Raw genomic sequence first — 57,343 nt, 5'->3', positions numbered from 1 at the left:
CCGACCACGAGCGCCCGGCCCCCTCCGGCCAGGGCCGCCACGACCCCGCCGCGCCGCCCTCCTCGGGACACGGCGACGCCGCCCGCCCGGACCCCGACCACGAGCCGGGCCGCGACCCCGCCGACGGCCCCGACCCCGACCACGACGAGGGGCACGAGGACGGCCGCGACCCCGGCGACCAGGACGGCCAGGCGGACGAGGGCGGTGCCGACGAGGACGGCGCGGCCGCGAGCGACGGCGACGCGGGTGACGGCGACGCCTCCGCCGCGCCCTCCGACGGCCGCCCGTCCCCCGACGCCTCCGCCGCGCCGCCCACCGGCCGGGACGCGGCGTCCACGGGCCCGTCCGGTTCCGAGCCCCCCACCTCCGGCGACGGTTCCATCGGGCCGGCCGTGCCCGAGGGCCGGCCGCCCTGGGGCGGGTCGCGCGACCACGCGGAGGCGGGGCGCCCCCCGAACGGCTACGGCTGGAACCTGCCCGGCCACCCACCGGTGCCGCTGCTGCCGCCGGGCGAGGCGGACGGCACGGCCGGCGGGGGGCGGCCGGCGGGGGCCGGTCCGGGCGCCACACCCGGCAGCGCCACCGGCGGGGAGAGCGCCGCCGAACCGGGCGACCGGGTCATGCGCGTCCTGCCGCTCGGTACGGGAATGGCGCTCACCGGCCTCGGCCTCGCGTACTTCGGCCTCCGCCTCCGCCGGCACTGAGCGGCCGGTGGCCCAAGCGCGCCCCCGCACCGGCCGTTCGGCCTGACGTGCGGAACAATGGGGGACATGAACCAGCCGATGAACGAACGGTCGCAGGAGAGCCCGCACGTCTTGGTCGTCGGTCCGGACGGGATGGCTCTCGGCAGTGCCGGCTCCGGAGAAGACGGCGGCGACGACGCGCGCGAGATGCCCGTGACGGACATGGTCGAGCAGCCGGCGAAGGTCATGCGCATCGGCAGCATGATCAAGCAGCTCCTCGAGGAGGTCAGGGCGGCGCCTCTGGACGAGGCGAGCCGGGTTCGGCTGAAGGAGATCCACGCCAGCTCCGTCAAGGAGCTCGAGGACGGTCTCGCGCCGGAGCTGATCGAGGAGCTGGAACGAATCTCCCTGCCCTTCACGGACGAGACGGTCCCCACCGAGGCGGAACTGCGCATCGCACAGGCGCAGTTGGTCGGCTGGCTGGAGGGCCTCTTCCACGGCATCCAGACCGCGCTGTTCGCCCAGCAGATGGCGGCCCGCGCGCAGCTGGAGCAGATGCGCAGGGCGCTGCCGCCTGGCATGGGCGGCGGGGACGAGGAGGACGGCCCCAAGCCCCCCGGCGGAGCCCGCTCTGGTCCCTACCTCTGAGCCTCCACCCCTCCCGCCTCTTCCCCCACCCACACACCCCCGGGCGCGTGGCGTACGCCGGTACGCCACGCGCCCCGCGCGTGCGCCGCCCGACCCCACGGCACCGGCCCCCCGACACCACCGGCCCTCAGGCCCGCGACGACAACGCCCGTAACGGCAACGCTTCGCGACAACAACGCCCCGCGACGACTTCGGCCCCCGCGACCGCTCGGGTCGGGGGGCCGTCGTGCCAGATGCCTGGCGCTGGCTACTCGGGGCCTGCCGCGGGCCTGCCGCGGGTCTGCTCCGGGCCTACTCCGGGTTTCCCGTCGAGACCGTCAGCTCGACCTTGTCCTCGGCCGGGTCGAAGGGCTCGCGCTTGTCGAAGGTGTACTCCATGACGGTGCCCTTGCCCCAGGTGTTCTCGTTCATCGGGACCACCTCGTACTTCCAGCCCGCCTTCTTCAGACAGTTCTTCACCGAGTCGATGTAGAGGTACTGGAACTCCGGCATGATGAACGAGCCCGGCTTGTCCGGGGCCTCGTACGCCTCGGTGCACTTCTCCGGGTCGATGACCTTGGTCTTGTCGCCTTCCTTGAAGCCGGCCGCCGTCGACGCCTCCTGGCTCGGCTTGGCCTGCTCCTCCTTGCCGCCGTCGTCACCGCCGCCGCCCTTGACCGCGAAGGCGACGATCACGGCGATGACCGCGATCGCCGCCACCACGGCCGAGCTGATGATGACCTTCTTGCTGCCACCGTCACCGCCCTGCCCACCGCCGCCGGCCGCATGACCCTGCGCGGTGGCGTACGGGGGCGGGGTGCTGGGGCCGCCGGCCTGGTACGGGGAGGGGGTCGGGCTCGGGTAGCCGGCCTGCTGCGGCTGCTGGGGCGCGTACGGGCCGGGCGGCGGCGTGGACGGGCCGAAGCCGCCGCTCTGGTAGCCGGCCTGCTGGGGCGGCTGGTACGGGGTCTGCAGGCTGTGCTGGGCGGGGGCCTGCGCCGCCTGCTGGTCGACGGGCGGGAAGACCGCCGAGCCGACGCCGGCGCCGCTGCGCTGCGGGCCGCCGCCGGTGATCACCGCGGGGGCGGCGCCGGACTGGCCGCTGCCGAGGATGCGCGCGCACTCGTCGCGCATCGCCTCCGCGGTGGGGAAGCGCTCGTTCGGGTTCTTCTTCAGCGCGCGGGCCACGAGCGCGTCCATGGCCGGCGTCAGCGAGCGGTTGACGGTCGACGGGGCGACCGGCTCCTCCTGCACGTGGGCGTACGCGATGGCCAGCGGCGAGTCCGCGTCGAACGGCAGCCGCCCGGTGGCCAGCTCGAAGAGCATGATGCCGACCGAGTACAGGTCGGAGCGGGCGTCCACGCCACGGCCGAGCGCCTGCTCGGGGGAGAGGTACTGCGGGGTGCCGACGACCATGCCGGTCTGGGTCATCGAGGTGACACCCGACTGCATGGCGCGGGCGATGCCGAAGTCCATGACCTTGACCACATTGCGCTTGGTCATCATCACGTTGCCCGGCTTGATGTCGCGGTGCACCAGGCCCATCTCGTGGCTGACCTCGAGCGCCGCGAGCACGTCCGCTGTGATCTTCAACGCCTTGTCGGCGGGCATCGCGCCGTACTGCCGCACGTCCGCGTCGAGCACCGAGCGCAGCGGCTGGCCCTCGACGTACTCCATGACGATGTACGGCATCAGGCCACCGTCAAGCTCGTCCTCGCCGGTGTCGAAGACCGAGACGATGTTGGTGTGTGACAGCTTGGCGACGGCCTGGGCCTCGCGACGGAAACGTTCGCGGAACGATTGCTCTCGGCCGAGTTCGGTGTGCAGGGTTTTGATGGCCACCTGGCGGTCCAGGGCCGTGTCGTACGCGAGGTGCACGGAGGCCATTCCGCCCTCGCCCAGGAGGTCTTGGAGCTGGTAGCGCCCGCCGGCGATGGAGTGGCCTTGGTACCGGCCCGGTGCGCCGTGCTGGCTCATCGTGTACTTCCCCCTTGGCGCACTGCCCTGGCCATTCGGCATTTCAAACGCCCGTTGATCCCTATATCTCGGCCAAGTCTGCCCCAGGCCGCCGACACGTCAAGCCGCGTGCCCGTTCCGTGACCGGATGCGCAAGAAGCCGTCACGTGATTTGCCAGGCTCCGCCCGAAACAGGTTTGATGGCCGGTCCATCACGAACCGGTGGGCCGCCCGGAGCCTGTAGCGTGCCTTAGCGAAGTACGACCCCAGCCGCTGGCCTGGGGAACCCTAGCCCGTGTGAGTGGATAGAAACGACGGCGAGGACTGATGGCACAGACCCAGGGCGCTCAGGGGCCCTCCGATTCTGACGCCACCGGAATTGGAATGTCCGATTCGCCGGAGTTTTGGGGCAACGGTGGGCTGATCGGCGATGGACGGTACCGGCTGACGCACAAGCTCGGCCGTGGCGGTATGGCCGAGGTGTTCGGCGCCGAGGACGTGCGCCTCGGGCGCACGGTGGCGATCAAGCTCCTGCGCGCGGACCTCGCCGAGGACCCGGTCTCCAAGGCGCGCTTCACGCGTGAGGCGCAGTCCGTGGCGGGCCTTAACCACCACGCGGTGGTGGCGGTCTACGACTCGGGCGAGGACCTGGTCGGCGCCGCCGGCGGCCGGCAGCACGTGGTCCCCTACATCGTGATGGAGCTGGTCGAGGGCCACACCATCCGCGACCTGCTGCTCAACGCGGAGGCCCCGCCGCCGGACCAGGCGCTGATCATCGTCTCCGGCGTCCTCGAAGCGCTCGCGTACAGCCACCAGCACGGCATCGTGCACCGCGACATCAAGCCGGCCAACGTCATCATCACCAACAGCGGCGCCGTCAAGGTCATGGACTTCGGCATCGCCCGCGCGCTGCACGGCGCCGCCAGCACCATGACGCAGACCGGCATGGTCATGGGCACCCCGCAGTACCTCTCCCCCGAGCAGGCGCTCGGCAAGGCCGTCGACCACCGCTCCGACCTGTACGCGACCGGCTGCCTGCTGTACGAGCTGCTCGCGCTGCGCCCGCCGTTCACCGGCGAGACCCCGCTCTCGGTGGTCTACCAGCACGTGCAGGACGCCCCCGTCCCGCCGTCCGAGGTCTCCGACGGGGTGCCGCCGGAGCTGGACGGGCTGGTGATGCGCTCGCTGGCCAAGGACCCGGACGACCGGTTCCAGAGCGCCGAGGAGATGCGCGGCCTGGTGCAGTACGCGCTCCAGATGCTGCACGAGGAGGGCGGCTACACCGGCACCTGGAACACCGGTCCGGTCGCCCACCTCGGTGCCGCCACGCCCGCCATGGGGACGCAGGGCGCCTCCGCCATGCCGCACCCCGGGCACGGCGACACCTCGCAGCAGCCGGTGTTCATCGGGCCCGGCCGCGACGACGACGGCGGGTTCGACGGCGGCCCGCGCGGCGGCGGGCGCGGCAAGGTGTGGCTGTTCGCGGCGCTGGCGCTGATCGCCATCGTCGTCGGCGTCGTCCTCGCGCTGAACGCGGGCGGCGACGGCGGGGGCGACAAGAAGCCGGCCAACACGGTGTCGCCGTCGGCGTCCGAGAAGGAGACCAAGGAGCCGACGAAGGAGCCGACGGAGCCGTCGTCGCAGCCGACCGAGACCGGCGACGGCACGACGGGCGGGACCGGCGGCTGGACCCCGCCGCCGTCCCAGGGGCAGACGACGCCGCCGCCCAGCCAGGGCGAGACGACGGACCCGACGACGGACCCGACGACCGATCCCACCGACGACGCCACGGAGCCGACCGACCCGGCGACCACGGACGACTCGAACCCGACCACGGACCCGACGACCGACCCCGTGACCGGCGGCAACCAGCCGACCGGCGGCCCGGGCAGCGGCAGCGGCAGTGGCAGCGGCAGTGGCAGTGGTGGCGACGCCGGCGACCCGGGCGGCAGCGAGGGCGGCGAGCAGTAGCCGGCCCACCCCGGCCCGCCCGGCCCGGCACCCGACGGCACAGCGGCGCGGCCCGTACCTCCCCGGCAGGGGGCGTACGGGCCGCGCCGCTGCCGCGTGCGGGGCCCGCTCCGGCGCGGGCACGCGTGGCCCCAGCTCAGCCGATGACGCGGCTCAGTCACAGAAGGCCGCGCGTACCGCCTCGTAGCGGCTCGTCCACCAGACGGCCAGGGCCGCCACGGCCGGGAACTGGGGATCGGCCCGGTGGTCGCCGCGCTGGTAGCGCCAGCGGAGTATCCAGAAGTCGTTCAGCCGCTCCCACCACACCCGGTGCACGGCGGCGGCCAGCTCCTGCGGGCTCGCGCCGGTCGCGGCGCGGTAGCCGCGCGCGTACGGGCGGACCTTGGCCAGCGCGAGGGTGCCCCCGGGGCGGACGAAGAAGATCGCGGCGGCCCGTACCGCCTCCTCGGCGCGCGGCTGCACGTCGAGCCGGTCCCAGTCCACGATCGCCACCGGTTCGGTGCCGCGGTAGAGCAGGTTGAGCGGGTGGAAGTCGCCGTGCACCCAGCCCGACGCGGGGGTCGTGGCGGGGGTCGGGCGGCGGTGGGCGTGGCGTTCGATGAGCGCGCGGCGCTCGACGAGGCGGTGCTCGGCCAGCTCGTCGAACGCGTCGCGCGGGCGCCGGTGGCGGGCCAGGGCGAGCAGGTCGTCGATGAGGGCGAAGGTCTCCGCGGGATCGGCGGCGACCGGCGCGCCGGGCGGCGCCCCCATCCACGGCGCGGGCGACGGCGCGGGCCCGGACGGCACGTGCGCGGCGCGGGCGGGGCGTGCGGGGGGGCGCGGCGTCGGGCGGGAGCGGTGTCGGAGACAGGGAGGCCGAGCGGGGCCCGGGCAGCAGCCGCTGGGCGGGGGGTTCGGGGCGGGCCGGCGGCAGCGGCGCGGCCCACGACGGCGCGCGCTCCGGGGCGGACCCGGGCGCGGGGGCGCGGGCGGCCGGGTGGTCGGGCCCGGGGGCGGCCGGGTGCGGGGCGGGCTCGGCCCGCATGACGCGGTCGAGGCAGACGTGGACGACGCCGAGCAGCGTGCCGAGCCGACGGCTCTGCGGGCCCGTGAGGTCGCCGCCGTCGCGGTGGGTGCCGTCGACCCAGGGGTGCAGGGCGTAGCAGCGCCCGCCGACGATGGTGACGGTGCCGCCGTCGGCGGCGGCCACCGGCGGCGCGACCGGCACCCCGAGGCCGGCCAGTCGCAGCGTGGCGCGGTGCTGGCGGGCGATGGCCGCCTGGTCACCGTCGAGGTGGTGCTTGAGGAAGTACCGGCCGCGGGTCGTGGTGAGCCGGTAGCCGCGGTTGAGCAACCCCTCGGCCAGCGGCCGGCAGGAGAGTGGCTCTCCGAGGCCCGCGTAGCACCCCAGGAGGGCGGCGAGGGTGCCCGGGCCCAGGGTCGCGGCACTGTCGTCGGGGGCGCGCCCACGGGCGGCGACGGCTGTAACGGGTGAGCGCGGCACCCGCCAGATGGTAGATCACACAGCGTGCGCGCTCCGACGCGCAGGGACACCGCTCAGTTGGTGCACGGTGACGAACTGCGGCTCGACGCGCAGGTACACCGGGTCGTACGGGGCGCCGTCGGCCGTGCTCGGCGCCTCGCCGAACAGGGCCAGCTCCGCCTCGCTCGGCGTGAACAGCCGGGCGGTGCCGACGAACTGCACCGACCAGACGTCGACCGCGCCGCTCCCGGAGCCGTCGGCCGTCGCCTCGGCGTGGGCGCTGTCGGCGTTGTCCGCGCCGTAGGCGACGACGCTGCCGTCGCAGGCGCTGTGGTAGCCGAAGCCGCGGTGCAGGCGCAGCAGCGCGTGGCCGTCCACCACGATGTGCCGGGCGACCGTCACGAAGGGCAGGGCCCGCATGCTCACGGAGACCCGGCCGTAGCGGGCCTTGCTGAGCAGTGCGATCGCGCGGTCGTCGGCCGTGGGCGTGTCGGTGGGCATGGCACCACCCTGCACGCCCGCACGCGCCCCATATAGGGGCACCCGCCCCGACGGGCACGGGACGTTGGTCCCGATTGGGGCGCGCACCCGCGCCCGGGGCAACCAGCGCGGTGCGGTGGCGTACGAGGGCGCGTGCCGACCCGTCGTACGCCCCTGCCATCCAGGTACTTCGCCCGGCCGCCTGCCCCGGCCCCGCCTCACGGGAAGCGCCCGCGTCGCGCGCCCGGTCTCGCGCGTATCGCCCGTATCGCCCACCCCGCCCCGCGCGAACCAGCTCATATCGCTCGCCCGCCCCAGCCCACCCCGCTCGCGCGAACCGCCCGCGCCGCCCGGGCGCCGCCGCGCGGGCATACGAGCCCGCCGAGGAAAGCGAACAAAAGGGCCCGCCGGGAAAGACGAATCGCTCGTGCGGCGGGGAAATCCCCGGCGGGATACGCCGGGAATGGTCAGTGGCGCTCGGCCTGGAGGCGGGCCACGTACGCGGCGGCCTGGGAGCGGCGTTCCATGCCGAGTTTGGAGAGCAGGCTGGAAACGTAATTCTTGATCGTCTTTTCGGCGAGGTGCAGCCGCTCGCCGATCGCGCGGTTGGTCAGCCCCTCGCCGATGAGGTCGAGAATGCGGCGTTCCTGTTCCGTGAGGGCGGCCAGCCGCTCGTCGCCCCTCGGGGTGTTCCCGTCCCGCAGGCGTTCCAGGACGCGGGCCGTGGCGACCGGGTCGAGCAGGGACTTTCCGGCGGCGACGTCCCGCACCGCGGATAGCAATTCATTGCCACGGATGGCCTTGAGGACGTAACCGGACGCGCCGGCCATGATCGCGTCGAAGAGGGCCTCGTCGTCCGCGAACGAGGTGAGCATCAGGCACTTGATGCCCTCGTCCCGGGAGCGCACCTCCCGGCACACCTCGACGCCGCTGCCGTCCGGCAGCCGTACGTCCAACACGGCGACATCGGGCCTGGTGGCGGGGATGCGGACCAGCGCGTCAGCGGCCGTCCCGGCCTCGCCCACGACCTCGATGTCCTCCTCGACCGAGAGCAACTCGTGCACACCCCGACGCACGACTTCATGGTCATCGAGCAGGAATACCGTGATTTTTCCTTCTTCGCGCACGATCCCAGTCTCACACACGAACTCTTCCCGTGCTCTTGCCCTCCGGGATAACGTGCCGTTGTTCCGGCGGCCTGCGAGGCTGTGACCAGTGCATGTTCCCCGCTTTCTCGATTTACTTGGAAATCCAAGCAAAATCGCAGGTCAGATGGGGTTTCGCAGACCTGCGACACACTGGGTAACGTGAGTTTCGCGGGCCACCCGCCGGAGCACCTGTCACGCCCGGTCGGGGCATCGGCGCACCCACCCCGTGCGCCGGGGTCCGCCGGGCGGAGCCGCCCTTTCGCCTTTGGCGCGAGGACCACCAGCCGCCGGCGGACCCCGGGGGCCGGACAGACGGAGGAGCACACGTGACCGTGGACAGCACTGCCGCGCGCAAGCCACGCCGCAGCAGCAGCACCAAGCGCACCAGGGCCAAGCAGCCGACGGCTGACCAAACCCAGCTCGTACAGTTGCTGACGCCCGAGGGCGAGCGGGTCGAGCATCCCGACTACTCCATCGACTTGACCCCCGAAGAGCTGCGCGGGCTGTACCGGGACATGGTGCTGACGCGACGCTTCGACGCCGAGGCGACGACCCTCCAGCGCCAGGGCGAGCTGGGCCTGTGGGCCTCGCTGCTCGGCCAGGAGGCCGCGCAGATCGGCTCGGGACGCGCGCTGCGCGACGATGACTACGTCTTCCCCACCTACCGTGAGCACGGCGTCGCCTGGTGCCGGGACGTCGACCCGACGAACCTGCTCGGCATGTTCCGCGGCGTGAACAACGGTGGTTGGGACCCGAACTCCAACAACTTCCACCTGTACACGATCGTGATCGGCTCGCAGACGCTGCACGCCACCGGCTACGCGATGGGCGTGGCCAAGGACGGCGCGGACTCGGCCGTGATCGCGTACTTCGGGGACGGCGCCTCCAGCCAGGGAGACGTCGCGGAGGCGTTCACCTTCTCGGCGGTCTACAACGCGCCGGTGGTGTTCTTCTGTCAGAACAACCAGTGGGCCATCTCCGAGCCCACCGAGCGGCAGACCCGCGTCCCGCTCTACCAGCGCGCCCAGGGCTACGGCTTCCCGGGCGTGCGGGTGGACGGCAACGACGTGCTGGCCTGCCTCGCGGTCACCCGGGCCGCCCTGGAGCGGGCCCGCAGCGGACAGGGCCCGATGCTGGTCGAGGCGTACACGTACCGGATGGGCGCGCACACCACCTCCGACGACCCGACGCGCTACCGCGCCGACGAGGAGCGGGAGCTGTGGGAGGCCAAGGACCCGATCCTGCGGCTGCGTACGTACCTGACCCGCGAGGAGTTCGCGGACGAGGCGTTCTTCACCGACCTCGAGCAGGAGTCGGACGCGCTGGCCAAGCGGGTGCGGGACGCGGTGCGGTCCATGCCCGACCCCGACCACATGGCGATCTTCGAGAACATCTACGCCGACGGGCACGCGCTCGTCGACGAGGAGCGCGCCCAGTTCGCCGCGTACCAGGCTTCGTTCGCCGAGGAGGGTCACTGACATGGCTGCCGGTTCCACCGAGAAGCTGTCGATCGTCAAGGCGATCAACGCATCCCTGCGCAAGTCCCTGGAGACCGACAACAAGGTCGTGATCATGGGTGAGGACGTCGGCAAGCTCGGCGGCGTCTTCCGGGTCACCGACGGGTTGCAGAAGGACTTCGGCGAGGAGCGGGTCATCGACACCCCGCTCGCCGAGTCCGGCATCGTCGGCACCGCCATCGGCCTCGCGCTGCGCGGCTACCGCCCGGTCGTGGAGATCCAGTTCGACGGGTTCGTCTTCCCCGCGTACGACCAGATCGTCACGCAGCTCGCGAAGATGCACGCCCGCGCGCTCGGCAAGGTCAAGATGCCGGTCGTCATCCGCATCCCCTACGGCGGTGGCATCGGCGCCGTCGAGCACCACAGCGAGTCGCCCGAGGCGCTGTTCGCGCACGTCGCGGGGTTGAAGTGCGTCTCGCCCTCGAACGCGTCCGACGCGTACTGGATGATGCAGCAGGCCATCGCCAGCGACGACCCGGTCATCTACTTCGAGCCCAAGCGGCGCTACCACGACCGCTCCGAGGTCAACACCTCCGCGATCCCCGGCCCGCTGCACGCGGCCCGCGTGGAGCGGCCCGGCACCGACCTGACGCTCGCGGCCTACGGGCCGATGGTCAAGGTCTGCCGGGATGCCGCGGCGGCCGCCGCCGAGGAGGGCAAGTCGATCGAGGTGCTCGACCTGCGGTCGATCTCGCCGATCGACTTCGACGCGATCGAGGCGTCGGTGCGCAGGACCGGCCGGCTGGTCATCGTGCACGAGGCGCCGGTCTTCTTCGGCTCCGGTGCCGAGGTGGCCGCGCGCATCACCGAGCGGTGCTTCTACCACCTGGAGGCACCGGTGCTGCGGGTCGGCGGGTTCCACGCGCCGTACCCGCCGTCCCGGCTTGAGGACGAGTACCTGCCGGGGCTTGACCGGGTGCTCGACGCCGTTGACCGAGCGTTGGCGTACTGAGGGCCTGAGGAGCAGCGACGATGAGCAACACCGCACAGCGCTTCCGTGAGTTCAAGATGCCCGACGTGGGCGAGGGACTGACCGAGGCCGAGATCCTCAAGTGGTACGTCCAGGTCGGCGACACGGTCACCGACGGCCAGTCCGTCTGTGAGGTCGAGACGGCGAAGGCGGCCGTCGAACTTCCCATCCCCTTCGACGGCGTGGTGCACGAGCTGCGCTTCGACGAGGGCGTGACCGTCGACGTCGGCACCGTGATCATCTCCGTGGACACCCAGCCGGACGCGGGTCCCGTGGAGCCGGCGGCCCCGGCGGGCGGTCAGGCGGCGCCGGCGACCGAGCCCTCGGCCGAGCAGGGCGCCGACGACGCCGAGCCCGAGCAGCAGGGCCGGCAGGCCGTGCTCGTCGGGTACGGCGCGGCGCCGTCCTCCACCAAGCGCCGGCCCCGCAAGGCGCAGCCGGCCCAGCAGGCGGCCCCCTCCTCGGTGGCCGCCGCGCTCCAGCAGGAGCTGAACGGGCACGGGGCGGCCCCGACCGCTCCGGCGCCGGCCCCCGCGCCGGCCGCGCCTGCGGCCCCGCAGGCCCCGGCCGGCGCGCGTCCGCTGGCCAAGCCGCCGGTGCGCAAGCTGGCCAAGGACCTCGGCATCGACCTCGCGAGCGTCACGCCGACCGGCGACGGCGGCGTGATCACCCGCGAGGACGTGCACGCGGCGGCCAGCGCCACGGCCCCGCAGGCGGCCCAGCCGCAGGCGGCGGTGGCCGAGGCCCAGCCGGTGGCCGCGACGACCGGCGCCGAGCCGGCGGTGGCCGGCGGCGAGGTCCGGGTGCCGATCAAGGGCGTACGGAAGGCCACCGCGCAGGCGATGGTGGCCAGCGCCTTCACCGCGCCGCACGTCACCGAGTTCATCACGGTGGATGTCACGCGCACGATGAAGCTGGTCCAGGACCTCAAGCAGGACCCGGAGATGGCGGGGCTGCGGGTCAACCCGCTGCTGTTGATCGCCAAGGCGTTCCTGGTGGCCATCAAGCGCAACCCGGAGATCAACGCGGCCTGGGACGAGGCGAACCAGGAGATCGTCCACAAGGACTACGTGAACCTGGGCATCGCCGCGGCCACGCCGCGCGGTCTGATCGTCCCGAACATCAAGGACGCGGGCCGCAAGACGCTGCCGGAGCTGGCCACCTCGCTGTCCGACCTGGTCGCGACGGCCCGCGAGGGCAAGACCACGCCGACGGCGATGTCGGGCGGCACGGTGACCATCACCAACGTCGGCGTCTTCGGCGTCGACACGGGCACGCCCATCCTCAACCCGGGCGAGTCCGCGATCCTCGCGATCGGCACGATCAAGCTCCAGCCGTGGGTGCACAAGGGCAAGGTGAAGCCGCGCCAGGTGACCACCCTCGCGCTCTCCTTCGACCACCGCCTGGTGGACGGTGAGTTGGGCTCGAAGGTGCTCGCCGACGTGGCGGCCGTCCTGGAGAACCCCGGGAAGCGGCTCATCACCTGGGGCTGAAGCCCGAGATGACCGAGAGGACCCGCCGCCCCCGCGCCGCCGGAACCGGGGCGTGATGGCGGCGTAGACCGACACCAGGGGCCCGGGCGCACGCGTTGCGCCCGGGCCCCTGGCATGTCCGGCCGCCGGTACACGCGTTGCGCCCGGGCCCTTGGCATGTCCCGCCGCCGGTACGCGCCCACCCGCGCTTGTCGTACTGGTCCTCCCCGAAGCACCCGGTTGGCCGCCCCGGGGCGGAGCGCCCCGGGGCGGGCCGGGGCGCGGGTGGCGTGCGGGCGGGGCGCGCACGGGGCGGCGGGTGGTCGGGCGGGGCGCGCCGGCGGCTCCGGTGTGTGGCGGGCGGGGTGCCTCGGCGGTGTCCACCCGTTGGGCGCCGATGATCAGAAACACCCTCAGATGCCGCTAAGGTAAGGCTAGCCTTGCTTCTGAACTGGTGCTGAGGAACTGCCGATGACGCTGGCCCTTGCCCCGGCCTGCCCGCCCGACGACGCCACCGCCCCGAACTGCGCGCACCTGCTCGCCCGTGGCTACGAACGCCTGGCCGCGCTCTGCGAGCCGCTCCACCTGGACGTCCGATGGCCCACCGAGGCACCGACCCCAACTCCCGGCGCCGCGTACCCGTTTGCCGAACCCCCCGCCACGCGCCCCGACGCTGACGAGCCGTCAACAAGCGCGACCCACCGCCCCACCCTCGAACAACTCGCCACCGAACCAGACGTGCTCGCCGCCTTCCTGGACGCCGAGGAGGCCCGCATCGCCGCCGGGGGCGACGTCGTCCCGCGCCGCCACGCCGTCGCGGCGCGCGCCCTGCACGGCTGTCTGTGGTCGGTATCGCTGCTGCTCAGCGGCGTGTGGTACCTCGAACGCCGGGTGCCGCTGCTGGATCAACGCGCGGTGCGCCACGACCTGTCGAGCAACCGGTACGAGGTCACCCCGGGCGGCTTCCGCTGCCTGCCGGACGACCCGGCGGCCGGGCTGCCCGGGGTGCGGACCGTGCCGGACGAGGAGGCGCTGCGGGCGGAGCTGCGGGACGCGTTCGCCGCGCTGGTGGGGCCGTTGCTCACCGCGATCGGCCCGTGGTTCCGGCGCGGCCCGCGCGCCCTGTGGGGGATGGCCGGCGACGACCTGGTCTCCGGCATCTGGACGCTGGGCCGGCTGCTCGGCGACGAGGAGCACGCGGCGCGCCTGGCCGGCGAGGTGCTGCCGCACGCCATCGCGCCCTACCCCGACGGCGCGGGCTTCCGCCGCCTGACCGGCGCCACCGGCCGCCGCCACCTGACCCGCACCCGTACCGGCTGCTGCCTGTACTACGCGATCCGGCCCGCCGAAGCCTGCGGAACCTGCCCCAGGACGGGGGACGCGGAGCGGCTGCGGCGGCTTGAGGGGTGAAAATGCCCGGCCGCGTGGTGCGGGTGCTGATTCGATGGACGCATGAGTACCGATGGACGTGCGACTGACGACAGCGGTGCGGGCCCGACCCGCACCATCGGCATCTTCCTCTTCCCCGCCGTAGAGGAGTTGGACGCGATCGGCCCCTACGAGGTCCTGGCGTACTGGACCTATCACCACCCCGGCGACAACTGGCGCGTGCTCACCTTCTCCGCCGACGGCGCGCCCGTCACCTGCGCGAAGGGCCTGACCGTCGCGGCCCACCGCGGCGCGGCCGACCTGCCCGACCTCGACGTGCTGATCTACCCCGGCGGCCGGGGCACCCGCCCGGTCCTCACCGACCAGGCCCACCTGGACTGGGTGGCCCGCCAGCGCGAGCGCGTCCCGCTGATGGTCAGCGTGTGCACGGGCGCCCTGGTGTACGCGGCGGCCGGCCTCCTCTCCGGCCGCCCGGCCACCACCCACTGGGCCTCCCTCGACCGCCTCCGCGAACTCGACCCGACCATCGACGTCCGCCCCGACGAACGCTTCGTGGACGACGGCGACCTGGTGACCAGCGCGGGCATCTCCGCCGGCATCGACATGTCCCTCCACCTCGTCGGCCGCCTGGCCTCCCCGGAACGCGCGGAGGCGGTCCGCAAGGGCCTTGAGTACGAGCCTCGGCCACCGGTGTTCGCGGGGTAGTCGCACGGGCGGGCGCCCGCGCCCAGCGCGGCGCCGCCGAACGCCCGCGCCTCATCCCGCACGCCCACGAACCCGCCCCCGGGGTGGGGAAAACCCCACCCCGACCAGGGCTGCCAGGCCGATGTACCCGACACCGCCGACGGAGCGAGCATGGGGCTCCGATGCGGGGCGAGGGAAGGCGTGGCAGATGCGACGAGGCAGGGCGACGGGCGGCGTGGGCAGCGCGGTGACGGGGGCGGTGTTGCTCGCCGTGGCCGGTGGGCTGGTGCTGCCGTCGGCGGCGTCGGCCAGCGGGGGCGCGCAGCGCGGCGGTGAGGCCGGCGGCGTCGGTGGGAACAGTCAGGCGGCGCGCTCGCTGGACGGGGTGTGGCGGATGGACGGTTACGGCACGGTCGTCACGGTGCGCGGCGGCGCGTACCAGGAGTACCAGACGACCGCCGTGAGCTGCCTCAAGGGCGATGCCGCGCGGCGCACCGGGCACAGCGGCGGGGCGTACGAGTACGCCAAGGAGAGCGGGCGCACCTTCTCGCTGCGGCAGGGAGCGCGACCGCACCGGATGAGCCTGCACGTCGATGGCTCGCCCGGGGGCCGGGAACTGCGGCGGGTTGGCGAGTTGCCCGCCGGCTGTGACCCGGACGGTGACGACGGCTCGGACGAACCCTTCGATCCGCTGCGTACCTTCGACGTCTTCTGGCACACCTTCGCGGAGAACTACCCGTTCTTCGCCGCCAAGGGCATCGACTGGAAGGCCGCGCGGGACACCTACCGGCCACGGGTGGACGCGGACACGAGCCGGGACGAACTCGCCGGTGTCTTCCGCGACATGGTGCGCCCTCTGCACGACGCGCACGTGTCCGTCGAGGCCGGTGCCACCGGCCGGTTCTTCGCCGTCCGGCCCGGCACCACCATGCCGAACGAAGCGATGGACACCCGCGTGACCTCGTACATCGAGGAACGCGACCTCGGCGGCCGGCCGCTCACGCGGTACGCGGGCGGTCGGATCGGCTACGCGGACCTGCCGGGCGACCGGGGCTACCTGCGGATCTCCGGCTTCCTCGGCTACTCCGAGACGCCGACCTACGAGGCCAACAAGGCGGCGCTCGACCGGGCCCTCGACGCCATCCTCACCGCCGAGCGCACCCGGAAGCTGCGTGGGCTCGTCATCGACCTGCGGGTCAACGGCGGCGGTGCCGACTCCTTCGGCCTCCAACTCGCCTCCCGCCTCACCGACCGGCCCTACTTCGCGTACGCCAAGCGCGCCCGCAACGACCCGAGTGATCCGACCCGGTTCACCGCCTCGCAGCCGCAGTACGTCACGCCCGCCCGCGCGCCCCGGTACGGCGGCCCGATCGCGGTGCTCACCGGCGGTTCGACGATCAGCGCGGGCGAGACGTTCACGCAGGCCCTGATGGACCGGCCGGGCAGGGCCGTCCGCATCGGCGAGCACACCCAGGGCGTCTTCTCCGACACGATGGAGCGCGCCCTGCCCGGCGGCTGGCGGATCAACGTGCCGAACGAGGAGTTCCGCACCCGCGCGGGCCAGTCCTTCGACGGTTCCGGTATCCCGCCGCACCTGTACGAACCCGTCTTCACCGAGGAGGAGTTCGCCCACCGCCGCGACTCGGCCTTCGACCGGGCCCTGCGGGTGCTACCGAGCGGCGGCGCGCCCGGCGCCGCGTGACCGACCGGACGTTCCTCGGCCCGCGCGCCGCGTGGTTCCCGGTCAGGGGGCCGGGGGCGCGGCAGCGGCGGCTACCCGCGTCCCATCCAGGAGGTGTCCTCGCCCGAGTGCCCGCCCGACCCGGCCGACCAGGCGCGCACGTCACGGCGCGCGGAGCGTACGGCGTACGACATGGCGGCACCGTCCTGGGCCACGCGCCTGCGGCGGCGCAGGCGGTGGTCCGCCACGGCCGTGACGGCGATCAGGGCGGCCAGACAGGAGCCGATGACGACGAAGACCATGTTTCGTACCGTACGCACCGGTTGCCGTGATCGGTAGGCGTCGAAGTGTTGCGACGCGCGGGCCCGTGCGAGTGTGGGCGAGCGGCCGGGCCGCCCGCCCCGCCGCGCGCCCAACCCCGCCCACACACCACATCCACCCGGCCCCCGCAGCCCCAACCCCCGCGCCTCACCGCGCCACCCAGGCCCCCGCTCAGCCCTGCGGGTGGGCGATGCTCTCGTACATGCGGGTCGCGCTGTCCGCGCCGTGGCCGGCCCGGATCTGGCGGTCCATCAACTCCCGTATGAGGGCCGGGACCTCCGGGCTGATGCCCTGGTCCTCGCTGACGTGCACGATGTGGTGGAGGGCCGACCGGTTGAATTCCAGGCTCTGCAACTCGGCCGTGTAGTCGCCCTTGTCGATGAATTCGGCGGCTCCGTTCGCCGCGGACGCCATGGCCTGGATGAACGGCACGAAATATGTGGCGAATTCCGTTGCCGAAACGCCCGCCGTGCCAATGAGCGCGGCGCCGTGGTAGAAGCCGGCGAACATGGCGTACATGCCGGAGAGCAACGCCGTCTCGTACAGCGCCGAGGTGCCCACGTCCGCGCCGACGTGCTTGCTGGTGCCCAGGCGCTCCAGGGTGGCGCGGTGGGTGTCGAACAGGTGCCGCTGGCCGCTGTAGAAGAGCTGTGACTCGGGCTTTCCGATCATGGTGGGCACGGCCATGATCGCGCCGCCGAGGTAGTCGGCGCCGTGCTCGGCCAGCCAGGCGGAGACCTCCTTGGCGTCCGCGGGCGTGAACGTGGTCAGCATCGCCACCGTGCGTCCGGCCAGCGACGAAGCGGCCGGGGCCAGTGCCTCGCGGACCGATTCCTTGTCGAAGAGGCAGACCACGACCAGCGGGCTGGCCTCGATCGCCGAGGTCAGCTCCGGCGCCTCGACCGCGCCCCTGGCGACCAGTTCGTCCGCCCGGCCCGGGGTGCGGTTCCACACGGTGGTGGGGTGGCCGCCGGCGACGAAGGCCGCCGCCAGCGCCCTTCCCATCGCGCCGAGACCGAGCACGGTGACGGGGGCGGGCGTCGGGGAATTCGCGTTCATGAGGAAACTCCAGGAGTGAGTGAGGGCATGCGCGAATGGCACGGGAAAAAGGCGAGCCATGGCCATGCGGTAAGCGTGCTGATCGCGATGGCGCGTGCGGGCGTCATCGCGGCACCGGAAAGGGTGTTGATCGCGCGGTGTCCGCGCGGTGCGACATATCCGGGCCCGGGCGGTGTATCCACCGGAATTCCCCGGGCCCGCCGTCATCGTTTCGCGAGGCCGCGCGGCCCACAAGTACCGACTTCGAGGTGCGCGCTAACCCTTGGGTAAGCGGGCCGGGCCGGCGACGGCCGGCGATGGCCGACGGCGGCCGCCCCCGGCGCGGGAGAACGCGCCCCGGGCCGGGGAGGACGCGGCCCCGGCCCGGGGAGGAGCCAGCCCCGGTGCGGGAAAGACGCGGGGAGCGCGCGGCCGGGCTCCGGCCCTGGCCCGGCGGCGACCGGCGCACCGGCCGCGTGCGGAGGGAGCGCGTCCGGATGGCGGACGCGCCCTTCGCACGCATACCTGTTGTATCTATCCTGTGTGCATGGCCCCTGCATCTACCGCCCCCGCCCGGCCGCCGGCTCAGCAGACCTCCCCGAACCCGTCGAACGCCCCCTCCCCCCAACCCGTCTGTGCCTCGCCGGCCGGTGACGTCGCCGCTGGCTACGCCGTCCCGCGCGCGGGCGCCGGTGGCTCCGCCGCCGACCGGGTGTACGCGTACGTCAAGCAGGCCGTCCTGGAGCGTCACTACGAGGGCGGCACGCTGCTCACCGAGGGGGACCTGGCCGAGGCCGTCGGCGTCTCCCGCACGCCGGTGCGCGAGGCGCTGCTGCGGCTTGAGGTGGAAGGGCTGATTAGGCTCTACCCGAAGAAGGGCGCCCTCGTGCTGCCGGTCTCCGCGCAGGAGATCGCCGACGTCGTGGAGACCCGGCTGCTGGTCGAGGAGCACGCCGCGCGCAAGGCGGTGCCCGCCCCCGCCGAGCTGATCGGCCGCCTTGAGGAGTTGCTCGACCAGCAGCGGGCCCAGGCCGCCGCCGGCGACCTGGCCGCGCTGGTCGCCAGCGACCGCTGCTTCCACGCCACCATCGTGCGCAGCGCGGGCAACCAGATCCTGGAGCGCCTCTACGACCAGTTGCGCGACCGCCAGCTCCGGATGGGCGTCGCCGTGATGCACGCCCACCCGGACCGGGTGGCCAAGAGCATCGCCGAGCACGCCGAGATCCTGGCCGCGCTGCGCGCCGGCGACGCGGACGCCGCGGCGGCGGCCGTGCACCACCACGTGAGCTGGGTGCGCCACCTGGCCCGGGGTGAGGATCGGTGAGCGCGCCGGGAGAGATACGGACCAGCGACGCCAAGGGGCTGCCGGGCGACCCACCCGGCGGGCGCCGCGCCGTGGCCGTCTGGGGCCTGGGCGTCGCCGTCTACTTCGTGGCCATCACCTTCCGCACCAGCCTGGGCGTCGCGGGCATCGACGCGGCCGACCGGTTCCACATCAACGCCTCGGCCCTGTCCACCTTCTCCATCCTGCAACTCCTGGTCTACGCCGGCATGCAGATCCCGGTCGGCCTGCTGGTGGACCGGCTCGGCACCAAGAAGGTGCTGGTCCTGGGCGCCGTGCTGTTCACCGTGGGGCAGTTCGGCTTCGCGCTCTCGCACTCGTACGGCATGGCGTTGGCCTCGCGCGCGCTGCTCGGCTGCGGTGACGCGATGACCTTCATCAGCGTGCTGCGGCTCGGCGCGCGCTGGTTCCCGGCCCGGCGCGGCCCGCTGATCGCGCAGATCGCCGCGCTGATCGGCATGGCCGGCAACCTCATCTCGACGCTGCTGCTGGCGCGGCTGCTGCACGACCTGGGCTGGACGCCGACGTTCGCGGGCAGCGCGCTCGGCGGCGTGCTGGTGCTGGTGTTGGTGCTGTTGTTCCTGCGCGACCACCCGCCGGGCCACGAGCCCGAGCCGCACCCGCACGTCGGCAAGGGCTTCGTCCGCAACCAGGTCGCCGCGGCCTGGCGGGAGCCCGGCACCCGGCTCGGCATGTGGACGCACTTCACCACGCAGTTCCCCGCGATGGTGTTCCTGCTGCTGTGGGGGATGCCGTTCCTGGTCGAGGCGCAGGGCAGGTCGCGCGCCGAGGCGGGCGAGTTGCTGACCCTGGTGGTGCTCTCCAACATGGCGATCGGCCTGGTGTACGGGCAGGTCATCGCCCGACACCACGCCGCGCGGGCCCCGCTGGCGCTGGGCACCGTCGCCGCCACGGCGCTGCTGTGGGCCAGCGTGTTGGCCTGGCCGGAACGGCACGCGCCGACGGCGCTGTTGATCGTGTTGTGCGTCGTGCTCGGCGCGTGCGGCCCCGCGTCGATGGTCGGCTTCGACTTCGCGCGCCCGGCCAACCCGCCGGAGCGCCTGGGCACCGCGTCGGGCATCGTCAACATGGGCGGCTTCATGGCCTCGATGGCCACCCTGCTCGCCGTGGGCGTGCTCCTCGACGCGACCGGCCACAACTTCCGGATCGCCTTCGCCTCGGTCTTCTTCCTCCAGGCGCTCGGCCTGTCCCAGATGCTGCGGCTGCGCGGCCGGGCACACCGGCGCGAGCGCGAGCACGTGGTCGCCAGCCGCGTGGAGGCGGTGCACGTACCGGCCTGAGGGCCGCCGCCGGCGGTGGCGGTCGGGCCCCCGCGTCCGCCCCACGGTCGCGTGCGTCTCGCGCGTCCGCGTCCGCCCCGTGACGTGTTCGCGCGTCGCCGCGTGCCCGCGCACGAGGGCGGGGGTCACCCCGTGGCCGCGGGCACGGGCGTCGGATCGTGACGGAGGGTTCGCGAAACGTTACGGCGGGTGGGTCGGTGGTCCGGGGCGTACCGGCTACGGCGTGATGGCGAAGTTGGCCAGGATCGCTTCCGCGAGCGGCTGGTCGCCGTCGATCTTCACCTTGTCGGCCACCGCCGTGTGGCGCACCCGACCGGCCGCGAGCCGCAGGTAGGTCTCCCAGTCCAGGCTGATCGTCACCGCGGGGCCGAGCGAGACGCTGGCGTCCAGCTTGCCGTTGCCCTCCGCGTCCACCCGCACCGTGCGCATGAACTCCAGCGGACCCGTCACGTCGAAGACCACGGCCGAGTTGGCGGGCGCTTTCGCGCGCTGCGCGACCACCCCGGGCAGCCCCTTGAGCAGCACGTCACGGGTGATGTGCGCGCCGGGCGAGTCCAGGTTGCCGGGCTGGTCGAGGGCCCGGCGCAGGTCCTGTTCGTGCACCCACACGTCCAGGGCACGGGTGGTCAGGGCGCGGGAGAGGGTGACCTCGCCCACCGGGCTGCGGACGAGGGTCTCCGGGTCGCGCTTCTCGTTCCGCAACTGCCGCGAGCGGCGGATGATCGTGTACTCCAGTTCGGAGGTCATCTCGGGCGCGGTGTGGCAGCGCCGCACGTCGACCTGGACCTCCACGTACCGCGCGAACTCGCTGGTCACGTGGAACAGATCGCGCGGCAGGCTGTGTATCGGGCGCGGGTCGCCGAGCATTTCGCACTCGAAGCCGATGACGTGTGAGACGACGTCACGCACCGACCATCCCGGGCACTCGGTGGCCCGGTTCCACTCCCCCTCGACGAGGGGGTTCACCAACTCGGATATCGCTTCGATGGAGTGCGTCCATGCGTCGATGGCAGGTTGCAGGCTGGGATGGACGGTCACGGGACCCCTCGGGCGGTTCGTACGCGGGCTGGGTGCTGTTTGGCAGTTAAGTTACGCTGCGCACGGGCACCCCGGCAGTGCTTTCCAGACTGATCGTAGGCCCGGTTGGACAGCTCGATCGTCGAGAGCGGTGGTAATGTGCGCGCTTCACTGATCCAGATCGGTGTGGACCCGGACGAGCCGGTGGAATCCCGGCGAGAGCGAGCGGCCACCTTCGTACGGGACACCCACCGGCGAACCGGTGCGGACCTCGTCGTGCTCCCCGAGTTGTGGACCGTGGGGGCCTTCGCCTACCAGGAGTTCGCGCCCCAGGCCGAGGCCCTCGACGGGCCGACGGCCACGGCCATGTCGGCCGCGGCCCGCGAGGCCGGCGTCTGGCTGCACGCCGGGTCGATCGTGGAGCGGGCGCCCGCGGCCGAGGGCCAACCCACCACCGACGACGGCGCGACGCTGTTCAACACCTCGTTGGTCTTCGACCCGTCGGGCGCGCTGGTCCGCACGTACCGCAAGATCCACCGGTTCGGCTTCGACAAGGGCGAGGCGGTGTTGATGGGCGCCGGCACCGAGGTGGTCACGGCGGCCCTGCCGGAGACCACCATCGGCCTGGCGACCTGTTACGACCTGCGCTTCCCCGAGCTGTTCCGGCTCCTGGTGGACGCGGGCGCGCAACTCCTGGTGATCCCCGCCGGCTGGCCCGAGCGGCGCCGCGAGCACTGGACGCTGCTGGCCCGCGCCCGCGCGGTGGAGAACCAGGCGTACGTGCTGGCCTGTGGCTCGGCCGGCACCAACGGCGGCGTGCCGCAGGCCGGGCACAGCATCGTCGTGGACCCGTGGGGCGAGGTGCTGGCCGAGGCGGACGCGACGGAGTCGGTGCTCACGGTCGACCTGGACCTGTCCCGGGTGGCGCGCACCCGGGCGGACTTCCCGGCCCTGCGCGACCGGGTGTTGGGCGCCCGCTAGCCCCCGCGCCCGACACACCGGGCGACGGCCCCGCCCCCCGACCCCGTGGCCGAGGGGCGGCGGCGGAAGCCGGCCCGGGCTGACAGGATGGGAGACCAGCAGGCACCGAGCGGCGCCCGGCGCGGGCCGTGCGCCACCACCGCGACCGACCTCGGGGGGTACAGCCATGACGCACGCGAACCCGTACGGCACGCCCCAGGGCGGACAGGGCGGCCCGAACCCGTACGGCGGGCAGGGCGGGCCGAACCCGTACGCCGCCCCCAGCGGGCCCAACCCGTACGCGACGCCCCAGGGGCAGCCCGGCTACGGCTACCCGCACAGCGCCCAGGGCCAGCCCAGCTACGGCTACCCGCCGCTGAACGTCGCCCAGCCGGTGCACGCCGGCTACCCGCCACAGCTCGGCGGGCACGTCCCGGTCCCCGACGCGCCCCACGGGTACGACCCGTACGGCCGGCCGTACTCCGACAAGTCGCGGGTGGTCGCCGGCGTGCTGCAGATCCTCTTCGGCTGGGTGGGCGCCGGCCGGTTCTACACCGGGCACATCGGCATGGCCGTCGCCCAGCTCGTCACCTGCGGCGGGCTGCTGGTGTGGGGCCTGGTCGACGGCATCGTGCTGCTCGCCAGCGACGACAAGACCGACGCGCGCGGCCGGCTGCTGCGCGCCTGACGGCCCGGGGCCGGACCCGGACCCCCGGCGCTCGGTGGCGGCCCGTGGGGCCGGTGGGGGCGGGGAATGCGCGCGGGGCCGTTGCTGTTGGATGGGGACATGGCTTCACGTGCGCGCGTAAGGGCCCCCGAACTGAGTGGTGCGGGCGGCTGGCTGAACACCGGCGGCAGCGACCTTTCCCTCGCTGACCTGCGAGGACGCATCGTCATCCTGGACTTCTGGACCTTCTGTTGCGTCAACTGCCTGCACGTGCTCGACGAGCTGCGCGAGCTTGAGGAGAAGCACCGGGACACCGTGGTGATCGTCGGCGTGCACTCGCCGAAGTTCGTGCACGAGGCCGAGCACCAGGCCGTCGTCGACGCCACCGAGCGGTACGAGGTGCGCCACCCCGTCCTGGACGACCCCGACCTCGCCACCTGGAAGCAGTACGCGGTCCGCGCCTGGCCCACCCTCGTCGTCATCGACCCCGAGGGGTACGTGGTGGCGCAGCACGCCGGCGAGGGCCACGCGCACGCGATCGAGCGGCTCGTGGAGGAGCTGGAGGCCACCCACGAGGCGAAGGGCACGCTGCGGCGCGGCGCCGGCCCGTACGTCGAGCCCGAGCCCGTCCCCGGTGACCTGCGCTTCCCCGGCAAGGTCATCCAGCTCCCCGGCGGCAACCTGCTCGTCTCCGACTCCACCCGGCACGCCCTGGTGGAGCTGGCGCCCGACGGCGAGACCGTGGTGCGGCGGATCGGCAGTGGCGAGCGCGGCCTGGCCGACGGGGACGCCCGGACCGCCAGGTTCAACGAGCCGCAGGGCCTCGCGCTGCTGCCGGCCGGCCCCGACGGCGGCCAGCGGGTGGTCGTCGCCGACACCGTCAACCACGCCCTGCGCAGCTTCGACCCGGCCACCGGCACTGTGGAGACCATCGCCGGCACCGGCCGCCAGTGGTGGCAGGGCGCGCCGACCTCGGGCCCGGCCCGCGAGGTGGACCTGTCCTCGCCGTGGGACCTGGCCTACTTCGCCGACCGGCTGTGGATCGCCATGGCCGGCGTCCACCAGCTGTGGACGTACGACCCGGTCGCCGGCACGGTGCGAGCCGCCGCCGGCACCACCAACGAGGGCCTGGTGGACGGGCCGGCCGAGCAGGCGTGGTTCGCCCAGCCGTCCGGCCTGGCCGCCACCGCCGACCGGCTGTGGATCGCCGACTCGGAGACCTCGGCCCTGCGCTACGTCGAGCGCGACCCGCGGGAGGCGGACGGGGCGGAGGCGGGGGACGCGTCGAAGACGGCCGACGCGGCGGACGCCTTCGTGGTGCGTACCGCCGTCGGCACCGGCCTGTTCGACTTCGGCCACCGCGACGGCCCGGCCGAGCAGGCGCTGTTCCAGCACCCGCTGGGCGTCACCGCGCTGCGCGACGGCAGCGTCGCCGTCAGCGACACGTACAACCAGGCGCTGCGCCGCTACGACCCGGCCACCGGCGAGGTCAGCACGCTGGCGACCGACCTGCGCGAGCCCTCGGGCGCGGTGCTCGTCGGCGACGACATCGTGGTGGTCGAGTCCGCCCGGCACCAACTGACCCGGCTCAAGCTGCCCGAGGAGGCGGTGCGCGTCGAGTCCGTCGCGCACCGCACCCAGCGCGCGGCCACCGAGGTCGCCCCGGGCGCGCTCCGGCTCGACGTGGTCTTCCAGGCCCCCAGCGGCCAGAAGCTGGACACCCGGTACGGCCCGTCCACCCGGCTGCTGGTCAGCTCGACCCCGCCGGAGCTGCTGGCCGACGGGGCGGGCGCGGGCCCGGACCTCAGCCGCGAGCTGCGGCTGGCCGACGGCGTCAGCGAGGGCGTCCTGCACGTCTCGGCGATGGCCGCCTCCTGCGACGACGCGCCCGACATCGCCTACCCGGCCTGCCACGTCCACCAGCAGGACTGGGGCGTCCCGATCCGCGTCACGCCGACCGGCGCGAACCGGCTGCCGCTGGTCCTGGCGGGCCTGGACGCGGAGTCGGGCACGGAGGCGGAGTAGCGCGGCCCCTCGCCGGGGGAGCGGAACGGCAGACGGGGAAGCCCGGGCGCGCGCCGAGAGGTCGCGCCCGGGCTTCCGCGCGTCTGGTGGAGCGCGTGGCGCGGGAGGCCAGCGCCGGGCGGCCGTGCCAATCCGCGGGCCCGCCAGCCGCGAAGTACAGGTGAGGAGCCCGGGCCCACCGGTCTCCTGACCGAAGGGCGGACCCCGTGCTCACCTTGATCCTGATCGGACTGCTGGGCGGTCTCATCACGGCGGTCTCGCCGTGCGTCCTGCCGGTCCTGCCCGTCGTCTTCCTGGCCGGTGGGCCGAGTGGACCGGGCGGCCGGCGGGCTTCGTCGGGCGGCGGCGCCCGGCGCCCCGAGGCTCGCGGCCGGGCGGCCGGCGCGAGCGGGCGCGCGGCCGGCCCGGTCGCCACCGTCGAGGCCGGCCCGACAGCCGGCACGGAAGCCGACCCGCACCCCGGCGCGGAAGCCGATGCCGACGCGCCACGGGCCCGGCGGACGCGGAACCGGCGGCCGTACGCCGTCGTGGCGGGCCTCGTGGTCAGCTTCAGCTTCTTCGCCCTGCTCGGCGTGACGCTGATCTCCGCGCTGGGGCTGCCCGACGACATCCTGCGCTACGTCGGTCTGACGCTGCTGGTCCTCATCGGCGTCGGGCTGGTCTTCCCCCGCGTCGAGAGCCTGCTGGAGCGGCCGTTCGCGCGCATCCCGCAGCGCCAGGTGGGCAGGGAGAGCGGCGCGTTCGTGCTCGGCGTGGGACTCGGGCTGCTGTACGTGCCCTGCGCGGGCCCGGTCCTCGCGGCCATCACCGTCGCCGGGGCGCGCGGTCGGATCAGTGTCGACATCGTCGCGCTGACCGTCTCCTTCGCCGTCGGCACGGCCGTTCCGCTGCTGGCCTTCGCGCTCGCCGGGCGCCGGGTCGCCGAACGTGTCGCCGCCTTCCGCACCCGCGCCCGTGGCCTGCGGATCGCCGCGGGCACCGTGATGATCGTGCTGGCCGCCGCGCTGGCCTTCGACGTCACCGCGGCCATCCAGCGCACCCTGCCCGACTACACGGCCTCCGCGCGGCGCGGCATCGAGGACAGCGACGCCGCCCGGCAGAAGCTCTCCGGCCTCTACGGCAAGGAGAACAAGGAACTCTCCCGGTGCGAGGACGGCGTCGACGAGCTGCGCTCCTGCGGCAGGGCTCCGAGCCTCAAGGGCATCACCCGGTGGCTCAACACCCCACAGGGGCGTCCGGTGAGGCTGGAGGCGCTGCGCGGCAAGGTCGTCCTCATCGACTTCTGGACCTACTCGTGCGTGAACTGCCAACGCAGCCTGCCGCACATCAAGGCCTGGGACCGCGCCTACCGCGACGCGGGGCTGCGCGTGATCGGGGTGCACTCACCCGAGTTCGCGTTCGAGAAGAACGCGTCGAACGTCGCCGACCAGACGCGCAAGATGGGCATCGACTATCCGGTGGCCCTCGACAACAAGCTCGCCACCTGGGACAACTACCGCAACCGGTACTGGCCCGCGAAGTACCTCATCGACTCCGCCGGGACCGTTCGCTACTTCCGCTTCGGCGAGGGCAGGTACGAGCAGACCGAGGGCCTGATCCGCGACCTCCTCCGGCAGGCCGACCCCGGTGTGCGGCTGCCCGCCGCGACGACGGGCCGCGCCGACGAACTCACCGAGGACCGCACCCCCGAGACGTACCTGAGCACCCACCGCATCGACCGTTACGTCGGTGATCCGCTGACGGCGGACAAGGCCAGGCGGTACCGCCTCCCCGCCGACCTGCCCCGCGACGCGGTCGCCCTGGGTGGCACCTGGACGGCCGGATACGAGCACTTCACCGCGGGCCGGGAGGCTCGAATCGCCCTGGATTACCGGGCCAGGAAGGTCCATCTGGTCCTCGCCGGTCAGGGACCGGTGGAGGTCCTGGTGGACGGCAAGCCCACCCGGACGATCCAGGTCGACGGCACCCCCACCCTCCACACGCTCGTCGACGAGGACGACGCGCACCGGGCCCGCCTTGAGGTGCGCCCCGCTCCGGGGATCGAGGCGTACGCCTTCACCTTCGGCTGATCCGGCCGACGGTCGGGTCGGTCGGGCGGCGAGCCCGCTCGACCGCCCCCCACTGACCCGACCGACCCCACCAACACGACGGCGCGGACGCCGGCCCCGACCGGGCCGACCTCCGCGCCGCGCGCGTGCGCGCCGCGCCCTAGGCGGGCAGTTCCAACGCCGCCACCGGCTCGGTCGTCGGGCGTGGCGAACCGCCCGCGGGTTCCACGGTGATGCCCATGCCGCGCGCGCCGTCCACGGCGCCGCTCATGACGGCACTGGTGCCGGTGCCGCCACGGCCCAGCAACCCGGCCGGGCGCATGACCCCGCCGTCGTCGAACCACATCTGGTAGACCCTGTCCGCCGGCAACCGCCGGGCGTCGACGATCACGGCGGCCCGGTCCTGGGAGCGGGAGGCGACGACGGTGGCGACGCCGCCGTCCTCGATCCGGCCGCTGGTCATGGTGGCGTCCGGCGCCGCGAGCACCCGGGCCAGCGCCCGCGCCTGCCGCTGGACCTCTTCGGCGCCACCCCGGGCCTGCTCGGCCTCGTGGTGCTGCCAGACCGCGACACCGCCCAGGCCGGCCGCCACGGTCACGCAGGCCGCCAGCGCCAGGTGTGTCGCGCGCCGGGCGAACCACTTCGCGCCGCGTCCGTCGCCCGACACCCGCCGGGGCTCCTCGGGTGGCACCTGGCGCACGGCGGTGATGCCACGCAGGACACGTTCGCGCATCGCGGGAGGGGGGACGAGCGAGGCGGCCAGGCCGAGCCGGGCGGCCGTCCCGGCGAACTCGCGGACCTCCCGGGCACAGGCCGGGCAGTCCGCCAGGTGGCGCTCGAAGCGCGCGCGCTCCGGCTCGGACAGGGCGTGCAGGGCGTAGGCGCCGGTCAGCGTGTGCAGGTCCGCGGCGTTCATGCGGTGCCCCCCAGGCAGTCGCGGAGACGGATCAACCCGTCCCGCATCCTCGTCTTGATGGTGCCCAGCGGCAGCTTCAGCAGCTCCGCGACCTCACGGTAGGTCAGCCCCCGGTAGTAGGCGAGGGTCACCGCCTGCCGCTGCCGCTCGGTGAGGCCACCGAGGCAACGGCGCACCTGTTCCCGCTCCAGCCGGCTCTCGACCTGTTCGGTCACGTCGTCGAAGGCGGGGGTGTGGTCGAGCCGGGCCACCCGTTCCTCGCGGTCCGCCCGGGCCTGGGCCGAGCGGACCCGGTCGACGGCACGGCGGTGGGCGAGCGTCATCACCCAGGTCATCGCGGAGCCCCGGTCAGCCTGGAAGCGGGCCGCGGTCCGCCAGACCTCGACCAGCACCTCCTGGGTGACCTCCTCCGACTGCGCGGGGTCACACAGCACCCGGCGCACCAGGCCCAGGACAGGCCCCGCGACGGCGTCGTAGACGTGGGCGAAGGCTTCCTGGTCGCCCCGGGCGACCCGTTCCAACAACTCCGTGAGGCCAGGCCCGTGCCCGGCGGTGCCGCCGATGCGTACGGGTTCTCGCACCATGTCGCCCTTTCCGTGGTCGGCCGCCCGCTGTCGCGGGTCCGCTCCCTGTTCGTAGCCGTCGGCACCGCGGATTGGTCCCGGCCGCGCCGCGACGGACGGGGGGAGCACGCGGCTGCCCGGGGGCGTACGACCCGGCCCGGGGGCGTGCGACGCGGTCTGGGGCGTACGACGCGGTCCGGTGGACGGCGCGACCCGACTCTTTCGGAAGAACGGCCAATCCGCCCGGGGCGGTGCTCCGAATAGCGGGTGTGACGGCTCACCGAAGACCACTCCCGCCGCGCACCGGTCTGCCACGGCGCCTCCCGGTGCGCGACGCGAACTCGCCGTTTCCGGGGCGCGGCGGCCGGGCCCCGGAAACGGCGGTCCCACGAACCGGCACCCGCCCGCCCGCGACAACCGCGCCCGACATCCCAGCAGCCTCCCGAAGGAGCACCATCATGCGCACCACCTCCCGCACCCGCCGCACCGGCCGTCTCGCGCTCGCACTCGTAGCGGCGGCGGCGCTGCCGCTGACGCTGACCGCGTGCTCGGACGACGGCGACGACAAGGACAAGGACAGCGGTGCGGACAGCTCCGCGTCGGCGAAGGAGAAGCCCGGCGCACCGGAGGAGGAGACGAGCCCGGCCGACAGCGCCATGGCCAAGCCGTTCGGTCCGGCCTGTGCCTCGGTCCCCGAGGAGGGCTCCGGCAGCTTCGACGGCATGGCCAAGGACCCGGTCGCCACCGCGGCGTCCAACAACCCGGAGCTGTCCACCCTCGTCTCGGCCGTGCAGAAGGCCGGCCTGGTCGAGACGTTGAACAGTGCCGAGAACATCACCGTCTTCGCCCCCACCAACGACGCCTTCGCCAAGATCCCGAAGGCCGACCTGGACAAGGTGATGAACGACGAGGCCATGCTGAAGAAGGTGCTGACCTACCACGTCGTGGGCCAGCCGCTGCCGCCGGAGAAGCTGGCCAAGGGTTCCTACCCGACGCTGGCCAAGAGCACGCTGACCACCGCGGGATCGGGCGAGAGCTTCAAGGTCAACGACAGCTCCAACGTGGTCTGCGGTGACGTGCGGACCTCCAACGCCACCGTGCACATCGTCGACTCGGTGCTCATGCCCCCGATGTGACGTCGAGCGACGACGTGACGAAGGCCCGCCCCGGATGTCGGGGCGGGCCTTCGGGCGGATGACGGGGCGACGGCTTCGGGGGTGTGCCGGTGGGCCCGTGTCCGCCGGCTCGGGTCTGGCGCGTGGCGCCGGGTCCGTCGGCTGACGGGGAGCGCGGGGCGTGGGTCAGGCGCCCCGCGTCGGGCCTGCCCTACAGGGAGTCCAGGCCGGCGCCCCAGTAGGTGACCGAGGAGTTGTCGTCGAGGAGGAGGCCGGCGCCGGCCGGCGCGGAGACGGTCGCCTGGCCCGACAGGGGGTGGTTGTCGGCGTCCACGAGGGTGACCGTGAGCCGCTGCTCGCGGTGCGGGGTGGAGCCGTCCTCGCTGCCGAGACCGATGGTGGCGGTCGTGGACTCGCCGGGCGCCACCGTCCGCACGGCCTGCGGCTTGTCCCCGCCCACCGCGAGCGGCGCCTGCGCGTTCGGGTAGCCGACGAGCGGAACGTGGTACGCGTTGCAGGCGGTGGACCCGGTGTTGGTGAGCTTCAACGTGATCGCGGGAATCGTGCCACCCGTGTGCTCCAGCGTGATCTGGGTGTCCGCGACCGTGCAGGGCTTGTCGGTCGGGCCGCCGTCCTCGCTGCCCGAGCCGGCGTCCGAGCCGGTGTCGGTCGGCCGCTCCTTGGCGCCCTCGACGCCCGGGCCCTTGCCGCCGGTCTCCGTGCCGCCCTGACCGGCGCTGTCCGAGCCACCCGTGCCGCCCGTGCCGCTTCCCTGACCGACCGGGGAGTCGCCCTTGCCGCCCGTCTCGGCGCCGCTGTCGCCACCGTTCTCGGCGCTCGCGTCCTTCGCCGCCGGCTCCAGCGACGGCGCCGAGTCCGCCTTACCCTCCGTCTTGGTGCCCGAACTGTCGTCGGAGCCGCAGGCGGTCAGCGTCAGCGCGGCGAGCGCGGTGACCGTGGCGGCGGTGATGCGGACCGCGTTGCCGCGCAGGCGGCCGGTGCGGGCGGCGTTGTTGGTGGCGGCGGTGGCGGTGGTGTGCGACATGTTCTGGTCCCCCCAGGAGCGCTGGTCGGTTGGTATGGCTCAAGCCTGCCGGGGCCCGTTGCCGTGCTGCTAACCCCTGCCTAACAGGCCCGCGTTAGCCACCTGACCAGCACAAACCACCTTCGTTACGGGGAGGTTGACAGCCGTCGGCACCGCTGTCGGCACCGTTGGCGACACCCACCAACGCCCGCACGCGCGACGGGGCCGCCCCCAGGGGCGGCCCCGTCGTGTTCGATTCCGCGCGGACAGTGGTGCGTTAGCCTCCGCTCTCCGGCGGCGCCCCGGACGAGGGCGGCGACCCGGGCGGCGGGGGTGCGGCCGGGGGCGTGCCCGGCGGCCGGGGCTGGCCGCCGCTCGTCTTGCCGTCCCTGGCGAACAGCTTGACCAGGTCGCTCATCGTGTAGCGGCCGGTGGCCTCCTCGTCGACCAGGTGCATCTCGGCGAGCCGGTCGAGACCGTCCAGCGTCACGTCCGGGTCGGAGCCGGCGAACGCCGCCACCGCCGTGGCCTCCACGTGCCGGTCGAACCCCGAACCGAGCGCGGCCAACAGCCGCGCGTCGTCCGCCGACAACCGGGCCACCGACATGCGCAGCGCGGCGGCGATGCCGGTGTCCTCGGCCGACAGCAGGGCCAGCCGCCGCTGCTCGTCGCGGAGCGCCGAGGCCAGCCGGGCAAGGCGCCACCTCGGCCGCGCGGTGAGCTGCGCGGAGGCGGCCCGCAGCGCGAGCGGCAACCCGTCACACAGGTCCACCAACTCCCGCGCCGCGTCCGGATCGTCGGCCACCCGGTCGCCACCGAGCATGGCCGTCAGCAGGTCCACGCCGTCCTGCGGGGTCAGCGCCTGCAACGGCACCGGCCGCGCGGCGTCGGTGGCCACCAGCCCGTCGAGCCGGCTGCGGCTGGTCACCAGCGTCACGCAGGCCGAGTCCGCGCCCTGGCCGCCGCCCGGCAGCAGCGGCCGCACCTGCGCGGAGCTGCGCGCGTTGTCGAGGACGACCAGCAGCCGCCGCCCGGCGACCCGGGACCGGTACAGCGCCGCGGCGCTCTCCGGCGAGCCCGGGATGCGGTCCGGCGGCGTGCCGAGCGCCAGCAGGAAGTCCCGCAACACCTCGATGGGCGGGGCCTCCTCACGCTCGCCGAAGCCCCGCAGGTCCGCGAAGAGCAGCCCGTCCGGGTAGGCGGCGGCGTGCTGGTGCGCCCAGTGCACGGCGAACGCCGTCTTGCCGACCCCGGCCGGGCCGGTCACCAGCGCGATGGGGGCCTCGCCCGGCGCCGGCGTGCGCACCAGCGCGCTCAGCGACTGGAGTTCGGCCTGCCGGCCACGGAACCGGGTGGGCGGCCGGGGCAACAGCCACGGCGCGCTCGCCCCGGCCCGCGCCCCGTCGGCGCCACCCGCCGGGTACCCGCCGGGCTGCCCGGCACCGGCCACGCCCCCGGAACCCGCGACGCCCGCGACGCCCGCAGAGCCCGCCCCCGCGCCCTCGCCCGGGGGCTGGGGCGCCGGCGGGTACGCGTCGGCCGGCGGATACCCGGCACCGGCCGGCGGGTAGGGCCCCGCCGGATACCCGCCGTCGCCGTGCGGCCCGACGCCCGGCTGAGCCCCTGGCATCGCCGCCGGCTGGGCCCCTGGCCGCGCCGCGACCGGGCCCTGGGCCCCCGCGCCGTACGGGGCCGCTCCGCCGCCGTGGGGGCCGCTCTCCGCGGCCGGGGCGGCCCGGCCGACCCGCGGGTCGCCGGGGCCCTGGGCCGCGGCCGTGCCGCCGCCTGGCGCCCTGCCATGGGGCGCGGCGGGTCGCTGGCCCCCCGGCGCGCGCTGGGCGGGCACCGCCGCGTCCGCGTTCAGGATCTCCTCGTACGCGCGGCGCAGCCCCTCGCCCGGGTCCACGCCGAGTTCGTCACTGAGCAACCCGCGGGTGCGGTGGTACCAGCCGAGCGCGTCCGACTGCCGGCCCGCCCGGTACAGGGCGCGCATCAGCGTCGCGATCAGACCCTCGCGCAACGGGTGCGCGACGGCCTCGGTGTGCAGCACGGCGGCGGCCACGTCGTACTGCCCCAGCTCCTCGTGCGCGTACGCCAGCGCCTCCACCGCCGACAGCCGCCGCTCCTCCAGGGCGTGCGCCGCCGCGGCGTACGGCGGGCTGGTCACGGTGCCGGTCAGGGCGGGGCCGCGCCACAGGCCCAGCGCCTCGCGCAGCATCGGCACGGCGTCGGCCGCCGCGCCGGCCCCACCGGGACCCGCGGCCGGGCCCGCGCCCTGCCCCGGCCGACCGGTCGCGTCCCGCCAGCCGGTCATCTCGCGGGCGCGGGCCACCAGTTCCTCGAACCGGTGCGCGTCCACCCGCTCGGCCGGCAGCCGCAACAGGTACGCCGAACCCTGCGTCGTCAGCTCGACCCCGAAGGTGTGCGCGCCACCGTCCGCGAGCGTGGCCCGCAGCCGCGAGACGTGGCCCTGGACGACGGTGCGGGCGTGCTCGGGCGGATCGTCCTCCCACAGCGCGGTGATCAGCCGCTCCACCGGCACCGTGGTGTTCGCCTGGAGCAGCAGCATGGCCAGTACGCTGCGCCGTTTGGCCGGGCCGAGCGGCAGGTCACCGTGCGCGGTCCGCACGGCGACCGGGCCCAGCAGTGAGAATTCCAAGTCAGCCCTCCAGGAACGCGGCCAGCACGTTCGCGAGCAGGAACGGGTCGTCGGCGCCGCACAGTTCGCGGGCCGAGTGCATGGAGAGGATCGCGACACCGATGTCCACGGTGGCGATGCCGTGTCGGGCCGCGGTGATCGGCCCGATCGTGGTGCCGCACGGTACCGCGTTGTTGGAGACGAAGGACTGCCACGGCACCCCCGCCCGCTCGCAGGCGGCCGCGAACACCGCGCGCCCGCTGCCGTCGGTGGCGTACCGCTGGTTGACGTTGACCTTCAGGATCGGGCCGCCGTTGGGCATCGGGTGGTGACCCGGCTCGTGCCGCTCCGGGTAGTTGGGGTGCACGGCGTGCCCGGTGTCGGACGAGAGGCACACCGTGCCGGCGAGGGCGCGGGCCCGGTCCTCGTACGAGCCGCCGCGCGCGAAGACCGAGCGCTCCAGGACGGTGCCGAGCAGCGGGCCGTCGGCGCCGGTGTCGGACTGGCTGCCGTTCTCCTCGTGGTCGAAGGCGGCCAGCACCGGGATGTGCGGCAGGTCGGCGCCACGGGTGGCGACGGCGGCCAGCGCGGCGGCCTCGGCGTGCACCGACAGCAGGTTGTCCAGGCGCGGGCCGGCCACCAACTCGCGGTCCCGGCCCAGGTAGGAGGGCGGCTCGACGCTGTGCACCATCAGGTCCCAGCCCGCGACGTCCTCGGCGGCCACGCCCGCCTCCTCGGCCACGTACGCGATCAGGTCGCCCTCGCGCACCCCGCCGATGCCCCAGATCGGCGTCAGGTGGCGCTGCCGGTCGAGCTTGAGGCCGTCCGTGTTCACGCTCCGGTCCAGGTGCACGGCGAGCTGCGGCACCCGCAGCAACGGCCGGTCCACGGCCACCAGCCGGTGCGCGCCGTCGCGCAGGGTGAGCCGCCCGCTCAGCCCGAGGTCCCGGTCGAGCCAGGTGTTGAGCAACGTCCCGCCGTAGATCTCCACGGCGATCTGCCGCCAACCGTGGGAGCCGGTGTCCGGCAGCGGCTTGACCCGCAGGTTGGGCGAGTCGGTGTGCGCGCCCACGATCCGGAACGGGGTGGCCGGTCCCGCGCCCTCGGGCACGTACCAGGCGATGATCGCGCCCCCGCGCAGCACGAACTTCCCGCCGCTCGCGCCGTCCCACGCGTCCACCTCGGCGACCTGGCGGAAGCCGGCCTTCTCCAGCCGCGCGGCGACGGTGGCGACCGCGTGGTACGGCGACGGACTCGCGGCGAGGAAGGACAGCAGATCATCGGTGTGGCCGCGATCGAAGCGGGCGGGGCTACTCATGCCCCTCAGCATAAAGAGGCCGGCGAGGGGGGCTGAGGCGAGAACGCGGCGCGTCGCCCGATCATCAGCTCATCGCAGCGAACTGGCCGCGTGGAATTCGGCCACGCCACCTCCCACCGCGCCACCGCCCCGCCCGCCGCGCCGCCCCTGCCCGGCCCGTCCATCCGCCCTGTCCCACCCGTCCGTACGAGGCCCCCCCGCCTGCCCCGCCAGGGACCTGCCAGCCCCGCCAGGGCCCTGCCAGGGTCGCCATCAGCCCCGCCAGGGCCCTGCCAGGCCCGCGCGCCGGCCCGGAAGCGGCCGACGGGGCCCGCTTCCCCGTGGGGTGGGAAGCGGGCCCCGTCTCGTGGGGTGACAGTGGCCTGGGTGCCCCGGGGCGCCGACGGCGGCGGACCCGGGGCGTGGGGCGCGCGGCCCCGCCGACGACCTGCGGCGCGCGACCTGGAAGGCGGCAGTGACTCTCGGCCTGGAAAGCGGCGGTGACTCTCGGCCTAGAAAGCGGCCTCGTCCAGCTCCATCAGCGACTGGTCGATGGACTCGGCGAGCGCGCGCTGGGTGCTCACGCCCGGCAGGACGTTGTGCGCGAAGAACTTCGCGGCGGCGACCTTGCCCTGGTAGAAGGGCACGTCCTTGGCGGTGGCGGTGGGCAGCTTGGCCGCCGCGACCGCGGCGCCGCGCAGCAGCAGGTAGCCGACGATCACGTCACCGGAGGCGAGCAGCAGCCGGGTGGTGTTGAGGCCGACCTTGTAGATGGACGCGACGTCCTTCTCGGTGGCGGCCAGGTCGGTCAGCATCGCGCTGACGATGGCCTCCAGGTCGACGGCGGCCTTGGCCAGCTCCTCGCGGGCCGCGGCCAGCTCGTCGCCGCCCCCCGCCTCGGCGAGGAACTTCTTGATCTCGTCGGAGAGCGTGGTCAGCGCCTGGCCCTGGTCGCGGACGATCTTCCGGAAGAAGTAGTCCTGGCCCTGGATGGCGGTGGTGCCCTCGTAGAGGGTGTCGATCTTGGCGTCCCGGATATACTGCTCGATCGGGTACTCCTGGAGGTACCCGGAGCCGCCGAAGGTCTGGAGCGACTGGGCGAGCTGCTCGTAGGACTTCTCCGAGCCGTAGCCCTTCACGATCGGCAGCAGCAGGTCGTTCAGTCCGTGCAGCGCCTTGGCGTCCTCGCCCGCGGTCTCCTTGACCAGGATCTCGTCCTGGACGGAGGCGGTGTACAGCACCAGGGCGCGCATGCCCTCGGCGTACGCCTTCTGCGTCATCAGCGAGCGGCGCACGTCGGGGTGGTGGGTGATGGTGACACGCGGGGCGGTCTTGTCCGTGAAGGCGGCCAGGTCCGGGCCCTGCACGCGCTCCTTGGCGTACTCCAGGGCGTTGAGGTAGCCGGTGGACAGAGTCGCGATGGCCTTCGTACCGACCATCATCCGGGCGAACTCGATGATGCGGAACATCTGCCGGATGCCGTCGTGCTTCTCACCGATCAGCCAGCCCTTGGCGGGGTGCCGGTCGCCGAAGGTCATCTCGCACGTGTTGGACGCCTTGAGGCCCATCTTGTGCTCGACGTTGGTGGCGTAGACGCCGTTGCGCTCGCCCAGCTCGCCGGTCTCGAAGTCGAACTCGTACTTCGGGACGAGGAACAGCGACAGACCCTTGGTGCCCGGGCCGTGGCCCTCGGGGCGGGCGAGGACGTAGTGCAGGATGTTCTCGGACATGTCGTGCTCGCCCGAGGTGATGAAGCGCTTGACGCCCTCGATGTGCCAGGAGCCGTCGTCCTGCTGGGTGGCCTTGGTGCGGCCGGCGCCGACGTCGGAGCCGGCGTCCGGCTCGGTCAGCACCATGGTGGAGCCCCACTGCTTGTCCACCGCGAGCTTGGCGATGTGCTTCTGCTGCTCGGTGCCCTCCTCGAAGAGCACGCCCGCGAACGCCGGGCCCGAGGCGTACATCCACACCGCCGGGTTGGCGCCGAGGATCGTCTCGGCGAAGCCCCAGAGCAGCGAGCGCGGCGCGGTGGTGCCGCCCAGCTCCTCCTGGAGGCCGAGGCGCCACCACTCGGCGTCCATGTACGCCTGGTAGCTCTTCTTGAAGGTGTCCGGCAGCGGCGCGGTGTTCGTGTCCGGGTCGAAGACCGGCGGGTTCCGGTCGCCGTCCGCATACGAGTCGGCCAGCTCGTTCTCCGAGAGGCGGGCGATCTCGGAGAGCACGCTCTTGGCGGTCTCGACGTCCATCTCGGCGAACGGGCCGGTGCCGTACAGCTTGTCGCGGCCGAGCACCTCGAAGAGGTTGAACTCGATGTCGCGGAGATTCGACTTGTAGTGCCCCATGGCGACGGCTCCGTAAGGCTCGACCCAGCGAGGCGCCGACGGCGCCCGGCCGGGGGTGGGATCGGTTCTCGTATGCGTTTCAAACGATGACCGCCATGATGCTACCCACCGGTAATAAGAGGCAACCCTCAATAGCCCAACTGTGACTCAGTACGCTCTATGACATGTACGGCTACGACCAGAACGCGGGCGGGCAGCAGTACGCCGCCCCGCCACCGCCGCAACAGCCGCCGCACGGCCACCAGGGCCAGCACGGCCACCAGGGTCAGCCGGGCGCGGGGTACGGCGAGCAGCCGCTGTACCCGGAGCCGTCGCCCCCGTCGCTGGCCGACGCGGTCCGTGCCTTCACCACGGGCACCATGGCCCCCGAGGACTTCCAGCAGATCTTCTCGACCTCGAAGGTCTACTGCCCGCGCGGCGACAACCCCGGCTTCCTCGCGCTGCACAACACCCAGCAGCCGGTGATCCCGATGTTCACCTCGCTCAAGGAGCTGCGCCGCTACGCCGGCAAGGAGTCCAAGTACTTCGTGATCACCGGCGCCGAGGTCCTCGACCTGCTCCCGACGGGGTACGGCTTCGTCCTCGACATGGAGGGCCAGCACCGCATGGTGTTCGACGCGAAGGCCGTGGAGCAGATGGTGGACTACGCCATGCGGCAGATGTACGGCTGAGGCTCCGCCCTCCGCCGGGGCGCCCCCGCCCCCCACCGGCCCAACGGACCCGGTCCGGACCGCGCACGCGCGGCCCGGACCGGGTCCGTCGTGTGTGGGGGCGGTGTGGCGGGTGGGGGTGCGGCCCGGGCGGCGTGGCCGAAAGTGGCGCCCGGAGCGCCGGGCGGGAATGGGCGCGTCTTGCCAGTCGTTCACCATTCAACTAAGTTGAATCCGGAACGACCGAGGAGGCCGTCATGCCCGCCGTAACCGTTGAGAACCCGCTGACGCTGCCGCGCGTCGCCGCGCCCGCCACCCGCGCCGGCCACCAGCCCGCGCGCCCGCGGCCCGTACTGAACGTGACCACCGCGCCCAGCGGCCCGGAGGGCGAGGGCTTCCCGGTGCGTCGGGCCTAGGGAAGTCGTTGTCACAGTTCTGACCTGCGAAAACACCTCTCACTTACGCGGAGATCCCCATGCCTGCCATCACTCCCGCTGACCCGCTGGCCCTCTCCCGGGTCGGCGCCCCCACGGACGCGACGCCCCGGCCTGTGCTCACTGTGAGTACGGCCCCGAGCGGCCTGGAGGGGGAGGGCTTCCCCGTTCGTCGCGCCTTCGCCGGCATCGACTACCGGCACCTCGACCCGTTCATCATGATGGACCAGATGGGGGAGGTGAACTACCAGGCCGGCGAGCCGCGCGGCACTCCGTGGCACCCGCACCGAGGGTTCGAGACCGTCACCTATCTGATGGACGGAAGCTTCATCCACCGGGACTCGCACGGCGGCGGCGGTGTCATCAACGACGGTGACACGCAGTGGATGACGGCCGGGTCCGGCTTGCTCCACATCGAGACTCCGCCCGAGGAACTGGTCATGTCCGGCGGGCTGTTCCACGGAATCCAGCTGTGGGTCAACCTCCCGGCCAAGGACAAGATGATGGCACCGCGCTACCAGGACATCGGCGGCGGCAGCGTCACCTACCTGGCCAGCGCCGACGGTGGTTCCATAATCCGTCTGATCGCCGGGGACCTCGACGGCAACGAAGGACCTGGGATCACGCACACGCCGATCACGCTCGTGCACGCCACGGTGAACGCCGGAGCAGAGTTGGTCCTTCCGTGGCGGCCCGACTTCAACGCGCTCGCGTACGTGCTCGCCGGAAACGGCTATGTCGGAACGGATCGCCGCCCCGTGCGCACGGGGCAGACCGTCGTCTTCGGCAGCGGCGACGCACTGACGGTCGGTGCGGACACGAAGCAGGACTCGCGGTCGGACGCCCTGGAGGTGCTGCTCCTCGGCGGGCAGCCGATCCGTGAGCCCATGGCGCACTACGGGCCGTTCGTCATGAACACCCGCGCCGAACTCCAGCAAGCGGTCGATGACTTCCAGGCGGGCCGGCTGGGCGTCATCCCGTCGACCGAGCGCTTGCCGCACGCGTAGGACGCGGTACGCGCCCTGACCCACCCCCGGGCCGTCCGGCCCGGGGCCAGAGCCAGGCCAGGGCGTCCGATGGGGTGCGGCCTCACGTCGTCGGACGCACCGGGCCATGCGACGGCGGCGCCGGCCGTTGGGGCGGCCGGCGCCGCCGAATAACCTGCCGCGGGGTCCGCTGAACGGTGTCGACCACCGTCGCGGCAGTGGGCCGGGGGCCTCGTGCGGGCCCCGCTCGGACACGTCCGCGCACAGAGCCCGTCGACGTTACCGGCTACGCGACCCCGATCTTCGGACGGCCGCTCAGGTCAACGCCGCCGGCCCACTCGATCGTCACACGGGACTCGACCGGGAATCCCCTCCCGGCCCAGCGCCGCGCCTTGCTGACGCTGACGCGGTCGAAGAACAGACGGAGGAACGCGCGCTTCGCCTCGAAGTCCGCGGTGTCCCACCACGAGCCCGGACCGGTCGGGTCCGTATCGGTGGTGAGCCACTCCTCGTACGGCAGCCCAACGGTCTTGCCGTCACCGATCCCGGCGATGCGTGCGTCGATCGAGCGCATCCGCTCCGCGAGCGCCCGTTCGATTGCGCCCCATGACTCGCGGGCGAAGTCGTCCACGAATCCGCCCCTGAGCATCACGCGCTCGCGGTCGGCGTGGTGCGCCTCGCGGGACCTCCGGAGGCGCGCGCGCTCCGAGATCAACCGATCACGCTCCTGCGTCACCTCCGGAGCCTCCGTCCTCTCCCGCTGGATGGCGTAGCGGTTGGCGGCCTCGGCGAGAACGGCGAGTGCGGACTCATCGTCCGTGACCCGCATGACGGCGAAGATCCGTCGGGCGAGGTACTGCTCGATTCCCCGGGCGCCGATGGTGACCTCTCCCTCATGCTGTCCGGGCTTGATGACACGCCGACGGCATCGGTAGTGCTTCTTGGAGCCCGAGCCGCCGTGCGTCATGATCGCGCCGCATTCGCAGAACAACAGCTTCATCGCGGACAGCAGCCCCGACGGCCTGCCGTCCCAGTGAGGGTTGCCGCCCGGATGCCGGTCGCTGAGCCAACCCTGGATCCGGTACCACTGCTCCGCGGAGATGATCGGCGCATAGCGCTGTACGGGGGAACCGTCGGCTCGGCGTACGAGGCGGTATTCGGCGACCGTGTTCGAGCGGGTGCCGTCCCTGCGGGTGCCGTACACGCTCTCGACGTCGAACCCGGCGATGCGGGGGTCGACGAGGACACGCTTCACTGTCTTGGCGTCCCACCTGGCGTCCACCCGCGCCATGGCCGTCCGCTGTCCGCGCGTCTGGTGTCCCTCCTTCTCCAGGATGCGGGCGATCTTCCAGACGGATCCGGTCGGATCGTTCTCCGTGATCCAGTTGTCGGCAAGCTCCGCGATACGCCGGACGACGGGCGCCTCGTGCTCGGTGTCCGGGGTCAGGATCTTGACGGAAACGGGCTTCCCGCTGTCGGTGTGCCGGGTCTCGCGAACCAGCGTGAAACCGAACGGCGCCTTGCCGGTGTAGCCACCCAGACGAGCTTCGAGGTCCTTCGTGGCCCTGATGGCGAGGGACTTGTTCAGGCTCTCCTCATGACTGGCCTGGAGCTTGAAGAGAAGCTCGAACAACGCGAAGAGGTTGTTCGCGTGGCACTCCCGCTTCTCCCCGACGCTGATGATCCGGACGCCGTTGCGGAGCAGCGGGCTCAGGTCGTCGTACGTCTCCTGCGCCGTCCTGCGGCTGAGCCGTGACATGTAGTGCACGACGATGACGTTGAGCCGACCCGCGCCAGCGTCAGCGAGCAAGCGGCGGTAGCCGGGGCGGTCAACGTCCTTGAAGGCGGAGATGCCGAGGTCCTCGTAGCGCTCGATGCACTGCGGTTCCAGCCCCCAGTGGGCGAGTCCGGAAACGCACTCGTGCCACTGCGTTTCCGTGCTCGCCTCGCTCCTGCTCGCACGTTGCTCGGACTGTCGCGTGTAGATGCCCACGTGATGGGCCATGCCGCGAATCACGGCCGGTCTCCCCATGGCGCAACAGTACTGCCTGGCAAGGGAGTTGCAATTGTGTGCCCTGGTGCCCGTGCGGTTTCCAGGCGGTCACGTATCCGATCGGCGACACCGTGGACCCGCCCTGCGGCGGGATCATCAACGACGGCGGCTTCTCGTGGGTGGCGGCCGGGCCCGGACTGTCGCTCACCCGGTGGCCGCCGGGACCCGCCCGCGCCCGGGTGAGCCCGGCGTCGGCCCGTCACCCGCGCGGCGGCTGTCGGCGGGTGGTGTGGGGGTGGGCGTGGTGGGCTGGGGGTGTGCCCAGTGATCGCCCAGCTTCGCCGCGCGGGCCGGAGCCCGCCCTGTTGCCGTACGAGGTGCGCCGGGTCGCTGCCTGGTGCGGGGCGCTGCTGTTGATGGCCGCCGTGGCCGGGGTGGTCGTCTGGCTCACGGTGGTGCTCAAGGCCGCCGTGACGCCCGTGCTGCTCGCGCTGCTCGGCTCCGCGTTGCTCGGTCCGCTGTACCGGTGGCTGGTGCGCAGGCACCTGAACGCCTCGCTCGCCGCCGGGCTCACCTGTCTGGCGCTGCTCGCGGTCGTGGGCGGGGCGGTCTACATCGTCGTGCAAGCCCTCGTGGACAGCGGTGACCAGATCGTCGCCTCGGTCAAGGACGCGGCGCGGGACCTGTCGGGGGACTTCGACATCGCGGGCAACTCCGTGGAGGACATGGCCTCCAACGGGCGGGAGCTGGCCGACAAGTTCGGCGGTACGGCGGCGACCGGGCTGGTCTCCGGGCTCAGCGTCGTCGGCCAGATGGCCGCCGCCGCGTTCCTCGCGCTGCTGCTCACCTTCTTCTTCCTGCGCGACGCCGACCGGGCGGTGCGCACCCTGCACGCGTACGCGCCGCGCGGTACGGGCCCCCGGCTCGAGGCGGTGGCCCGGCGGGCCTTCCAGGCCGTCGAGGGCTTCATGCGCGGCACCACGGTGATCGCGCTCATCGACGCGGTGTGCATCACCATCGGGCTGCTGGTGTTGAGCGTGCCCGGCGCGGTGGGGCTCGGCGCGCTGGTCTTCGTCGGGGCCTACATCCCCTACCTGGGCGCCTTCCTCTCCGGCGCGGTCGCCGTGCTCGTCGCCTTCGCCGACGGCGGCCTCGCGATCGCGTTGTGGGCACTGGGCGTGGTGCTGGCCGTCCAGGTCCTCGAGGGCCACGTGCTCCAGCCGGTGGTACAGAGCCGCACGGTGCAGATGCACCCCGCGGTCGTCATGATCACCCTCACGGCGGGCGCCAGCCTGGCCGGCATCCTGGGCATGCTGCTGGCCGTCCCCCTCACCGCCGCGGCCTTCGGTGTCGTCGCCGACCTGCGCGACCACTACGGCCGCGAGGCGCCGGACCCGGGTACGGGCGACGGCGGCCCCGGGGGCGGGGGCGGCCCGGGCGACTCGGGTGGGTCTGGCGGGGGTGGTGGTGGGGCCGGTAGGCCGGATGTGGCCGGTGGGGGCCCGGTCGGTCCCGGCGCCGCCGCGATGGTGACGGGGTGCGGGGGCGGCTCCGAGGGGCGCGACGCGGGGCCGTACGCGGCCGGGGGCCCGTACGAGCGGCCCCGTGGGGGCGGGCGGGGGTAGCCGCGCGACCCGGGCGGGAGCGGCCCGGCACCCGACCCCGGCCCGCCCCCACCAGGGGGCCCGCCCCGGGCCCGCCCCCACCAAAGGCCCGCCCCCTACAGAGGCCCGTCCCCGTCAGGTGCCCCCTCGTCGGGCCGCGTGGGAGAAGTGGGTCCAGGCGGTGAGGGTGTCCCGTTCGAAGTTGGCCTCGGAGATCTCCGGCGCGATGGTCTCGCGTAGTGCCGCGCCGAGTCGTTCGAGGCCCCAGGGGTGGGTGGTCAGGTGGCCGATGGCGTCGGCGAGGCCGTCAGTGCTGGGGAGGAAGCGGTGGGTGGTGGGGAAGAACCTGCTCGCCTCCACCTTGTCGGAGTCGACTATCAGGGTGCTGACGCCGGAGAGCGCGGCCTCCAGCGGGGTGATGCCCAGCGTTTCGTAGCGCGACGAGCAGACGAAGACGCCGTTCGGGCGGGCCAGGTGGAACAGGGCGTACAGCTCGTTCTTGGCGAGCTTGCCGACCGCCAGGAACTCCGCCTCGTGTTCGCTCGGCACGCGGGCGCGCAGCGCCTCGCGGGCGGCCGTGTCGTCGGGGGCGTCGCCGACGACCAGGACGCGCACCGGCAGGCCGCGTTTGCGGGCCTGGACGGCGCCGCTGACCAGGAGTTCGACGTTCTTGAAGTAGTCCAGGCGCGCGACCGCGGTGAAGACCAGCAGCTCGGCGCCCTCGACGAACGACCTGACACGCTGATCGCGCAGCGGGCCCGGCGTGGCGGGCGGCGCTATGGGTGGCCGTACCGCGCGGATGCGCTGCTCGTCTACGCCCCGGCCCACCAGGTACTCGCGTTGCAGCCGCGAGTGTTGGAGCACGAACATGCGCCCGTTCGACCGCATCCGGTTCAGGCCCAGTTCCTGGTGCTTGAACAGGTGCAACGCCTTGGCCGCGTCGCCGAACGCCCGCGCCGTCTCGTGGGCCGAGAACACGTCCATGAAGTCGTGTACGAAAGGGCCGTGGTGGGTCACGCAGCAGGCGAGTTCCGGCGGGTGGAATCCCAGCAGGGCGTCCGTCTGGTAATAGAGCATGGCCTGGCCGCTGAATCCGTGTTCGGCACAGAGCAGCTCCGAAGCGGTGGCGATGGCGCGGCTCACCGCGTCCGCGCTCATGTCGAAGTGGAAACGGAGTGTGGCGCAGCGCAGTCCCGACCGGTGTACGAGGTCGACGCGCGGCTGTGAGATGTTCTCGTCCCGCCGGTAGAGGATGGCTCCGGCGGAGATTCCGGCGTCGCGCAGGCAGCGCAGTGCGGAACGGGAGAACGAGGTGGCGCCGACATGTGCCGGCTCGGTCTCGCTGTCCGGGAGGTATCTCTCGTTGACGACGACGATTCCGGGCATGCGGGTATCACGTAAGGGCACTTTCGTGGGCTCCGAATATCGTGATGGACGTCGTGATATGCCGGGGCTGGGAGCGCTTACAGGTCGGTGGTGCGCCAGACGCCGATCGACTTGTCGGCGAAGCGGTGCTCGACCTCGGTCCCGCCCTCCCTGGTCACGTAGGACTCCGTGCACCGCTCGTCGATCACGTGGAGCGGGGCGGGGAGCGAGAAGGGCGCGCGGCACAGGTTGAGGGAGCGCCAGCCGCCGGTCTCGATGTCGGCGGCGTTGCTGGTCCGGCCGGTGAAGGTGGTCGTCGCGAAGTAGGTCGAGCCGCTGCGTTTCACGTTGTCGAGGGCGGCTCGTACGTCGGCGTCGCCGAAGTGGACCAGGCAGTCCCGGGAGAAGACCATGTCGACCCGGGGGAGGGGGCCGCGGGTGATGTCGAGCACGCGGAACGCGCGGCCCGGGCGCGCGAAGCGCCGCTGGTTGCGTTCGACGACCTCGGGGACCACGTCGGTCCCGAGGTAGGTGTCCACGTCGAGTTCCACGTGGGACATCCAGTGGAAGTCCCCGCACGGTACGTCGAGGAAGCTGCGGACGCCGAGCCGCGAGACCAGTTCGGGCAGTTCGCGCCGCAGGGCGGTGGTCTGGGTCAGGCTCGATCCGCTGCCCGAACGCGATATGTCGTCGTTCTTTTCCGCGCTTCCGGGAAACAGCTTCCAGGCGTCGCTTTCATAGAGCTGGCCGAAGATTCCGCGCATCGTGCGATTCGACGAGGAATCGGCCGGCGGAATGACGGGAGAATGACGGACGCCGGCGCCGGTGGAGCCGCGATGCATGTCGTTCATAACAACCCTTCTCCTCGGGGCCAGTGAAATGGGGCAGCCGTTCGGGAAGTATTGCCAAACCCTGAACCTGGTAAGGGCGCAGGGCTTTGAAACGTCGTGCGTGTCCGCTCGTGGATGTGCGCATTAATTCTGGCACATCGGTCGTACGTGTCCACTCGGCCCGTGCGGGAAATGGCTCGACTCGGGGCGGGACGGGCCCGTTGATGTTCGTCGGCGGCCCGGGAATGTGGCCCGGGGGCGCCGGTGCGCGCAGGTGAGCGGGTGGGGTGTGGCGGCGGGCGCCGGGTGCCGCGCCCGGTTGGCGCGGCGGCGCGCCCGAGTCGTACCGTCTCAGGTCCAGACCAACTGTCGGGCGTTGTCCGCCCGTTCGACGCCCGCGGCACACCCGCTCGCCGCCGGAACCCCACGCTCCGGCTGGCCCGTCCCTCTCTCCGCGTGGCCCGCCCAGCCTCTCCGCGTCGTCCGCCCGGCCGTCGCTGCCTCGGCCGCCAGGGCCCGGCCCGGCGCCGCCCGTCCGGTGCCGTTCAGCCCGCCAGCGCCCGGCCGCCGCCCGCGCCCGGCCGTCGCCGCTCAGCCCCGCGCCGTCGTGTCCGGCTCGGGGAAGGGGGGTCGTTGTGGTGCGGGGGGCGGGTCGGACGTGGGGGTGGGTGTGGGGTCGGTGGCGGGTGGGTGGGCCGGGGCGGTGGTGGTGGCGCTCGTGGCGTGGGGGGCCGGCGCGGTGGCGGGTTCGGGGGCCGGTTCGCGCAGCTCGACCCAGATGCACTTGCCCTTGCCCCGTGGGTCCACGCCCCAGGAGTCCGCCAGCATCTCCATCAGCAGCAGCCCGCGCCCGGAGGAGGCGAGTTCGCCCGGGTGGCGGCGGTGCGGGAGTTCGTCGCTGGCGTCGGCGACGTCGAGCCGTAGCCGGCGCGCGCCCGGCTCGCCGCTGATCTCGGCGATCACCAGCGCGTCGTCCTCGGTGTGCAGCAGCACGTTGGTGACCATCTCGGACAGCAGCAGGACGGCCGACTCGACCTGGTCGTCCGACGTCCAGTCGTGCAGCATCTGGCGGAGCTGGAGCCGGGCCTGCGAGATCTGCTCCGGCTGGGCCTGGGCCACGGTGATGGCCGCCCGGCGCCTGCGCGGGCCCGCCGCCTCGGGGCTCGGCAGGCCACGGGATATCAGGACGAAGGCGATGTCGTCCTCGCGGCGGTCGGCCAGCGGCCCGGTCCGGTAGTGCGACGGCGGCCCGTGGACGGCCTGCAACAGCGCGTCGGCGAGCGCGTCCAGGTCCTCCTGACTGCGCAACCGCGGCTCGGCCCCGTTCGCGCCCGCCCCACCGGTGCCGCCCGTACCCGCCCCAGCGCCCGTACCCGCCCCGGCGGGGCCGCCCACACCCGCCCCGGCGGAGCCGTCGGCGCCCGACCGGCCAGGGTCGTCCAGGTCGCGCAGGTGCTCGCCGAAGACCGCGCGGATGCGTTCCCAGCCGGTCTGCAGGTCGTGGCCGCCGGTCTCGATCAGGCCGTCCGTGCAGACCAGCAGCGTCTCGTCGGGTTCGAGGGTGAGCCGCGTCGTGGGGTAGTCGGCGTCGGGGATGACGCCGAGCGGCAGCCCGCCCGCCGTCGGGCGGAGCATGACCGTGCCGTCGCCGTGCGCGATGGCCGGGTCCGGGTGGCCCGCGCGGGCCACGTCCAGGGTGCCGGTGGCCGGGTCCACCTCCATGTAGAGGCAGGTCGCGAAGCGCGGGTCGGCGTTGTCGTCGTCCTCGGTGTGCGGGCCGCTGCCGGCCCTGGCCCGGCCGCCGGTGTCGGTCAGGCTCGCGAAGAACCGGGAGGCGCGGGAGAGCACCGCGTCCGGGTGGTGGCCCTCGGTGGCGTACGCCCGCAGCGCGATCCGCAACTGTCCCATCAGCCCCGCCGCCCGCACGTCGTGTCCCTGGACGTCGCCGATGACCAGCGCGGTGCGTCCCGACGGCAGCGGGATCACGTCGTACCAGTCGCCCCCGACCTGGAGCCCGCCGCCGGTGGGCACGTACCGCGCGGCGATGGTCAGGCCCGGCACCTCCGGTCTGCGGTCGGGCAGCATCGCGCGCTGGAGGCCGTCGGCGAGTTCGCGCTCGGTGTCGTGCAGGCTGGCCCGCGACAGGGCCTGCGCGAACATCCGGGCGATGGTGGTGAGCACCGAGCGCTCGTCGGGCGTGAAGGACACCGGCTGGCTGAAGGCGCCCATCCAGGCGCCGATGGTCCTGCCCGCCACGATCAGCGGCAGGAAGGCCCACGAGTGGCGGCCGAGCGGCTGGGCGAGCGACCAGGCGGCGGGGAAGCGACGGCGGTAGTCCTCGGGGGTCGGCAGGTAGATCGCGCGGCCGGTGCGGACGGCCTCGGCGGCCGGGTAGTCGGTGTCCACCGACATGTCGAAGAACGGCCCCTCGTCGTCCTCCCCGTACCCCTGATGGCCGATGACGGTGATCCGGTTGCCCTCGACGCCGAAGACCGCGAGGCCGTCGGGGGTGGAGCCGGGCATGGAGAGCCCCGCGGCGACCCGTAGCACCTCGGCGCTGGACTGCGCCTCGGCCAGTGCGCGCCCCGCGTCCAGCAGGAACGCCTCGCGGTTGCGCCGCCAGTCGCCGGTGACCGGGGTGGCCGCCGCGGTGCCCGGGGCCAGCGCGGGGACCTCTTCAAGGGTGCCGACCAGCTCGAAGTGCTCGCCGCGCACGATGGGCCGGGTGCGGCTGCGCACCGTGCGCAACACGGTGCCGTGCTCGTCCACGATCCGTAGCCTGGCCTCGGCGAGGGTGCCCTCGGCCAGGGCGAGGTTCACGATGCCGTTGATCTCGGTCCAGTCGACGGGGTGGAACCGGGCGCGGACCGTGGCCTCCGGGAGGGTGACGGGCACGGCGGGCAGCCCGAGGAGCCGGGCCGCCTCGGCGTCGAGGGTGACCTTCGTCGAGGCGTTGCCCCACCGCCACAGGCCGGTATTGATCGTGGCCAGAACATCCTCGGTACGCATTGCCCTACTTTATGTTCATTTGTGGATTTGTTACCAGTGAGGATGGCTGGTCGTCGGTCCGACCGGCGGGCCGGGCCGACGGACGCCACGTTTACGGCGGCCGACCGGGTACCTTGCCCGCGATGCCACGGCGAACAGGGCGGTAGGCTGGCACCTTGCCCGCAGTGGCACTCGCGCCCGGGCCCCGGCTCAGCCAAGCCTCGCCCGCGCCGTCCACGCCCCGCTCAGACGACTTGGATGAATGATGCATCGGTACCGGTCCCACACCTGCGGCGAGCTCCGTGCCGCTGACGTCGACACTGAGGTGCGGTTGAGCGGCTGGCTGCACAACCGACGGAACCTGGGCGGCATCCTCTTCATCGACCTGCGCGACCACTACGGCGTGGTGCAGCTCGTCGTACGGCCCGACACGGCCGCCAACGAGGCACTCAGCTCGCTCACCAAGGAGACCGTCGTCCGGGTGGACGGCCGGGTCATCGCGCGCGGCGCGGACAACGTCAACCCGGACCTGCCCACCGGCGACATCGAGGTCGAGGTCAGCGCCGTCGAGGTGCTGGGCGCCGCCGACCCGCTGCCGTTCACCGTCTTCCCCGAGGACAACGTGAACGAGGAGCGCCGCCTGGAGTACCGCTTCCTCGACCTGCGCCGCGAGCGCATGCACCGCAACATCATCCTGCGCTCGAAGGTCATCGCCGCGCTGCGCGCCAAGATGACCGCGCTCGGCTTCAACGAGCTGGCCACCCCGATCCTGTCGGCCACCTCGCCCGAGGGCGCCCGCGACTTCCTGGTGCCCTCGCGGCTGCACGCCGGCAAGTTCTACGCGCTGCCGCAGGCCCCGCAGCAGTTCAAGCAGTTGCTGATGATCGCGGGCTTCGACCGCTACTTCCAGATCGCGCCCTGCTTCCGCGACGAGGACGCCCGCGCCGACCGCTCGCCCGGCGAGTTCTACCAGCTCGACGTCGAGATGAGCTTCGTCGAGCAGGAGGACGTGTTCCAGGTCATCGAGAAGGTGATGACCGACCTGTTCAACGAGCTGGGCGACGGCCGCGAGGTCACCTCGCCGTTCCCGCGCATCCCCTTCCGTGAGGCGATGCTCAAGTACGGCTCGGACAAGCCCGACCTGCGGGCCCAGCTGGAGCTGGTGGACGTCTCGCACGTGTTCGCGGGCTCCGGCTTCAAGGCGTTCGCCGACAAGCACGTGCGCGCCCTGGCCGTGCCCGACACCGGCGAGCAGCCGCGCAAGTTCTTCGACCAGCTCGGCGAGTACGCCGTCGAACAGGGCGCCAAGGGCCTGGCCTGGGTGCGCGTCGGCGAGGACGGCAAGCTGACCGGTCCGATCGCGAAGTTCCTCACCGAGGACGACGTGGCCAAGCTGGTCGCCGAGGTCGGCGGCAAGGCCGGCACGTCGATCTTCTTCGGCGCCGGCGACTTCGACGAGGTCTCCAAGATCATGGGCGCGGTGCGGGTCGAGGCCGCCAAGCGCGCCGGGCACTTCGAGGAGAACGTCTACCGCTTCTGCTGGGTCGTGGACTTCCCGATGTTCGAGAAGAACGAGGACACCGGCGCGATCGAGTTCTCGCACAACCCGTTCTCCATGCCGCAGGGCGGCCTGGAGGCGCTGCGCACCAAGGACCCGCTGGACATCCTCGCCTGGCAGTACGACATCGTCTGCAACGGCACCGAGCTGTCCTCCGGCGCGATCCGCAACCACGAGCCCGAGGTCATGTACGAGGCGTTCGGCATCGCGGGCTACTCCCAGGAGGAGGTGGAGCGCGAGTTCGGCGGCATGCTCCGCGCCTTCAAGTTCGGCGCCCCGCCGCACGGCGGCATCGCGCCGGGCGTGGACCGCATCGTGATGCTGCTCGCGGACGAGCCCAACATCCGCGAGACGATCGCCTTCCCGCTCAACGGCAACGCCCAGGACCTGCTCATGGGCGCGCCCAGCGAGGTGGACGAGGCGCGGCTGCGCGAGCTGCACCTGTCGCTGCGCAAGCCGGCGCCGGCCAAGCAGGCCGCGGCCAAGGACCCCAAGGGCGCGGAGCCGCAGGCCCAGCCGGCCAAGCCGGTCAAGTAGCCCCGCGCGGGCTCGCCCGTACGACGTCGCCACGGCGCCCCGGACCCGCGCGGTCCGGGGCGCCGCGGCGTGTGGCGGCGCCGACCGTGGCGGCGGCCGGCGCCGCCGGCACGGGCCGCGGCTCACCCGCGGCGGACCAGCGGCTCGAAGGCGGCGCGGACGTCGGCCGTGGTCTCCTTGACGGGCATGTCGGACGGCGGGCCGAAGTCCGTGAGGTAGTACTCGTACCTGAGCCATCGCGGGCAGCTCGTGCCGCCGATCTCCACCGTGCGGTCGGCCACGAGCTGGCCGGTGCGCAGCGCGTAGACCTTCACCGGGATCGCGATCTTGTGGAACGTCACCTGCTTGACGCCGCCGACGGCGTTCTTGGCCTGGTACGGGCACGTCCGGACGGCGCTGCCCCTGTCGTCGGCCTCCGTCTCGCCCACGCAGACCACCAGCGCGGCCCTGGTGGCGTCGTCGGCCCGCCAACTCTTCGGGAGCCGGTCGGTGTACTCGTCGTTTCCGTAGATCAGCGCGCGGTTGGTGGCGCCCTCGCGGGCCTTGGGCGCGGCGCTGTACTTCGCCGGCTTCGAGCAGTACGAGGGCTGGCCGCCGTACGCGTCGCCGAGCCGCTCGCGTACGGTCGCCAGCTCGATGGCCAGCGTGGCCCGGTGGGCGCCTTTACGGGCCTGGTCGGAGAGGCTGCTCTCCGGATACTGGTCCAGCAACTGCTGATAGAGATCGAGGGCCTGTCCCCACTCCTCGCGCCCGTGCAGCGCCTCGGCGCAGTCCACCAACGCCTCGGGAGCGGTGCGGCGCACGGTGGTGGAGACCCGGTCCAGCACGTCGTGACGCGTCTTCCTGGCCCGCAGCCAGTCGGTGACGCGTACGGTGTCGCAGGCGCTGCTGAGTGGCAGCGAGCGCAGGAACCCATCGAGCGTGCGGGCCACCGCCTCGGTGTATTCCGGCTGCTTGAGCACGTCGGACAGGGTGTTGAAGCCGCTGGCCAGCTTGCGGGTGTCGACATCTCCGTGGAGACCGTAGTTCAGTTCGTCGCCCGAGCTGAGCAACCGGCGGCACACCTCCACCACGGCATCCCCCCGCTCGGCGGCGGGCGCGTCCGCGAGGCGCTGACCGAACCCCACCTGGTCATGCGCCGCCAACACCGCCGCGCAGTCGCCCCGTGCGCGGGCCCGGGTCACGTCGTCCTCGATGCCCGCCGCGTCCAGCCGCAGCAGCCCCACGGTCAGCAGCACCGCCAGCGTCAGGCCGGCGGCGACCAGACGGTACCCGCGCGCGGTGGTGCGCGGGTCGCCGCGGCGGGCCAGGTACCAGCCGTGCGCGGTCGTCAGCAGCCACCAGCCGAGCACGGCGAACTCGCACCACGGCTCGGCCCGGTCCAGCAACACCGCGACCAGCGCGACCGCGCCCGCGACCTGGACCAGGGCCAGCAGCCGGCGGCCGAGGAGGAGGTAGCCGACGCCGAGCAGCGAGGCGTTGCCGAGCGCGACCGCCAGCGGGTCGTACACGCGCTTGCGCGGCGGCCTCGGCGGCGGCCAGGGCGTCCCCCACTCCGACGTCGCGTCGTACGGCACCGCGTCGTCGGACGACGCGTCGTGCTCGTCGACGTCCGGGGGAACGGGTCGCGAGCCTGGTTCCGGCGTGGCGTGCGGCGTGTCGTCCATCGCGGTCTCTTCCCGGTTCACGGAGCGTGCGTGGCCGTACCCCATTGTTGGCAGCCGCCCCGGGAGGGGTCCCGGGGTCGGCGGGGGGGCCGGCCGGGCCGGCCGCTGCCCGGGCGTGCCGGGGCGTGGGCGGGGGCGGCGCTGGCGTGACGGGGGCGCTGCGTGACGGGGCGCGGGTTCCGCGTGCGTCCGTCCTACGGGATGGTCTTGATCTCCTTCATGGTCAGGTGGGACTCAAGGCGGAGTACGGCGGGCAGGCTGCTGAGCTTTTCGGTGATGAAGGTCTCGTAGGCGGCGTGGTCGGCGACGGCGACGCGGATGAAGTAGTCCGGGCGCCCGTACATGCGGCGGAACTCGGTGACCTCCTCGAAGGCGGACACGGTGTCCTCGAACTCCTGGAAGCTCTTGCGGTCCTGGGCGTAGATCTCGACGTTGACCAGGACCTCCAGGCCACGGCCGATGGCCCGCGGGTTGATGACGGCCCGATATCCGGTGATGACGCCGGCCTCCTCCAGCCGCTTGACCCGGCGCAGGCAGGGCGGCGGGGTCAGGCCGACCCGCTTGGCCAGCTCGACGTTGGTCAGTCGCCCGTCCTGGCTCAGGTGAAACAGAATGTCGCGATCAACGGCATCAAGTGTCACTTTGTTGCTCATTCCCCGATTCTAGGGTCAGAGGTGGCAACCATATGAGGCGCGATCCGTCCTAAGATTCCGCGCATGGAGACCAGCGCCGTCGCCACCGAGGACCGCCCTCGGTGCACGCCCACCCCGCCGCCCGCGCCCCGGCCCGAGGCCCCCGTTACTCGGCCCGGGACGATCGCGACCCGGCCCGAGGCCGGCGCGACCCGGCCCGGCGCGCTCGCGGAGCGGGCCGAGGTGCCTTCGGCCCGGTCCGAGGCGCGCGCGGCGCTGCGGGACTCCGCCGGTGTGGGCCTGGCGTTCCTGCCGCTCGGGCTGGCCTACGGGGCGCTGGTGACGCAGTCGGGTCTTGAGTGGTGGTGGGCGGGGCTGTCGGCGGCGCTCGTCTTCGGCGGATCGTTCGAGTTCCTGCTCGTCGGCATGGTCGCCGCCGCCGCCCCGCTCGCGTCGATAGCGGTCTCGGCGCTCCTGGTGAACGTCCGGCACGTCTTCTACACGCTGTCCTTCCCGCTGCACCGCGTGGGCGGCCGGCTCGGCAAGACGTACAGCACCTACGCGCTGTGCGACGAGGCGTACGCGCTGACCACCGGTGAGCAGGCGCGCGGCTGGTCCAGCCGTCGCATCCTGTGGCTGCAGTTCTCCCTGCACCTGTACTGGGCCGCCAGCTCGACCGTCGGAGCGCTGCTCGGCTCCTTCATCCCCGACCGCGTCACCGGTCTGGACTTCGCCCTGACCGCCCTGTTCACCGTCCTCGCCCTCGACGCGGTCCGCGACCTGCGGGGCCAACTCGCCACCCCCGCCCTGGCCGTGCTCAGCGCCCTCTTGGCCCGCCTCCTCTTCCCCGGCCAGATGCTCCCGGCCGCCTTCGCCCTGTTCACCGCCGCCCTGCTGGGCCGCCGCCTCGCCACGTCCCGGGCCACGCGCCATGCCTGACACCAGTTACGCCGTCGCCGCCGTCCTCGTCTCCGCCGCCGTCACCTGGGCCCTGCGAGCCCTGCCCTTCGCCGCGCTCACCCCGCTGCGCGAGAGCGGCACCGCCCGCTACCTCAGCGTCCACATGCCCGTCGGCGTCATGGTGATCCTGGTCGTCTACTGCCTGCACGACCTGCCGGTGGCCGAGGCCCGCGCCACCGCCCCGCTCGCGGCCCTGGCCGTCACCGTCGGCCTCCACCTGTGGCGCCGCACCGCGCTGCTGAGCATCCTCGGCGGCACCGCCACCCACGTCCTCCTCGCCAGCACGGTCTTCGCCCGCTGAAGCCGCGTACGCCACCGAGACCGCTGACGCCGAGTCAGCTTCAGCCGTTTCTCCGGAACATCGACCCGGCGATGTCAGAAGCGCGCGATAGCTTCCCCCACATGGGTGTTTACCTGACGAGCGTCGGCGCGGAGGAATGGTTCGGTGACGAGGAAGACGGATGGGGCCGGGTTGCTTCGGCACTCGATGCTGAACTCAGGCGGCGAGGCCTGCCGCCCTACGAGGACGTCCCCGCGGAGACGGACTTCGTACGAGGCTCGGGGCAAGCTTTCGAGGAAAAGCTGACCCCCGACATGACCGGGTTCCTCGCCTTGTGTCGGACGCACCTGTCACGGGAGGAAACGGAGACCCTCTGCGGCTGGTCCGTGCTCGTGCCCTTCTCACTCGACGAGGAGATCTGGTTGCCCATCGAGTCCGACGACTACGAGTCCATGGTGGCTGGCGCTCCTCAGGTACTACCGCTCGCCGAGAAGCTGGCGGCGGCCATTGACCTGCCAGCCGAAACCCCGGCGACATGCGACAACCTCGACCTGAGCACGTGGTTCCGACACGAAGCGAGGGGACTGGCCACCAGTCGAACAGGACCGTGGACCAAGGACCTGGACACAGCCTTCTACGTCGCACTGTTCCTGCGCGCCGCGCAGCACTCGATCCGACGCGGCTGCCCCATCGTCTGCGCCTGAGGCCCGCCTTCGGCCCCACTGGTCTCTCAACGGGAATCACCCACCGCGCGCACCACGGAACCCGAGCCGGAACCGGATGTCGTGAACAGGCCCAGACCGGGCACCCCGTGGCCGGCACACTGGACGCATGTGGCACGTTGGGAGGTTGAGCGGCTTTCGACCCCGTGTGAGCCGTCCGTGCCGTCTGTCACCGACCGGCGTCGGCCCCCCGCCCGCGCCCTGCCCGGAAGAGAGCGATCATGCCCCCGCAGTCGCCTTCGCTGCCGTCCCCCCGTCGTCCCTTAGCGCGCGGCCTGGCCGCCACGCTCTTCGTCGCCGGCGCGCTCGGCGCGCTCGGCGCGTGTGATCTCTCCTCCGAGCCCGAGCCCGACGCGACCAGAGCCCCGGCGGGCGCCGCGGCAGGCCCCGAGGCCAACGGCGGCCGGGCCGGTCGGGCCGCGCCCACCGCGCTGCCCCGCCAACTGCCGGGCATAGGACCGAAGACGCTGGCCAAGGTCCCCGAGCGCAGCCGACAGGTGCTGCTCGTGACGGGCGAGGGCCGCGACTCCTCGCGGTCGAGGGCGGTGCTGTACGAGCGCACCGAGGAGGGCGCCTGGCGCGCCGGCACGTCCTGGCCCGCGCACAACGCGCGGCGCGGCTGGACCGACAAGCACATGATGGGCGACCTGCGCTCGCCGATCGGCGTCTTCGGCCTCACGGACGCGGGCGGCCTGCACGCCAACCCGGGCAGCCGGCTCCCGTACGAGCGCTCCGACTCCTTCACGGCCGTCGGCCGGGGCTTCGAGGGCGAGCCGCTGGCGGGCTCCTTCGACTACGTCGTGGCCATCAACTACAACCGGGTGCCCGGCACGTCCCCGCTGGACTGGACCCGGCCGATGGGCGCCTCCCGTGGCGGCGGCATCTGGATCCACGTGGACCACGGCGGCCCGACCCAGGGCTGTGTCAGCCTCGCCGAGCGCGACATGCGCGACCTCGTCCGCGCCCTCGACCCGGAGCGGCACCCGGTCATCGTGATGGGCGACGCGAAGTCGCTGGCCCGGTAGGCGCCCGCGCGGGCCGCCCGGCGGGGGTCACGGCCCGCCGCGGCGGCCGCAGTCGGGCCGTGGGCACTCGCGCCGGGTGCGCTCGCCGCGCGGCAGCAGCGTCCTGATCCGGTCGGGCGGCAGGACGCCCTCCTCGCGGGCCGTGCGGTGCACGGCCCGCAGCAGCCGTCGGCGCGTCGCCTGGTGGCGCCAGAGGACCGCGCGTACGCCGTACTCGAGCACCGCCATCAGGTCGTTCTCGGGCAGCTCGTCGGTGATGACGACGACCCGCCGCTGGCCGCCGCGCACCAGGCGGCGCAGCTCGGCCCCGGCCAGCTCGTCGAACCGGCCCGCGAGCAGCACGGCCACGGACACGCCGCCCGGCGGGGACTGCTCGCCCGGGCGCGGTCCGTCGAAGAGCTCCACCCCCGGCTGGTCCCGCAGGTGACGGAGGACCCCGTCGCGGGAGAGGGGATCGGTGCCGTGCACCGTCACGGTCACGCGTTGATCGGTATCGGCCACTGCGTCCTCGTTCTTCACGTACTTCCGGTGTCTCTACCTCTCACAGGGTGCGCGCGTGGCCTAAACGATCGGTTGGCGAAACGTCAACGCGTGGCGTCGGTGCCGGTCGGCCTGGTCGGACGGGGCCACGCCACCGGGCGGACCGGGCTGGTCCCGGGGCTGACCGTCCGCCCGGGACCGGCCCGGGTGGACGCTCGTACGCACGACGCCCGGCCGGGGGCTCCGGCCGGGCGTCGTGGTCTCGCGTGCGTGTCGCGCGTGTCGGGCGCGGGGTGGCGGTCAGCCCTTCGCGGGCTCCTCCAGGCGCGGGAAGAGGATCTCGCCCTTGGTGACCGTGGCGCCCACGGGCAGCGCGCCCCAGGTGCCGGCGGACTGGACGCGCTGGTCGGCCAGCGGGCCCAGGTGCGCCTCGGCGCCGAGCGAGGCCCACAGCTTCTCGCAGGTGGCGGGCATCACCGGGGCGAGCAGCACGGCGGTGCCGCGCAGCGCCTCGGCCGCCGTGTACAGGATGGTCGCGAGGCGGGCCTGGCCCTCGGCCGAGGTGTCCTTGGCGACCTTCCACGGCTCCTGCTCGGTGAGGTAGCCGTTGACCTGCTTGATGAAGTCGAAGACCGCCGCGATGCCGCCGGCGAAGTCCAGCTCCTCGCCGATCTTGGTGTCGGCCTCGGCGACCGCCTTGGCGAGCCCGTCGGCCACGGCCTGCTCGGCGTCGCCGTGCGCGGTGGCCTCGGGCAGCGTGCCGCCGAAGTACTTGCCGACCATGGCCGCCACGCGGGAGGCCAGGTTGCCGAAGTCGTTGGCCAGCTCGCTGGTGTAGCGGGCGCTGAAGTCCTCCCAGGAGAACGAGCCGTCCTGCCCGAAGGCGATGGCCCGCAGGAAGTACCAGCGGTACGCGTCCACGCCGAAGTGCGAGGTCAGGTCCTGCGGCTTGATGCCCGTCAGGTTGGACTTGGACATCTTCTCGCCGCCGACCATCAGCCAGCCGTTGGCGGCGATCTTGCCGGGCAGCGGGAGTCCGTTGGCCATCAGCATCGCGGGCCAGATCACCGCGTGGAAGCGCAGGATGTCCTTGCCCACCAGGTGCACGCTCGCCGGCCAGGTCGACTCGAACTTCGCCTGGTCGGAGCCGTAGCCGACGGCCGTCGCGTAGTTGAGCAGGGCGTCGATCCACACGTAGATGACGTGCTTGTCGTCCCACGGCACCGGCACGCCCCAGTCGAACGTGGACCGGGAGATCGACAGGTCCTGCAGCCCCTGCCGGACGAAGTTCACGACCTCGTTGCGGGCGGACTCGGGCTGGATGAAGTCCGGGTTGTTCTCGTAGTGCTCAAGCAGCCGCGGGCCGTACTCGGAGAGCTTGAAGAAGTAGTTCTCCTCCTTCAGCATCTCCACGGGCTTCTTGTGGATCGGGCACAGCTTCTGACCGGCGAACTCACCCTCGCCGTCCAGCAGCTCGCCGGGCGTCTTGTACTCCTCGCAGCCCACGCAGTACGGGCCCTCGTAGCCGCCCTGGTAGATCTCGCCCTTGTCGTAGAGATCCTGGACGAACTCCTGGACGCGGTCGGTGTGCCGCTTCTGCGTGGTGCGGATGAAGTCGTCGTTCGCGATCTCCAGGTGCTCCCAGAGGGGCTTCCACGCCTCCTCCACGAGCTTGTCGCACCACTCCTGCGGGGTCACCCCGTTCGCCTCGGCGGTGCGCATGATCTTCTGACCGTGCTCGTCCGTGCCGGTGAGGTACCACACCTTCTCGCCGCGCTGGCGGTGCCAGCGGGTGAGCACGTCGCCTGCGACGGTCGTATAGGCGTGGCCCAGGTGGGGAGCGTCGTTCACGTAGTAGATGGGGGTCGAGACGTAGTACGTGCTCGCCCCTCGCTGCTCGGTTCCAGTGGCCGCCATGGTCGAAATCCTAACGGCCGCCGGATGCCGTCGCCGACGCGTTTACGCACGGTGACGGCCCCGC

45 protein-coding genes and 1 pseudogene (1 of these 46 cut by a window edge) are annotated in these 57,343 nt (G+C 73.0%); 25 read left to right on the top strand and 21 right to left on the bottom strand.

The features are described 5' to 3' along the window. Positions 1-704: the 3' portion of a hypothetical protein gene (locus OYE22_RS15655; protein WP_277320992.1), read on the top strand. It extends 211 nt beyond the left edge of the window; only the last 704 of its 915 coding nucleotides appear in the window; its start codon lies beyond the left edge, outside the window; it ends in the stop codon at positions 702-704. 66 nt (positions 705-770) lie between these two features. Next, entirely contained in the window at positions 771-1,331 is a 561-nt protein-coding gene (locus OYE22_RS15650) for a bacterial proteasome activator family protein (RefSeq protein WP_277324150.1), read from the top strand. A 291-nt stretch (positions 1,332-1,622) separates the two neighbouring features. On the opposite strand, the gene OYE22_RS15645 is transcribed toward OYE22_RS15650, so the two are convergent. After that, positions 1,623-3,287 (bottom strand): protein kinase, encoded by a 1,665-nt coding sequence (locus OYE22_RS15645; protein ID WP_277320991.1) that lies wholly within the window; start codon positions 3,285-3,287, stop codon positions 1,623-1,625. Positions 3,288-3,593: 306 nt separating this feature from the next. Between OYE22_RS15645 and OYE22_RS15640 the strand changes: the two genes are divergently transcribed. Beyond that, positions 3,594-5,237 (top strand): protein kinase, encoded by a 1,644-nt coding sequence (locus OYE22_RS15640; RefSeq protein ID WP_277320990.1) that lies wholly within the window; start codon positions 3,594-3,596, stop codon positions 5,235-5,237. A 153-nt stretch (positions 5,238-5,390) separates the two neighbouring features. Here OYE22_RS15640 and OYE22_RS15635 read toward each other — a convergent pair. The 3 genes and pseudogenes from OYE22_RS15635 to OYE22_RS15625 all read right to left on the bottom strand — a co-directional run. Further along, positions 5,391-6,665, bottom strand: a pseudogene (locus OYE22_RS15635) (phosphotransferase); the annotation flags it as partial. Positions 6,666-6,735: 70 nt separating this feature from the next. Further along, positions 6,736-7,200, bottom strand: a complete 465-nt coding sequence (locus tag OYE22_RS15630) for a pyridoxamine 5'-phosphate oxidase family protein (RefSeq protein ID WP_277320989.1) — start codon at positions 7,198-7,200, stop codon at positions 6,736-6,738. Positions 7,201-7,646: 446 nt separating this feature from the next. Beyond that, positions 7,647-8,306 (bottom strand): response regulator transcription factor, encoded by a 660-nt coding sequence (locus OYE22_RS15625; RefSeq protein WP_277320988.1) that lies wholly within the window; start codon positions 8,304-8,306, stop codon positions 7,647-7,649. A gap of 347 nt (positions 8,307-8,653) precedes the next feature. Here OYE22_RS15625 and pdhA point away from each other — a divergent pair, with 347 nt between their 5' ends. The 6 genes from pdhA (at position 8,654) to OYE22_RS15595 (ending at position 16,061) form a co-directional block, all read left to right on the top strand. Continuing rightward, the gene (pdhA, locus tag OYE22_RS15620; RefSeq protein ID WP_277320987.1) at positions 8,654-9,805 is read left to right on the top strand and encodes a pyruvate dehydrogenase (acetyl-transferring) E1 component subunit alpha; all 1,152 of its coding nucleotides are present in this window, start codon (positions 8,654-8,656) and stop codon (positions 9,803-9,805) included. A gap of 1 nt (position 9,806) precedes the next feature. Further along, positions 9,807-10,796: an alpha-ketoacid dehydrogenase subunit beta gene (locus OYE22_RS15615; RefSeq protein WP_277320986.1), complete on the top strand. Its 990-nt coding sequence runs from the start codon at positions 9,807-9,809 to the stop codon at positions 10,794-10,796. A 20-nt stretch (positions 10,797-10,816) separates the two neighbouring features. Then, positions 10,817-12,307, top strand: a complete 1,491-nt coding sequence (locus tag OYE22_RS15610; RefSeq protein WP_277320985.1) for a dihydrolipoamide acetyltransferase family protein — start codon at positions 10,817-10,819, stop codon at positions 12,305-12,307. 456 nt (positions 12,308-12,763) lie between these two features. Continuing rightward, complete coding sequence (locus OYE22_RS15605; RefSeq protein ID WP_277324149.1) at positions 12,764-13,696, top strand: (2Fe-2S)-binding protein; 933 nt, start codon at positions 12,764-12,766, stop codon at positions 13,694-13,696. 42 nt (positions 13,697-13,738) lie between these two features. Further along, positions 13,739-14,380: a DJ-1/PfpI family protein gene (locus OYE22_RS15600; RefSeq protein WP_277320984.1), complete on the top strand. Its 642-nt coding sequence runs from the start codon at positions 13,739-13,741 to the stop codon at positions 14,378-14,380. Positions 14,381-14,753: 373 nt separating this feature from the next. Further along, entirely contained in the window at positions 14,754-16,061 is a 1,308-nt protein-coding gene (locus OYE22_RS15595) for a S41 family peptidase (RefSeq protein ID WP_277324148.1), read from the top strand. Positions 16,062-16,132: 71 nt separating this feature from the next. Here the strand turns inward: OYE22_RS15595 and OYE22_RS15590 are convergent, their stop codons facing one another. Together OYE22_RS15590 and OYE22_RS15585 are read right to left on the bottom strand one after the other, a co-directional pair. Continuing rightward, positions 16,133-16,342, bottom strand: coding sequence for a hypothetical protein (locus OYE22_RS15590; RefSeq protein WP_277320983.1), 210 nt, complete (start codon positions 16,340-16,342; stop codon positions 16,133-16,135). A gap of 190 nt (positions 16,343-16,532) precedes the next feature. After that, positions 16,533-17,420: an NAD(P)-binding domain-containing protein gene (locus OYE22_RS15585; RefSeq protein ID WP_277320982.1), complete on the bottom strand. Its 888-nt coding sequence runs from the start codon at positions 17,418-17,420 to the stop codon at positions 16,533-16,535. 526 nt (positions 17,421-17,946) lie between these two features. Here OYE22_RS15585 and OYE22_RS15580 point away from each other — a divergent pair. Continuing rightward, entirely contained in the window at positions 17,947-18,723 is a 777-nt protein-coding gene (locus OYE22_RS15580) for a GntR family transcriptional regulator (RefSeq protein WP_277320981.1), read from the top strand. Further along, positions 18,720-20,042, top strand: coding sequence for an MFS transporter (locus OYE22_RS15575; protein WP_277320980.1), 1,323 nt, complete (start codon positions 18,720-18,722; stop codon positions 20,040-20,042). The genes OYE22_RS15580 and OYE22_RS15575 overlap by 4 nt, the downstream gene beginning before the upstream one ends. Positions 20,043-20,258: 216 nt before the next feature. Here OYE22_RS15575 and OYE22_RS15570 read toward each other — a convergent pair whose 3' ends face one another. Beyond that, positions 20,259-21,080: a maleylpyruvate isomerase family mycothiol-dependent enzyme gene (locus OYE22_RS15570; protein ID WP_277320979.1), complete on the bottom strand. Its 822-nt coding sequence runs from the start codon at positions 21,078-21,080 to the stop codon at positions 20,259-20,261. A gap of 138 nt (positions 21,081-21,218) precedes the next feature. Here OYE22_RS15570 and OYE22_RS15565 point away from each other — a divergent pair, with 138 nt between their 5' ends. The 4 genes from OYE22_RS15565 (at position 21,219) to OYE22_RS15550 (ending at position 26,780) form a co-directional block, all read left to right on the top strand. Beyond that, positions 21,219-22,040 (top strand): carbon-nitrogen family hydrolase, encoded by an 822-nt coding sequence (locus tag OYE22_RS15565; RefSeq protein WP_277320978.1) that lies wholly within the window; start codon positions 21,219-21,221, stop codon positions 22,038-22,040. Between the two features lie 166 nt (positions 22,041-22,206). Then, positions 22,207-22,707: a TM2 domain-containing protein gene (locus tag OYE22_RS15560; protein ID WP_277320977.1), complete on the top strand. Its 501-nt coding sequence runs from the start codon at positions 22,207-22,209 to the stop codon at positions 22,705-22,707. Positions 22,708-22,806: 99 nt separating this feature from the next. Beyond that, positions 22,807-24,711, top strand: coding sequence for an NHL domain-containing thioredoxin family protein (locus OYE22_RS15555; RefSeq protein ID WP_277320976.1), 1,905 nt, complete (start codon positions 22,807-22,809; stop codon positions 24,709-24,711). A 206-nt stretch (positions 24,712-24,917) separates the two neighbouring features. Further along, the gene (locus OYE22_RS15550; protein WP_277320975.1) at positions 24,918-26,780 is read left to right on the top strand and encodes a cytochrome c biogenesis protein DipZ; all 1,863 of its coding nucleotides are present in this window, start codon (positions 24,918-24,920) and stop codon (positions 26,778-26,780) included. Between the two features lie 139 nt (positions 26,781-26,919). On the opposite strand, the gene OYE22_RS15545 is transcribed toward OYE22_RS15550, so the two are convergent. Together OYE22_RS15545 and OYE22_RS15540 are read right to left on the bottom strand one after the other, a co-directional pair. Beyond that, positions 26,920-27,675 (bottom strand): anti-sigma factor, encoded by a 756-nt coding sequence (locus OYE22_RS15545; protein WP_277320974.1) that lies wholly within the window; start codon positions 27,673-27,675, stop codon positions 26,920-26,922. Beyond that, complete coding sequence (locus OYE22_RS15540; protein ID WP_277320973.1) at positions 27,672-28,259, bottom strand: sigma-70 family RNA polymerase sigma factor; 588 nt, start codon at positions 28,257-28,259, stop codon at positions 27,672-27,674. The genes OYE22_RS15545 and OYE22_RS15540 overlap by 4 nt, the downstream gene beginning before the upstream one ends. Positions 28,260-28,696: 437 nt before the next feature. Between OYE22_RS15540 and OYE22_RS15535 the strand changes: the two genes are divergently transcribed. Next, positions 28,697-29,374 carry a fasciclin domain-containing protein gene (locus tag OYE22_RS15535; protein ID WP_277320972.1) on the top strand — a complete coding sequence of 226 codons (678 nt, stop codon included), beginning with the start codon at positions 28,697-28,699 and terminating at the stop codon, positions 29,372-29,374. Between the two features lie 190 nt (positions 29,375-29,564). On the opposite strand, the gene OYE22_RS15530 is transcribed toward OYE22_RS15535, so the two are convergent. The 4 genes from OYE22_RS15530 to OYE22_RS15515 all read right to left on the bottom strand — a co-directional run bounded on the left by OYE22_RS15530 (position 29,565) and on the right by OYE22_RS15515 (position 36,651). Next, positions 29,565-30,398, bottom strand: a complete 834-nt coding sequence (locus OYE22_RS15530; protein ID WP_277320971.1) for a DUF4232 domain-containing protein — start codon at positions 30,396-30,398, stop codon at positions 29,565-29,567. Positions 30,399-30,654: 256 nt separating this feature from the next. Next, positions 30,655-33,036, bottom strand: a complete 2,382-nt coding sequence (locus OYE22_RS15525; RefSeq protein ID WP_277320970.1) for an AfsR/SARP family transcriptional regulator — start codon at positions 33,034-33,036, stop codon at positions 30,655-30,657. 1 nt (position 33,037) lies between these two features. Further along, positions 33,038-34,333: a M18 family aminopeptidase gene (locus OYE22_RS15520; protein WP_277320969.1), complete on the bottom strand. Its 1,296-nt coding sequence runs from the start codon at positions 34,331-34,333 to the stop codon at positions 33,038-33,040. Positions 34,334-34,824: 491 nt separating this feature from the next. Then, positions 34,825-36,651 (bottom strand): acyl-CoA dehydrogenase, encoded by a 1,827-nt coding sequence (locus tag OYE22_RS15515; RefSeq protein ID WP_277320968.1) that lies wholly within the window; start codon positions 36,649-36,651, stop codon positions 34,825-34,827. Between the two features lie 164 nt (positions 36,652-36,815). On the opposite strand from OYE22_RS15515, the gene OYE22_RS15510 reads away from it, so the two are divergent. From OYE22_RS15510 to OYE22_RS15500, 3 genes are all read left to right on the top strand, one after another. Next, positions 36,816-37,322, top strand: coding sequence for an SseB family protein (locus OYE22_RS15510; RefSeq protein WP_176162994.1), 507 nt, complete (start codon positions 36,816-36,818; stop codon positions 37,320-37,322). A gap of 236 nt (positions 37,323-37,558) precedes the next feature. Further along, on the top strand, positions 37,559-37,717 hold the full coding sequence (locus tag OYE22_RS15505) for a hypothetical protein (RefSeq protein WP_277324441.1): 159 nt from the start codon (positions 37,559-37,561) through the stop codon (positions 37,715-37,717). A gap of 59 nt (positions 37,718-37,776) precedes the next feature. Continuing rightward, positions 37,777-38,742, top strand: coding sequence for a pirin family protein (locus tag OYE22_RS15500; RefSeq protein WP_277320967.1), 966 nt, complete (start codon positions 37,777-37,779; stop codon positions 38,740-38,742). Positions 38,743-39,007: 265 nt separating this feature from the next. On the opposite strand, the gene OYE22_RS15495 is transcribed toward OYE22_RS15500, so the two are convergent. Further along, entirely contained in the window at positions 39,008-40,726 is a 1,719-nt protein-coding gene (locus OYE22_RS15495) for a recombinase family protein (protein WP_277320966.1), read from the bottom strand. A 404-nt stretch (positions 40,727-41,130) separates the two neighbouring features. Here OYE22_RS15495 and OYE22_RS15490 point away from each other — a divergent pair, with 404 nt between their 5' ends. Next, the gene (locus OYE22_RS15490) at positions 41,131-42,339 is read left to right on the top strand and encodes an AI-2E family transporter (RefSeq protein ID WP_277324147.1); all 1,209 of its coding nucleotides are present in this window, start codon (positions 41,131-41,133) and stop codon (positions 42,337-42,339) included. 114 nt (positions 42,340-42,453) lie between these two features. On the opposite strand, the gene OYE22_RS15485 is transcribed toward OYE22_RS15490, so the two are convergent. The 3 genes from OYE22_RS15485 to OYE22_RS15475 all read right to left on the bottom strand — a co-directional run bounded on the left by OYE22_RS15485 (position 42,454) and on the right by OYE22_RS15475 (position 47,522). After that, the gene (locus OYE22_RS15485; protein WP_277320965.1) at positions 42,454-43,704 is read right to left on the bottom strand and encodes a glycosyltransferase; all 1,251 of its coding nucleotides are present in this window, start codon (positions 43,702-43,704) and stop codon (positions 42,454-42,456) included. A 77-nt stretch (positions 43,705-43,781) separates the two neighbouring features. Then, complete coding sequence (locus OYE22_RS15480) at positions 43,782-44,534, bottom strand: class I SAM-dependent methyltransferase (RefSeq protein ID WP_277320964.1); 753 nt, start codon at positions 44,532-44,534, stop codon at positions 43,782-43,784. Positions 44,535-45,104: 570 nt separating this feature from the next. Continuing rightward, positions 45,105-47,522: a SpoIIE family protein phosphatase gene (locus tag OYE22_RS15475; protein WP_277320963.1), complete on the bottom strand. Its 2,418-nt coding sequence runs from the start codon at positions 47,520-47,522 to the stop codon at positions 45,105-45,107. Between the two features lie 244 nt (positions 47,523-47,766). Between OYE22_RS15475 and aspS the strand changes: the two genes are divergently transcribed. Continuing rightward, the gene (gene aspS, locus OYE22_RS15470) at positions 47,767-49,596 is read left to right on the top strand and encodes an aspartate--tRNA ligase (RefSeq protein WP_277324146.1); all 1,830 of its coding nucleotides are present in this window, start codon (positions 47,767-47,769) and stop codon (positions 49,594-49,596) included. A gap of 122 nt (positions 49,597-49,718) precedes the next feature. Here the strand turns inward: aspS and OYE22_RS15465 are convergent, their stop codons facing one another. Next, on the bottom strand, positions 49,719-51,284 hold the full coding sequence (locus tag OYE22_RS15465; RefSeq protein ID WP_277320962.1) for a hypothetical protein: 1,566 nt from the start codon (positions 51,282-51,284) through the stop codon (positions 49,719-49,721). A 173-nt stretch (positions 51,285-51,457) separates the two neighbouring features. Then, positions 51,458-51,916, bottom strand: a complete 459-nt coding sequence (locus OYE22_RS15460) for an Lrp/AsnC family transcriptional regulator (RefSeq protein ID WP_277320961.1) — start codon at positions 51,914-51,916, stop codon at positions 51,458-51,460. A 63-nt stretch (positions 51,917-51,979) separates the two neighbouring features. Between OYE22_RS15460 and OYE22_RS15455 the strand changes: the two genes are divergently transcribed. The 4 genes from OYE22_RS15455 to OYE22_RS15440 all read left to right on the top strand — a co-directional run bounded on the left by OYE22_RS15455 (position 51,980) and on the right by OYE22_RS15440 (position 54,882). Beyond that, on the top strand, positions 51,980-52,834 hold the full coding sequence (locus OYE22_RS15455; RefSeq protein ID WP_277320960.1) for an AzlC family ABC transporter permease: 855 nt from the start codon (positions 51,980-51,982) through the stop codon (positions 52,832-52,834). After that, entirely contained in the window at positions 52,827-53,156 is a 330-nt protein-coding gene (locus OYE22_RS15450; RefSeq protein ID WP_277320959.1) for an AzlD domain-containing protein, read from the top strand. Before OYE22_RS15455 ends, OYE22_RS15450 begins: the two co-directional genes overlap by 8 nt. Positions 53,157-53,257: 101 nt before the next feature. Continuing rightward, positions 53,258-53,839: a hypothetical protein gene (locus tag OYE22_RS15445; protein WP_277320958.1), complete on the top strand. Its 582-nt coding sequence runs from the start codon at positions 53,258-53,260 to the stop codon at positions 53,837-53,839. Positions 53,840-54,078: 239 nt separating this feature from the next. Further along, entirely contained in the window at positions 54,079-54,882 is an 804-nt protein-coding gene (locus OYE22_RS15440) for a hypothetical protein (RefSeq protein ID WP_277320957.1), read from the top strand. A gap of 27 nt (positions 54,883-54,909) precedes the next feature. Here OYE22_RS15440 and OYE22_RS15435 read toward each other — a convergent pair whose 3' ends face one another. Both OYE22_RS15435 and metG read right to left on the bottom strand, forming a co-directional pair. Beyond that, positions 54,910-55,362: a DNA-binding response regulator gene (locus OYE22_RS15435; protein WP_277320956.1), complete on the bottom strand. Its 453-nt coding sequence runs from the start codon at positions 55,360-55,362 to the stop codon at positions 54,910-54,912. A gap of 300 nt (positions 55,363-55,662) precedes the next feature. Continuing rightward, positions 55,663-57,279: a methionine--tRNA ligase gene (gene metG, locus OYE22_RS15430; RefSeq protein WP_277320955.1), complete on the bottom strand. Its 1,617-nt coding sequence runs from the start codon at positions 57,277-57,279 to the stop codon at positions 55,663-55,665. Positions 57,280-57,343 lie beyond the last annotated feature (64 nt).

The organism is Streptomyces sp. 71268 (genome assembly GCF_029392895.1).
Classification (GTDB): Bacteria; Actinomycetota; Actinomycetes; order Streptomycetales; family Streptomycetaceae; genus Streptomyces.
This window is presented reverse-complemented; position numbering and strand designations above follow the sequence as displayed.

Excerpts from the sequence above, each read along its gene's own strand:
- OYE22_RS15580 (WP_277320981.1), top strand. The coding sequence starts at position 17,947 with ATGGCCCCTGCATCTACCGCCCCCGCCCGGCCGCCGGCTCAGCAGACC.
- OYE22_RS15460 (WP_277320961.1), bottom strand. The coding sequence starts at position 51,916 with ATGAGCAACAAAGTGACACTTGATGCCGTTGATCGCGACATTCTGTTT.
- metG (WP_277320955.1), bottom strand. The coding sequence starts at position 57,279 with ATGGCGGCCACTGGAACCGAGCAGCGAGGGGCGAGCACGTACTACGTC.
- OYE22_RS15480 (WP_277320964.1), bottom strand. The coding sequence starts at position 44,534 with ATGAACGACATGCATCGCGGCTCCACCGGCGCCGGCGTCCGTCATTCT.
- OYE22_RS15490 (WP_277324147.1), top strand. The coding sequence starts at position 41,131 with ATGGCCGCCGTGGCCGGGGTGGTCGTCTGGCTCACGGTGGTGCTCAAG.
- OYE22_RS15505 (WP_277324441.1), top strand. The coding sequence starts at position 37,559 with ATGCCCGCCGTAACCGTTGAGAACCCGCTGACGCTGCCGCGCGTCGCC.
- OYE22_RS15520 (WP_277320969.1), bottom strand. The coding sequence starts at position 34,333 with ATGAGTAGCCCCGCCCGCTTCGATCGCGGCCACACCGATGATCTGCTG.
- OYE22_RS15555 (WP_277320976.1), top strand. The coding sequence starts at position 22,807 with ATGGCTTCACGTGCGCGCGTAAGGGCCCCCGAACTGAGTGGTGCGGGC.
- OYE22_RS15510 (WP_176162994.1), top strand. The coding sequence starts at position 36,816 with ATGTACGGCTACGACCAGAACGCGGGCGGGCAGCAGTACGCCGCCCCG.
- OYE22_RS15585 (WP_277320982.1), bottom strand. The coding sequence starts at position 17,420 with ATGAACGCGAATTCCCCGACGCCCGCCCCCGTCACCGTGCTCGGTCTC.
- OYE22_RS15590 (WP_277320983.1), bottom strand. The coding sequence starts at position 16,342 with ATGGTCTTCGTCGTCATCGGCTCCTGTCTGGCCGCCCTGATCGCCGTC.
- OYE22_RS15535 (WP_277320972.1), top strand. The coding sequence starts at position 28,697 with ATGCGCACCACCTCCCGCACCCGCCGCACCGGCCGTCTCGCGCTCGCA.
- aspS (WP_277324146.1), top strand. The coding sequence starts at position 47,767 with ATGCATCGGTACCGGTCCCACACCTGCGGCGAGCTCCGTGCCGCTGAC.
- OYE22_RS15610 (WP_277320985.1), top strand. The coding sequence starts at position 10,817 with ATGAGCAACACCGCACAGCGCTTCCGTGAGTTCAAGATGCCCGACGTG.
- OYE22_RS15440 (WP_277320957.1), top strand. The coding sequence starts at position 54,079 with ATGCCCCCGCAGTCGCCTTCGCTGCCGTCCCCCCGTCGTCCCTTAGCG.
- OYE22_RS15650 (WP_277324150.1), top strand. The coding sequence starts at position 771 with ATGAACCAGCCGATGAACGAACGGTCGCAGGAGAGCCCGCACGTCTTG.
- OYE22_RS15630 (WP_277320989.1), bottom strand. The coding sequence starts at position 7,200 with ATGCCCACCGACACGCCCACGGCCGACGACCGCGCGATCGCACTGCTC.
- OYE22_RS15495 (WP_277320966.1), bottom strand. The coding sequence starts at position 40,726 with ATGGCCCATCACGTGGGCATCTACACGCGACAGTCCGAGCAACGTGCG.
- OYE22_RS15530 (WP_277320971.1), bottom strand. The coding sequence starts at position 30,398 with ATGTCGCACACCACCGCCACCGCCGCCACCAACAACGCCGCCCGCACC.
- OYE22_RS15615 (WP_277320986.1), top strand. The coding sequence starts at position 9,807 with ATGGCTGCCGGTTCCACCGAGAAGCTGTCGATCGTCAAGGCGATCAAC.
- OYE22_RS15515 (WP_277320968.1), bottom strand. The coding sequence starts at position 36,651 with ATGGGGCACTACAAGTCGAATCTCCGCGACATCGAGTTCAACCTCTTC.
- OYE22_RS15595 (WP_277324148.1), top strand. The coding sequence starts at position 14,754 with ATGGACGGTTACGGCACGGTCGTCACGGTGCGCGGCGGCGCGTACCAG.
- OYE22_RS15475 (WP_277320963.1), bottom strand. The coding sequence starts at position 47,522 with ATGCGTACCGAGGATGTTCTGGCCACGATCAATACCGGCCTGTGGCGG.
- OYE22_RS15545 (WP_277320974.1), bottom strand. The coding sequence starts at position 27,675 with ATGAACGCCGCGGACCTGCACACGCTGACCGGCGCCTACGCCCTGCAC.
- OYE22_RS15600 (WP_277320984.1), top strand. The coding sequence starts at position 13,739 with ATGAGTACCGATGGACGTGCGACTGACGACAGCGGTGCGGGCCCGACC.
- OYE22_RS15645 (WP_277320991.1), bottom strand. The coding sequence starts at position 3,287 with ATGAGCCAGCACGGCGCACCGGGCCGGTACCAAGGCCACTCCATCGCC.
- OYE22_RS15485 (WP_277320965.1), bottom strand. The coding sequence starts at position 43,704 with ATGCCCGGAATCGTCGTCGTCAACGAGAGATACCTCCCGGACAGCGAG.
- OYE22_RS15445 (WP_277320958.1), top strand. The coding sequence starts at position 53,258 with ATGGGTGTTTACCTGACGAGCGTCGGCGCGGAGGAATGGTTCGGTGAC.
- OYE22_RS15455 (WP_277320960.1), top strand. The coding sequence starts at position 51,980 with ATGGAGACCAGCGCCGTCGCCACCGAGGACCGCCCTCGGTGCACGCCC.
- OYE22_RS15540 (WP_277320973.1), bottom strand. The coding sequence starts at position 28,259 with ATGGTGCGAGAACCCGTACGCATCGGCGGCACCGCCGGGCACGGGCCT.
- OYE22_RS15640 (WP_277320990.1), top strand. The coding sequence starts at position 3,594 with ATGGCACAGACCCAGGGCGCTCAGGGGCCCTCCGATTCTGACGCCACC.
- OYE22_RS15500 (WP_277320967.1), top strand. The coding sequence starts at position 37,777 with ATGCCTGCCATCACTCCCGCTGACCCGCTGGCCCTCTCCCGGGTCGGC.
- OYE22_RS15560 (WP_277320977.1), top strand. The coding sequence starts at position 22,207 with ATGACGCACGCGAACCCGTACGGCACGCCCCAGGGCGGACAGGGCGGC.
- OYE22_RS15450 (WP_277320959.1), top strand. The coding sequence starts at position 52,827 with ATGCCTGACACCAGTTACGCCGTCGCCGCCGTCCTCGTCTCCGCCGCC.